A 55,628-nucleotide genomic window follows, 5' to 3' on the forward strand; every position below is an offset into this window, starting at 1 on the left:
GACTTCGCTGGCGTCTCCCGGGCGCTGGTGGTCACGGCCTGGCAGTCGGCGAGCGGCTGGATGAACCTCTGGGTGCCGACCACGGCCGTGACCATCGGCGGCGTCGCCCTGGCCAAGGTCGGCTACGACACGTACCTGCGCTTCGTCTGGCCCCTGTTGGCGATCCTGGCCGTGCTGATCTGCGGGTTCCTGGTCCTGGGCGCGACGGTCTGACCCGTCCGCGGTGCGGGCGGGGCCGGGCCGCGGGCGGGCACGCGTGAGGGGCGCGACCCCGACGGGTCGCGCCCCTCACGCGTGGCGGCCGGGAGCCTCAGGCGTCCGGCGATCCGCCGAAGCGCTCGCGGTAGGACTCCAGGTCGTCTTCGGTGATCTTCGCGAAGAGCACCGGCGGCACGGTGAACGGAGTCCCCGCCGGGACCGCGTCCAGGGACCTGGCCTGCTCCGGGGTGACCCACGACGCGGTGTCGTCGGCCAGCGCGAACGCGGAGCGCATGGCGGCCGCCGAGGCCGGGATGAAGGGCTCGGAGACCACCGAGTAGAGGTGGATGAGGTTCATCGCGGTGCGCAGGGTCAGCGCCGCGCCCTCCGGGTCCGTCTTGATCTCCAGCCAGGGGGCCTTCTCCTCCAGGTAGGAGTTTCCGGCCGACCACAGCGCGCGCAGGGCCGCCGCGGCCTTGCGGTACTGGAGGGTCTCCATGTGGTTCTCGTACTCGGCGAGGAGCTCGGCGATCTGGCCGCCCAGCTTCGCCTCGGCCTCGCCGGCCGCGTTGCCCGCCGGGACCTCGTCGCCGAAGCGCTTGCGGGAGAAGGACAGCACCCGGTTGACGAAGTTGCCCAGGGTGTCGGCGAGGTCCTTGTTGACTGTGGCGGTGAAGTGCTCCCACGTGAACGAGGAGTCGTCGGACTCGGGCGCGTTGGCGATGAGGAAGTAGCGCCAGTAGTCGGCCGGGAGGATGTCGAGGGCCTGGTCGGTGAAGACGCCGCGCTTCTGCGAGGTGGAGAACTTGCCGCCGTAGTACGTCAGCCAGTTGAACGCCTTGACGTAGTCGACCTTCTTCCACGGCTCGCGGGTGCCCAGCTCGGTTGCCGGGAACATGACGGTGTGGAAGGGGACGTTGTCCTTGGCCATGAACTGGGTGTAGCGGACGTCCGCGGCCTCGTACCACCACGCCTTGTGGTCGCGGCCGGCCGGGTCGGCGTCCGCCCACTCCTTGGTGGCGGCGATGTACTCGATCGGCGCGTCGAACCAGACGTAGAAGACCTTGCCCGCGGCGGCCAGCTCGGGCCACGTGTCGGCCGGCACCGGGACGCCCCAGTCCAGGTCGCGGGTGATGGCGCGGTCGTGCAGGCCCTCGGTCAGCCACTTGCGGGCGATGGAGGAGGCCAGCTGCGGCCACTCCTCCTCGTGCTCCGCCACCCAGGCCTCGACCTCGACCTGGAGCTTGGACTGGAGGAGGAAGAGGTGCGTGGTCTCCCGTACCTCCAGGTCGGTGGAGCCGGAGATGGCCGAGCGGGGCTCGATCAGGTCCGTCGGGTCCAGGACGCGGGTGCAGTTCTCGCACTGGTCGCCGCGGGCCTTGTCGTAGCCGCAGTGCGGACAGGTGCCCTCGACGTAGCGGTCGGGCAGGAAGCGGCCGTCGGCCGGCGAGTACACCTGCCGGATCGCGCGCTCCTCGATGAAGCCGTTCCGCTGGAGCTGCCGGGCGAAGTGCTGGGTGATCTCGGCGTTCTGCGCGGAGGAGCTGCGGCCGAAGTGGTCGAAGGACAGCCGGAAGCCGTCGTAGACCGCCTTCTGGGCGTCGTGTGCCTGCGCGCAGAATTCGGCGACGGAGACGCCGGCTTCCTTCGCGGCGAGTTCGGCGGGGGTGCCGTGCTCGTCGGTGGCGCAGATGTACAGGACGTCGTGGCCGCGCTGGCGGAGGTACCGGGAGTACACGTCCGCCGGAAGCATCGACCCGACCATGTTGCCCAGGTGCTTGATCCCGTTGATGTACGGAAGCGCGCTGGTGATCAGGTGTCGAGCCATCCTCGGATGCTCCATTTCCTCTGTGCGGTGCAGCGTGACGTGACGGAATGTGAACGCGGTTCATCGTATCGAACCGCCGAAAGGCCCCGCGCCGCATTTGTTCTGGTGGACTAAACGCAAAAGCGAGGGCAGTGACCTCTCCGTCACGGCCCTCGCGATCGCGCCCATGCTACAGCCGGTCGGCCGGCCCCCGGACCGCCGGGAGCCCGTGCGCCACCGGCCCCGCCCGACGGTCCGTCCGACAGTCCGTCCGACAGTCCGTCCGACAGTCCCGCCTCTAGTCCCGTCCCCCCGACGCCCCGTCGAGCGCGGTGATCCGGGCCCCGCTCGCGAGCCGGGCGGTGAGGGTCACCGGGGCGCCCGCCTCCGCGGCGGGCGCGGCCAGGCTGCGGCCGGCGGCCTCCGCGCGGACCGCGCCGGCCGCGCTGATGGCGGCGACCTCCCGGCTCCCGGCGGCCAGCAGGTACCAGCGGCCGGCGGGCGAGCGCCACCGGGTGCCCGCCAGCAGGTGCTGCCCGAAGCGTCCGCAGGCCGCCGTGGACCGGGCCCGCGCGACGTCCAGCGACGGGCCGGCCGGTGGCCGCAGCTGCACCAGTACGTCGCCGGGACCGGCCCAGCCGGAGGCCCGGGTGCAGGACCACACGGCGCGGCCGGCGCCCTCGGGGAGCTGGGAGTCGGCGAAGTCCCATACGTTGACGGCGCGTACGGCGCCCCCGCCCAGCTCGCGCAGCCGGCACGCGGCCGGCACCCAGGCGGCGCGCGCGGCCGGCCCGGTGACCTCGCGCGGCTGCCGCGCGGGGACGGCGCCCGGTCCGTCGGGCAGCGGGGTGTAGGTCAGGTGGACGGGGGACAGCGCGCCCAGGTCGGCGAGGACGAAGGCGTGCTTCTCGACGATCCGGGCCGAGGAGGTGAGTTCGAGGACCGGCCAGGAGCCGCAGGCCCCGTCGGAGGGGGGCACCGCGACCGGCGCCGTGACCCCGTCGGCCGCCACGGCCAGCGGTGCGGCGCCGTCCCCGGCCCGGAGCAGGTCGCGGGTACCGGCCCGGTCGACCCACGGGGCGAGCAGGTAGCGGGCGGCTCCCCCCGCGGTGTTGCGGACGACGGTGAGCGCGGCGGCGGTGGTCACCCCGGCGTCGTCGGTACGGGCGAAGGCGAGCTCCCGTGCGCGCGGCCCGTCGGCGGCTTCGGCGTAGCGGACCACGCGGTCCCCGTCGAGCAGCAGCACGACGGCCCGGCCCTCGCTGTCCCCGGCGTACAGCAGGTGCGGCGGCCGGGCCGGCGGGTCGGTCGCGGTGCCGGGCGCGGCGACGACGGGGACCCCGCCCGGCCGGGCCGCCCAGGTGCCCAGCGCCCGCGCCAGCAGGGCCCGGTCGGCGGTGCGCGCGCCGCGGGCCGGCCAGGCGGTGAAGTCCACGCGGGCGGTGTCGGCCCAGGCCTCGGCCGGGACCCGGACCAGCCGTGCGGGGTCGAGGGCCCCGGCGGCCACGGGTCCGGCGGCGGGGGTGACCTCGGGCCGGGGCGGCGGGGCATCGGCGAGCACCACCCCGGTGACGAGCGCGACGACGGCCGCCGCGCCCCACCCGGCCCGGACCCGGCGGCGGCGCCGGAGCAGGTCGGTGGGGCGGGTGCTGACCACGCTGGCGTCGAACTCCGGGTGGCGCAGGGCGGCCGGCAGGGCTTCGTCGACGGGCAGGGCGAGGGCTTCGCGGACCCCGTCGGCCGGGTCGGCGACGCCGGCCGCGCCGAGGAGTCGGACCACCGCCTCCTCGGGCAGCCCGTCCATGCGGTGGAGGACGAAGGCGGCCCGGACCGGCCCCGGCGCCCCGGTCAGGACCCGGGCGGCCTCGTCGATGCCGCCGGCCGGGGGCCACAGCCGCAGCCCCCAGACGAACGGCGGGACCGGCGGCCAGCCGGCCCGCGCCAGGGCCGCGCGCACCCGTCCGGCCGGGGCGAGGGCGGCGCGCAGCACCCGGACGCGCACCTCGGAGAGCGGGCCGGGGCCGTCGGGCCCCCCGACGGCACCGGGTGCGGGCCCGCCGGGGCCGGGCCCGCCTATGCTGCGCCCTATGCCCCGGGGCAGGGCCCGCTGCACCGCCCGGTGGGCCAGCAGTACGCGTGCGTGACGCCCGAAGGAGTCGGGGAGGGTGACGTACGCCAGCCGTACCAGTTGGGGGTACTGCTCGACGAGGACCGCCTCGGCCTGTTCGACTGCCGTGGAGCCGAATCGCTGCGATGTGCTCACGCTCAGACAAACGAGTGAATCTTGGGATGGTCACATCCAGTGCACCGCGCGTCGGCTCCCCACGGGGTCCGTTCCGGCTCCGGCATATGCATCCGCGCTGGTTGAGCGAGTGGCCGATCGACATCGATCATCTACTGATCATCACCGAACGTAATATTTCCATGTTTCTTCTCTGCGCCCTGCTCGTGCGCCCGCGCTGGTTCTCTGGGAGCGGCACAGGGAGGGGGCGGAGCGGTGAGCGAAGGCGGACCGGAGGAATCCGGCGGGGCGGTGGGGCTGCCCAGCAGGCACCGGCGACCGACTCCCATGAGCCAGTGGGGTCCGACGGCGCGCCTGTCGTACTGGGCCTTCCACGCCGACCGGCGGCCCGCGTACATGCGCTTCGCCTACCTGCACCTGGGCTCCGACCGGGGCGCGGAACAGGCGGTGGACGCCGCCTTCGACACCATCATGGGCGAATGGCTCCGGATGCTGCACATGGACCGGCTGGACGCCTACGCCTGGACCGTGCTCAAGCGCTGCATAGTCGACCGCCAGCACCCCCGCGACCCCTGGCGGCACCGCCCCGAGCCGATGGACACCAGCGCCTTCGAGGCCGCCCTCCGGGAGGCCCGGGCCGACCGGTACGAGGTGCTGACCGACACCATCCGCTTCTACTCCGCCGTCTCCCGACTGGTGGAGCGGCAGCGCGACGCCGTCCTCCTGCGCTACGGCCTGCGGTGCACCCCCGGCGAGGCCGCCGCCGTGATGGGCGTCGACGAGGCCACGGTCCGCTCCCACCTCGGCCAGGCCCACCGCCGGCTCGCCCGGCTGCTCGACACGTCCGCCGGGTCATGAGGCCCTTCGAACGGCGCGAGCGGCCGGAGGACGCCCCCCTCCCCCGCTCCCTGGCCGAACTCCTCGCCCGCGCGGGCGTCCGCGACCGCTACCCGCACTACGACCTCGGCGCGGCCGAGGCCCGGCTGCTGCGCGCCACCCCCCGCCCGCCCGCCGGGCACCGCGCCCGGCGCCGTCCGGACCACGGCTGGAGCGACCCGGCCCGGGACTGCCCGCTCGACGCCGAGCAGGCCCGCCGCGACCTCAAGGCCGCCTGCCTGGCCGCCGTGTGCGCGCCGGGAGCCGGGGCCCGGCTCGACTCCTTCGCCGACGGCGGGCGCACCGACCTGCCCGGCGCCGTCGTCTTCGGCTGCGTGCTCCACCTCTCGGGACTGCGCGAAGGGGCCCGCTTCTGGTGGCAGTTCGCCGCCGGCTCCGGCAGCGCGCGGACCTCGACCGCCGCGTACTGCCTCTTCCTCGACCACTCCCGGCGCGGCGAGCACCACGACGCCCGGTTCTGGGCCCGCGAGCTGGGCCGCCGCGGCTTCCGGCCGGGCGGCCGCCGGGACCTGCGCGAGGTACGGCTGTGCGCGCAGGCCGCCGTCCTGCGGTACGTCGACCAGCACGACGACCCCGACCTGGGGCCGGTGCCGCTGCCCCGGCCCGGGCTGTCGGCGGTGCTGGGCGGCTTCCGGCCGCCCGGGCCCGCCGTCGTACGGGTGGCCGCGCCGCGCCCGGCCCCCGGCGCGCTGCGCCACCCGGCGCTGACGGCCGCGGCCCGCGGGACGGTCGTCCAGGCCGGGACCGGAGCGGCCCTGGCGGAGGCCCGCCGCGCGCTGACCGTCGTCACGCTCCTGGACCGGTACCCGCTCGGGGTCCGAACGGCCCGGCTCGCCCGGCGGTCGGGGCTGTCCGAGGCGGAGCTCGACCGGGTGCTGTCGATGCTGTGCGAGGAGGGGTACGCGTGCCGGCCCGGCGCCGGGGTGTACGCCCGCGGCCCCGCCCTGGACCGGCTCGCCGCCCCGGGCGGCCTGGCGGCCCAACTGCAGGGCACCCTGGCCCTGGCCCGCGACGGCGCGGGGGCCGCGGTCTACCTGGGCAGGTACGCCGAGGGCGAGGTCCGGATCACCCAGACGGCGGCCGGACCCGGGGCCCCGGCCGTCCGGGAGTGGGTCGACTTCCGCGACGCCGCCCACGCCAGCGCGGTCGGCAAGTGCCTGCTGGCCCAGCTCGACCACGACCGGCGCGCCGACCACGTGGCCCGGCACCGCCCGGCCCGGCTCACCGCGCGGACCATCACCGACAGCCGGACCCTGTTCACGTCCCTGGACGCGGTGGCTCCGGGCGCGCCCGTCTTCGACCTGCGGGAGTACTCGTCCCGCGTCGTCTGCGCGGCGGTCCCGATCACTGCGGGCGGCGCGGCCGGAACCCTCGCGCTGTCCCTGCCCGCACCCCGCGCCCACCGGCTGCGGGCCGCCACGGAGGCACTGCGCCGCACGGCGGTCCCGGTCCTCCTCGCCCTGCTCCTGTCGGGCGCGATCCCGCCCGACGCCCAGGCCGCCCCGGACGCCCCCCACGCACGGCGCCCCGTCACCGCGCCGCCCCCGGCCGGCCCGCCTCCGACGCGCACCCCGGCCACCGCGGAGACCCTCCGCCACCTCCGGCGCCTCTTCCGCACCCAGCTGACCGGCACGACGGCCGCACCCACCGGCCCCCACCTGGTCACCGACACCACGGCGGCGGCCGCGTACCTCTTCGCCGCCGCCCCGCCGACGGACGAGCCCCGCCTGTGCCTCCCCCAGACCTACACCCCGCTCACCCAGGGCGCCCTCACCACCCCGAACGGCCTGGTGGTCCTGCACCCCTGAGGGACCCCAGGGCATCCGAACCGCCCCGGAACGCAAAAGAACCCCACCGAAGTGGGGTTCCTGCTGGTGTCCGAGGGGGGACTTGAACCCTCCACTCGGGCACCAGCCTTCTTACGTCCTGACCTGGGGAAACATGCCCTGTGAGGCCACTTCTTGACGGCTGGGGTTGGTCATGCGTCCCATGCGTTTCGGACCGTTCCGGACCGCTGTTGGTCATGCGTTGGTCACGTGGCCAACCCCAATATCCTGGCCGACGCGATCCGGCCTACCCGCACAGTTTCCTGTTCCCTCAACTGTGATCACTTGACCCTCCTGCCGCGGGGCCGGGAGCATCGAACGGGACACCACCGAAGACCTCACAACAGCAGGGGGACGGCATGGCAGTCACACGGCTGGTAGGAGAGTGCGAGAAGGGCACGTGCGCAACGCTGTACCGCGTCGACGGCACGGTGGACCTCCTGGTGCAGGGCTACGACACGACGGACGCTGAGACGGCTGGTCTGGACGTTCCGGCCGGTGAGACCGTGGTCCGCATCCCCGCAGAGATCATCGAGAGGTACGCGCGTGAATATCTCGCCCGCTGAGTTCGAGAAACTGTTCTCCACCTTCCGCCGAGAAGCCTTCCGGCTGGAAACCCTGGACGACTACAGCGGATCATCAGACGCGGAGATGATCCGCGCATTTCTGGCCGGTGAGCCTCAGCCGGACAACTACAACCAGGAATGGTCCGACGAAGTACGCGAGAACATTGACGCGGGAAAGCGCATGTACCGCGTCCACATTATTTCGCGGCCCATGACGGACTATCTTCGGTTCGAACTTGGATGGGGATACCAGAAGAACGCCAAGGCTGGTGAGGAGTTCTTCATCCTGGACACCACGAACCAGCCGAACCCGCTCGAAGGTGTTCCGGACTTCTGGATGTTCGATGAATCATCCGTCGTCTCCATGAACTATGCCGAGGGCGGCAAATTCCTCGGCGCGGAATCCCACATCAGTCCTGCTGAATGGTTGGAACGGCGAGACGTGGCCCTGAGCCGGGCTGTGCCTTTTGCTGACTGGTGGGAGCAGTACGGGGAAGTGTGAACGGAACAGACCTGGGCAGAGCGCTGCGGGAATTGCGAGTAGCCAGCGGAAAGCAGGCGAAAGTGGTGGCCCGCAGCGCTGCCATGTCCCCAAGCAAACTGAGCAAGATTGAGAACGGGGCGCTAGCTCCGAGCGTCCTCGATGTAGAGCGTGTTCTGACAGCCTTGGAAATTTCCAAGGAGATGAAGGAGCAGCTAACCGAGGTGGCCCGGCAGGTGGCCACCGAGGCCACAGCGTGGCGCATCTATCGGCGCATCGGCCTGTACAAGCATCAGGAAGAGATCCAGGCAATAGAGGCTCAGACAACCCTACTCAGGGTGTTTCAGCCCTCCTGCATCCCCGGGCTGCTTCAGACTCCCGAATATGTGCGGGGAGTTCAGCAAGGCTCGGAACTTACTGACGATGCCCTTGAGAAGATGATCGGGGCGCGTCTGCGCCGTCAGGAAGTCCTGTACGACCGATCCCGCACATTCGAATTCCTGATCACGGAATCGGCCATCAGGTGGAAGCTGATCCCGGCCCCGATGATGGCTGCGCAAATGGACAAGCTCATCACCATGTCTCGGATGTCAAACATTCGGATTGGGATTGTTCCCCTCTCTGCCGCCATGCCTGGACTTCCCACATCCTCGTTCGTCCTATTCGACTGCCGGCTCGTGATTGTGGAAATCCCGCACGCTGAAATCACCACCAGTGAGATGCGGGATATCGAGCTATACGTGGAAAAGTTCCAGATGTTCGACCGTGTCGCCCTTTCAGGTGAAGACATGTGGGACCTCGTCGCAGGCATCCGAGACGACTTCTTGAGGGAACAAGAAACCGCCTAGTATCAAGCCTTTCGCTCGTACACCATTAGCGCCGATACACGGGAGCGGCAGCGAAGGGGTGCGGCATGGCGAGGGCGGAGAAGGAAGAGATTCCAGAGTTCGACCGGGACGTGTGGGAGTACCTGACCTATGCCCCGGGACGGACGTGCTCCGCGTGCTCGCGCAAGGTCAAGCCTTTGGAGCCTGTACGCCGACGCGTCGAGGACCGCACGTCCGGCGCACCCGTCATCGTCTACCGGCACAACAAGTGCCCCAGCGCTCGGGCTGTGGCCGCCTGATGCAAGCACGGCGGGATGGCCTCTATGACCTCGGGCCGTGACGCCTGGACCCGACCCGGCAGGCACAGGCACGCACCTGGTCCCGGGCGTGACCTACTGCGGCACCTGCGTCGGGCACCGAACGGTCTGGTGTGACTACTGCCGCGGGTTCGACTACGAGGCGTGCCACATGTGCAAGCTCGGCCGCCGAAGGTGCCCTGACTGCGCCGGAGGGGACGCCCAGCGAATCCGCTGGTGACGTCGACCGCAAGCGAGAGGAGGTGCAGCGATGACCGACCCCGGAGAGAAGACCGGAGGTTCCGGCGGGGACCCGTTCCCGCCCCCGCCCGCTGCTTGAACCGAGAGGAGCACCACCTATGACGACGATGCTCGAAGGCCCGGTCGCCTTACGGCACGGACGGGACCTCGTCAGTCCCGAGCTGTTCGAGAAGGTGCCCGCGTTCTGCGCGGAGGAGTACGGACACGAGCTGTCCACCGCCCGCCGGATCGTGGACCAGGCCCTTGCCTTCCTGAAGGTCATGGGGGATACCCGCGCGTTCGACATGACCCCGTCGGACGCCGTTGACCCCGGCTGGCACTCGTTCGTGCTCCACACGCAGGCCTACGCCGCGTGGTGCCAGGAGCAGTTCGGGTTCTTCCTGGGACACGAGCCCAAGGCCACGGTCCGCACGCGGCCCCTGATCGGCTCTGTGGTGGACCGGGTCCGGGCCGCCGGGTTCCACGTGGATGACCGGCTGTGGGGAGCGGCGAAGGAAGGCAACCCGCCCGCCTGCTGCGGCGACGGCGACGGCTGCTGATCCATCCGAGAGATGAGCCCCGGCCGCGGCCAATGCGTCCGGGGCTCACCCACGAACAGAGGTATACCGCATGCCAGTTGATGACACTCTCTCAGGACAGAGCAGGGTCACGGTGTTCCGCATGTTCGGCACGGTCTTCGGCTACGCCACGCACTCCCTCGATGATCGGGGCATTGGCGAAGTGGCCGTGGTGGGCCCCCTGACTCCGGGAGTCGAGTGGGGGCGGCTGTGGCAGATGGCCCGGACGATGTGCCGTCCGAACACGGGCGACGACGAACACGCCCACTGGATCATGGCGCAGGCGAACCGTGCGCTCACCTGCGGCAGCGACGTGGTTGTGAAGTTCGCTGCGGCTACGTGGAAGCTTCAGCGCGGCAAGCGCGCCAACCTGGGCGGGTACTGCCACCGCGACCACCTGTGGACGGGAGCCATGACCGTGGAGGAGGTCACCCCGGAGCAGGTAGCCGCGTACACGCCGATCTACACGGCATAGAGCCGCGGTAGGACTTTGGTCCTGCGGCCGGCAGGCCGAAAGGCCTGGTTGATGGCAGGGATTGGCGTGCCAGAGAGTGATTCGATGATGGGGCGATGTGTGTGGACCCGTAGCCAACCTGAGCCGGGCTGCACGATTGCCCGGTACGGCCACAGCAGGAGGAACGGGGCGCGGCGACTGGCCGCGTCCAGCGCGGGCCGACTCGGCCTCGCCCACCCTGGTCTGAGACAGGGTCTCCGGGCTGTTGGTCACGTGGTTGGTCACGCCACAGCCCTGTAAGGCAAAAAACCCCACATGAAGTGGGGTTCCTGCTGGTGTCCGAGGGGGGACTTGAACCCCCACGCCCGATAAAGGGCACTAGCACCTCAAGCTAGCGCGTCTGCCATTCCGCCACCCGGACCAGGTGGTCGGCCCCGGTTTCCCGCGGCGACATGGACAACCATAGCAAAGGATCGACGGGGTTCCGACCACTTATCCGGGGGCGGTGATCGTCCGCCACGCCGTGCTGACCTGCGAGCATGTGCCGACCGGTCGGCCGGGCGGCGGGCGGTGCCGGGTCAGTTCGCTCCGTCCCTGATCCAGTCCGCGTTGTCCTGCCAGGCGTACAGGGTGTCGCCGTCCGTGTAGGCGTAGTACGCCCCGCAGCGCACGGCCGCCCTGTCCCGGGCGTCGGCGGGGAACCAGTCCGTCCCGATCGCCGGGGCCTTCGCGGCCGTCCCGGGGGCCGCCGTGCAGGGGGCGGGCGGGGCGCCGTCCGGCAGGGTGGCCTTCAGGAGCCGCTCGCCCCCGGTGGTCCTCATGGCGTACCGCACCGACCGGGCGTCGTCCGGGAGCCAGCGCGGGACCGAGGCGCGGGACGCCTTCGCGGCGGCGCCCGTGTCGAAGGCCGACGTCTGCTGGTGGCGGCTGTCGAGCCAGGTCCCGGCCGCGGGGACCGCCACGAGGGCGGCGAGGGCCGTGGCGGCGAGGAGGGCGGCGGTCACGGTGAGGGCGAGGGTGGTGCGGCGCATGTGGCGGTGCTCCCGGTCGCGGTTTTTCGGTCCCTCCCATCCTCCGGACGGAACCGGCCGCCGCCGTCGGCCCGGAGGAGCGTTCGCGGTACGCCCGAGGTCGCACCGGAACCCTCGGACGTCCCCCGGGCCGGGCAGGGCCGTGCCTCAGGGGCAGCGGATGACCTGGCCCGCGTACGAGAGGTTGCCGCCGAAGCCGAAGAGCAGGACGGGGGCGCCGGAGACGATCTCGCCGCGCTGGACCAGCTTGGACAGGGCCATCGGGATGCTGGCGGCCGAGGTGTTGCCGGAGTCGACGACGTCCCGGGCGACGACGGCGTTGACGGCGCCGATCTTCGCGGCGAGGGGCTCGATGATCCTCAGGTTGGCCTGGTGGAGGACGACCGCGGCCAGGTCCGCCGGGGTGATGCCGGCCTTCTCGCACACCTTGCGGGCGAGCGGAGGGAGCTGGCTGGTGGTCCAGCGGTAGACGGACTGGCCCTCCTGGGCGAAGACCGGCGGGGTGCCCTCGATCCGGACCGCGTTGCCCATCTCCGGGACGGAGCCCCACAGCACGGGGCCGATGCCGGGTTCCTCGGACGCCTCGACGACGGCCGCGCCCGCGCCGTCGCCGGTGAGCACGCAGGTGGTGCGGTCGGTCCAGTCGGTGATCTCGGTCATCTTGTCGGCGCCGATGACCAGCGCGCGGGTGGCCGAGCCGGCCCGGATCGCGTGGTCCGCGGTGGCCAGCGCGTGCGTGAAGCCGGAACAGACGACGTTGATGTCCATGACGGCCGGGCCGCCGCCCATGCCCAGCTTGGCGGCGACGCGCGCGGCCATGTTCGGCGAGCGGTCGATCGCCGTGGAGGTGGCGACCAGGACCAGGTCGATGTCGTCCGGGGTCAGCCCGGCGCCGGCCAGCGCCTTGCCGGCGGCCTGGAAGGCCAGCTCGTCGACCGGTTCCTCCGGACCCGCGATGTGCCGGGTCTTGATCCCCACCCGGGACAGGATCCACTCGTCGGTGGTGTCGACCATGGCCGCGAGGTCCTCGTTGGTGAGCACTCTCGCGGGCTGGTAGTGCCCTAGCGCCACCACTCGTGAACCGGTCATGGGCGGGGTCCCCCCTCGTACGGACGTCAGGATCCCCCAGCTTGACCTGCTACCCATGGGTACGAGTGCGCGTGATCCGACAGGATTCCGGCACCGGAATTTGGAGATTCCCGAGGATCTACCTGCCGGGAGCGCCGGGCGAAGCGGAACCGCGACAATGAGTCCGTCGGGATTCTGGCGGAAACAGAAGGGGTGGGCTGATCACATGGGACGGGTCACCGAGCGTCGTCGTGTCGTCCGGATACGGAACGGCACGACAGGGGTGCGCCCGGACACGCTGGTGGCCGAGGAGCCGCTGGAGATACGGCTGAACGGCAAGCCGCTGGCGATCACCATGCGTACGCCGGGTGACGATTTCGCGCTGGCGGTGGGCTTCCTCGTGAGCGAGGGCGTGCTGGCGCGGCCCGGCGAGGTGCGGGCCGTGACCTACTGCGAGGGGGCGGCGGAGGACGGGTCCAACACCTACAACGTCGTCAACGTGCAGTTGGCGTCCGGGGTCCCGGTCCCGGACATCACGCTGGAGCGCAACGTCTACACCACCTCCTCCTGCGGCCTGTGCGGCAAGGCCAGCCTGGACGCGGTCCGTACGGCGACCCGCTTCCCGGGTGCCACGGCCGCCGACGCGGTACGGGTCCCCGCCGGGCTCCTGGCCCTGCTCCCGGACCGGCTGCGCGCGGCCCAGAAGGTCTTCGACCGTACGGGCGGGCTGCACGCGGCCGGGCTGTTCACGGCGGAGGGCGAGCTGCTGGACGTACGGGAGGACGTGGGGCGGCACAACGCGGTGGACAAGATCGTCGGCCGCGCGCTGCAGGCCGGGCGGCTGCCGCTGGCGGGGGCGGTGCTGCTGGTGTCGGGCCGGGCCTCCTTCGAGCTCGCGCAGAAGGCCGTGATGGCGGGCATCCCGGTGCTCGCGGCCGTCTCGGCGCCGTCCTCGCTGGCCGTGGACCTGGCGCTGGAGTCGGGGATGACGCTGGTCGGCTTCCTGCGCGGCCCGGACATGAACATCTACGCGGGCGAGCAACGGATCCTTCTGGAGCCGTGAGCCGTGAGCCGTGCACCGTGAACCCCGTCGTGAGCCGCGAACCGCGAACCCGGTCGCGGGGCCGGGCCTGTGGGCCCGAGCCGCGCGTTGCCGGGCCGGCGGGCGGCGGCGGGCCGGCCCGGCTCAGCGGGAACGGCGGGAGCGGCGGCCCGGGTCGGCGGGCGGTTTCGGGGCCGGCGGGTCGATGCGGTGCAGGTCCAGGGTGGGCGGGACCGGGGTGGCGCCCGGGCCGCCGGCCCGGGCCCAGGCGATGATCTCGTCGGTCGCGGTGTCGTCCAGCGCCCAGCCGAACCACGCGGCGCGGGCGCCGCGGCGGCGGGCCTCGGTGGTGGGCTGGACCACGATGACGTTCGCCTGCGCGCAGGGTCCGAGGCAGTCGCTCGTCCGGACGGCGAGCCGGCCCCCGGAGGCGGCCGCGGCCTCGCGCAGCCGGGCGAGCTGTCCGGCGTGGTCGGAGCCGGGGTTCTTGCGCGGGTCGCCGCAACAGCAGCCGCGGCAGACGACGAGGGTGCAGGGGCGTTCGGCGCGGGCGGCGATCGGGCGTATCCAGGTCACCGACGCACGTTACCGGGCGCGGGAGACGGGGTGTTGGGAGGGCTGCGAGACCTCTGCCACACGGTCGCCCGCGAGTTCGGGGTGCTCGGGGTGCTCGGGGTCGGCGGCGCGGCGGCGGGCCAGGACGGCGCAGACCATGAGCTGCATCTGGTGGAAGAGCATGAGCGGGAGCACGGCGAGGCTCGCCTGGGCCCCGAACAGCACGCTGGCCATGGGCAGTCCGGCGGCGAGGCTCTTCTTCGAGCCGGCGAACTGGATGGCGATGCGGTCGGCGCGGGCGAAGCCCAGCCGCCGGGCCCCGTACCAGGTGGTCAGGAGCATGAGCGCGAGGAGTACGGCCTCCACGAGCAGCAGGGCGCCCAGCCGTCGGATCCCGACCTGGTGCCAGATGCCCGCGACCATGCCCGCGCTGAAGGCGGTGTAGACGACGAGCAGGATCGAGCCGCGGTCGACGAGGCCGAGCACGGCCCGGTGGCGGGTGAGGAATCCGCCGGTCCAGCGGCGCAGGGCCTGGCCCAGCAGGAAGGGCAGCAGCAGCTGGAGCACGATCTTGAGCAGGGAGTCCGGGGAGAAGCCGCCGGCCCGGCCGCCGAGCAGTCCGGCGGCGAGGAGCGGGGTCAGGAAGATGCCGGCGAGGCTGGAGAAGGAGCCGGCGCAGATGGCGGCGGGCACGTTGCCCCGGGCCATGGAGGTGAAGGCGATGGACGACTGGATGGTGGAGGGGACCAGGCAGAGGAAGAGCAGGCCGCTGTAGAGCGGCGGGGTCAGCACGGTGGGGACGAGGAGGCGGGCGGCGAGGCCGAGGAGGGGGAAGAGGACGAAGGTGCAGGTGAGGACGGTGAGGTGGAGCCGCCAGTGCCGTACGCCGTCGAGGGCCTCGCGGGTCGACAGGCGGCTGCCGTAGAGGAAGAACAGCAGGGCCACCGCCCCGGTGGCGGCCCAGCCCGCGACGGTGGCGGCCGGGCCGCGCGCGGGGAGCAGCGCGGCGAGGCCGACGGTGCCGAGCAGGGCCAGGACGTACGGGTCCAGGGGCAGCCGGGCGGGCAGGTGCGGGCGGCGCATGGCGGGGCTCACTTGCTGTCGGGGCGGCGGGGCTCCGCCCCGGGGGCCGTTCGGTTCCCGCGTCCATGGTCCGGGGCGGACGGTCATCGGGAAACCTGCACACCGCACTCACTGTCATCGCGGCACGCGATGACAGTGAGTGCACGACGGCCGTGGACTAGCCTGGCCGGATGTACGACCCGGTGCAGTTGCGGACTTTCCTCACGGTGGCCCAGACGCTCAGCTTCACGCAGGCCGCGGGGCGGCTCGGGGTGGGGCAGTCCACCGTCAGCCAGCACGTGCGGCGGCTGGAGGAGGCGACGGGGCGGCCGTTGTTCGTACGGGACACGCACAGCGTGGAGCTGACGGAGGACGGGGAGGTCCTGCTGGGGTTCGCGCGGACGATCCTGGAGGCGCACGAGCGGGCGGCTGCCTTCTTCACCGGGACGCGGCTGCGGGGGCGGCTGCGGTTCGGGGCGTCGGAGGACTTCGTGCTGACGCGGCTGCCGGAGATCCTGGAGGGGTTCCGCCACCAGCACCCGGAAGTGGATCTGGAGCTGTCGGTCCAGCTCTCGGGGACGCTGCACGAACGGCTGGACGCGGGGCGCCTGGATCTGGTGCTGGCCAAGCGGCGCGGGCCGGACGACGGGCGGGGACGGCTGGTGTGGCGGGACCGGATGGTGTGGATCGGGCGGGAGGGGCTGCGGGTGGACCCGGAGCGGCCGGTCCCGCTCATCGTCTTCCCACCGCCGGGGATCACCCGCGCGCGGGCCCTGGAGGCCCTGGAGAGGGAGGGCCGGACGTGGCGGATCGCGTGCACCAGCGGCAGCCTGAGCGGACTGGTCGCGGCGGCCCGGGCGGGGCTGGGCGTGATGGCGCACACCCGGGGGCTGATTCCGCCGGGCCTGGTGCGGGTGGGCGGGCTGCCGGAGCTGGGGCCGGTGGAGTTCGCGTTGCTCCAGGGCCGCCGGCCGACCCCCGCCTCGGACGCCCTCGCGGCGGCCGTCCTGGCGGGCGCCGACCGCCTGAGCCGTACGGCCTGAGGCACGCCGGGGGGTCGGGCGCGGGGCGCCCGGGCGCCACCCCTCGGGCGGGCGGCCGCGGGGGGCCTCCCGGTCACCGCGCGCCACGGCCCCGCGGAGGTCTTGTGGAGGTGTTCCCGGGCTGATCGACTGAGGTCGGGCGTGGGGTGGCGTCGCCGCGCCGTGCGGGAGAGGAGCGGGGCATTGCGCGAGATCACCGTCCCACCGGTCGTCACGGGCACGCCCGTGGGCGGCCTCGCCGACGTCGTCTTCCGGTACGCGCGCCAGGACCCGGACCGGGTGGTGCTCGGGCGGAAGGCGGACGGGGTCTGGCGGGACGTGACCTCCGCGGAGCTGGCGGCCGAGGTGCTGGCCCTCGCCAAGGGGCTGCTGGCCCAGGGGGTGCGCTTCGGGGACCGGGTCGCGCTCATGTCCCGTACCCGGTACGAGTGGACGCTGTTCGACTTCGCACTGTGGGCGATCGGGGCCCAGCCGGTGCCCGTCTATCCCACGTCGGCCGCCGAACAGGTGGGGTGGATCCTCCGGGACGCCGACTGCGTGGCCTGCGTGGTCGAGAACGAGGACCAGGCGATGACGGTGGGTTCGGTCGTGGACCGGCTCCCGCGGCTCGGGCGGCTGTGGCAGTTGGACGCGGGGGCGGTGGCGGAGCTCGTCGCGGACGGGGCGGCGGTCGCGGAGGACGTGGTGCACCGGCACCGGGGCGCCGTGACGCCCGACGCGGTGGCCACCGTCATCTACACCTCCGGGACGACCGGGCGGCCCAAGGGGTGCGTGCTCACCCACGCCAACTTCATGTACGAGGCCGACACGATGGTCGAGCGCTGGGAGTCCGTCTTCCGGGCCGGGCCGGGCGAGCCGCCGTCCACGCTGCTGTTCCTGCCGCTGGCCCACGTGTTCGGGCGGATGGTGGAGGTGGCCGCCGTCCGGGCCCGGGTCAAGCTGGGGCACCAGCCGGTGCTGGCCGCCGCCGAACTGCTGCCGGACCTGGCCGCGTTCCGGCCGACCTTCGTGCTCGGGGTGCCGTACGTCTTCGAGAAGGTGTTCGCGGCGGCCCGCCGCACGGCGGAGAGCGAGGGGCGTACGGGGCCCTTCGACCGGGGGGTGGAGACGGCCGTGCGGTACGCGCAGGCGCGCGAGGCGAAGGCGTTCGGCACCGGGCCCGGGCCGTCGGCGGCGCTGCGGATGGAGCACCGGCTCTTCGAGAAGCTGGTGTACGGGAAGGTCCGGGAGGCCTTGGGCGGCCGGGTGCGGCACGCCATGTCGGGCGGGTCGGCGATGTCGCGTCGACTCGGGCTGTTCTTCGACGGCGCCGGGATCACCGTGTTCGAGGGGTACGGCCTGACGGAGTCCTGCGCGGCGGCCACCGCGAACCCGCCGGGGGCCACGAGGTACGGCACGGTGGGGCCGCCGATCCCGGGGACGGCGGTGCACATCGCGGACGACGGGGAGGTGTGGCTGCGCGGCGGGCACGTCTTCTCCGGGTACCTCAACGATCCGCGCGCCACGGAGGCGGTGCTGCGCGACGGGTGGCTGGCGACGGGGGACCTGGGGCGGCTGGACGGGGCCGGCTACCTCACGATCACCGGGCGCAAGAAGGAGATCCTGGTGACGTCCAACGGCAAGAGCGTCTCGCCCACCGCGCTGGAGGAGCGGGTCCGCTCGCACCCGCTGGTGGCGCAGTGCGTGCTGGTGGGCAACGACCGGCCGTACATCGCGGCGCTGGTCACCCTGGACACGGACGGGATCGCCCACTGGCTGGCGATGCGCGGGATGGCGCAGCGGCCGGCGGCGGGCCTGGTGCACGACCCGGAGCTGACGGCGGAGGTGCGGCGGGCCGTGGTGGCCGCGAACACCCTGGTCTCGCGGGCGGAGGCGATCCGTACCTTCCGGGTGCTGGCCGAGCAGTTCACGGAGGAGCGGGGCCTGCTGACGCCGTCGCTGAAGCTGAAGCGGCGGGCGATCGAGAAGGCGTACGCGCAGGAGGTCGCGGCCCTCTACCCGCGGTGAGGTCGCCGGGGACCGGGCGGGCGCCCCCTGCTCGGCGCGGGTCCAGCCGGGCGATCGCCCCGCTCTCCAGGGCGATCCGGACGGCTCCGCCGGGGCCCATGGCGAGACCGTGCGGCTCGCCGCCCGCGGGCAGCGCGTGCTCCTCGACGACCCCGCGGGGGGTGACGGACCCGACCCGCGAGGTGCCCCGCGCGGTGAACCGGCACAGGCCGCGGGCCGGATCGGCGGCGATGGCGTACGGGCCGGCGGCGTCGCTACGGGGAACAGGGCGAGGCCGGGCGCGGGGCGGGCCAAGGCGGTCTCCTCGGCCGGTGGACGGCGCTGCCGTGCGGACACGGCCTAGGGGGCGAGGGCCTCGATGTCGGCCGGGGTGCCGGACATGAGGGTGCGCACGTGTTCGGTGATGTGCTCGACCGGCCAGTTCCACCAGGCCGCGCGCAGCAGCCGGGCGACGTCGGCCTCGTCGTAGCGGCGGCGGATCTCGCGTGCCGGGTTGCCGCCGACGATCGTGTAGGGCGGCACGTCCGCGGTGACGACGGCGCCGGTGGCGACGATGGCCCCGTCGCCGATCGTGACGCCCGGCATGACGGTGGCGCCGCGTCCGAACCAGACGTCGTTGCCGACGACGGTGTCGCCCCGGGTGGGCATGCCGGCCAGGAGGTCGGCGGTGCGCTCGGCCCAGGCTCCGCCGAAGATGGTGAAGGGGAAGGTGGAGACGCCGAGGGTGGGGTGGTTGGCGCCGGCCATGATGAAGCGGGTGCCGGTGGCGAGGGCGCAGTACTTGCCGATCACCAGCCGTTCCGGGCCGTACGCGTAGAGCACGTTGCGCTGCTCGAACTCCAGCGCGGTCTCGGGGTCGTCGTAGTAGGTGAAGTCCCCGATCTCGATCCGCGGATCGGTGACCAGAGGCTTCAGCAGGACGACCCGCTCGTGCTCGGGCAGCGGGTGCAGCACGGTCGGGTCGGGGATGGCGGAGGTCATGCGGGGCGTCCTTCCGTACGGGGCACGCGGGCGGCGCGGTCGCGGGGCACGGCCGACGCGGGACCGCGCCTCGCGCGGCCGCGCCTCGCGATCATAGGAACGGCGCGAGGGCCCTGTCGAACGTGATTCGCCCCGGCCGGGGCGGTGCGCGGCCCACCGGCGACCAAAACTGACGGTCCGTCATTTCACTTGGTGATTGATATTGACGGTGTGTCAGGCCGCACACAGAATGCGGGGATTCCGACCGGAGGGGATCTCATGTTGCGACCGATCCGCACCCTGGCCGTCGCGGCGGCGGCCCTCGCGCTCGTCTCCGCCTGCAACTCCGCCTCCGGCCCGGCCCCCGGCGCGGCGCCGGCCGCCCCCGGCCGTGCGGGCGACGCGCCCGGCAACCGCCGCGGGGTGAGCGACGACTCGATCAAGGTCGGCGGCATCGTGTCGATGACCAGCGCCAGCGGCTACAGCAAGAAGGACACCGACCTCGGCGCCAGGGCCCGCTATCTGAGGGCCAATGCCGAGGGCGGGGTCAACGGCCGCACGATCGACTACCTGGGCGCGCAGGACGACGGGCAGGACCCGGCGAAGAACATGGCGGCCGCCCGCAGGCTCGTCCAGCAGGACGAGGTGTTCGCGGTGGCCCCGATGAGTTCGGTGACCTTCTCCGGCGCCGACTTCCTGGAGCAGGAGAAGGTCCCCACCTTCGGCTGGGGCACGCTCCCCTCCTTCTGCGGGCCGCAGTACGCCTACGGGTTCAACGGCTGCCTGGTCCCCTCCCCCGGCGGCACCCTCAACCAGACCTGGCCCGAGGGCATCGCACAGCTCCTCGGCGGAGCCGCGGGCAGGTCCGTGGCGGTCATCGCCAACGACAGCGACGCCGGCACGTTCGGCATCCGCACCTTCCGGCAGGGCTTCGCCGCCGCCGGATTCACGGTCTCCTACGCCAAGTCCTCCGTCCCGGCCACGGCGGTCCCCAGCGACTGGTCCGCGTACGTGAAGGAGATCATGGCCAGCAACGGCGGCAAGGCGCCCGACGCCGTGGTCTCCGTGATGCAGACGCCCAACAACATCGGGCTCTTCACCGCGCTCAAGCGCGCCGGCTACCGGGGGCTGCTCTCCGACCCCACCGACTACGACCCCGGGCTGCTCACCAAGGACGCCACGCGGCAGGCGCTCGACGGGGTGCACGTCCTGCTCCAGTTCGAGCCCTTCGAGTCGGACAGTCCGCGGATGGCGCGGTTCAAGGCCGACGTCAAGGCCGCGGCGGGCGGCCGGGACGTGCCCCTGAGCATGCACACGATGACCGGGTACATGGCGGCCGACCTGTTCCTGTCGATCGCGGCCAAGGCGGGCCGGGACCTGACCGTCGAGTCCTTCCAGGCCGCGGCGCGGGGCTTCTCCGACACGGGCACGCTCGTCGGCGACCGGGCGCTGCCCAAGGGGCAGAAGGACAGCTTCGGCTGCGGGGCGCTGGTCCGGCTGACGGGCGGCACGTACGAGGTGTCCGTCCCGTTCCGGTGCCACGAGCCCGTCCCCTTCGCGTAGCGGCCGGGGACCGCCATGGGAGACCTGCTCGTCTTCGTGCTCAGCGGTCTGGTCTCCGGCGCCCTGTACGCGCTGCTGGCCACCGGGCTGGTGCTGTCGTACTCGGCGTCCGGACTGTTCAACTTCGCCCACGGGGCCACCGCCTACCTGTGCGCGCTCACCTTCTACGAACTCCACTCCGGGCTGGGCTGGCCGGCCGTCCCGGCGGCCCTGCTGGTGGTGCTCGTGCTCGCTCCCGGACTCGGCTGGGGGCTGGACCGGCTGATGTTCCGGCGGCTCGCCCGGGTCGGCGAGACGGCGCAGATCGTCGCCACCATCGGGCTCCTGGTGGCCCTGCCGGCCGCCGGGCTGTGGGCGGTGGAACTGCTGACGGAGGCGGGCGCACCGCTGAAGCCCGCCGAGAACCAGTTCGGGCTGCCGGGGGTGGGCCCCAGCCCCGCGCGGTCCTGGCAGCTCGCGGACGGCATCGGCATCGACTCCGACCAGTTGATCACCTGGGTGGTGACCGCGGTGGTCGCGGTGGGGCTGTGGGTGCTGATGCGGCACACGCGGCTCGGGCTGCGGTTGCGGGCGGCCGTCGACAACAGGTCGCTGACCGAGCTGCGCGGGATCAGCGCCGACCGGCTGTCCTCGGTGGCGTGGATGATCGCGTCGGGTCTGGCGGGGCTGGCCGGCGTCCTGGCGACCCCGCTGCTGGGGCTGTCGGCGCACGACTTCACGCTCTTCCTGTTCGTGTCGGCGACGGCGGCGGTGATCGGGCGGTTCGCGTCCGTGCCGCTGGCCTTCGCGGGCGGGCTGGGGCTGGGGGTGCTGCAGAACCTCGTCGCCGGGTACGCCTCCTTCGCCGAGGACGTCACCGGCCTGCGGACGGCGGTGCCCTTCCTGATCCTGTTCGGCGGGCTGCTGGTGCTGACCCGACGGGCCCGTACGGCGGGAACGGCGGCCGTGGACGCGCCGCCGCTGGACCATCTCGCCGGGGCCTCCGGGCTCCGGCGGTGGGGGGTGTGGGCGGCGGGGGCGGCGCTGCTGGCCGCCGCGTTCTACACCGTCACCACCCCTTTCTGGACCGGGCTGCTGGCCCAGGGCCTGGCGATCGCCCTGGTGTTCATGTCCTTCACGCTGGTGACCGGGCTCGGCGCGATGGTCTCCCTGGCCCAGGCCACCTTCGTGACCGGGGCCGCGCTGGTGGCCGGGCTGCTGATGAGCCGGGGCTGGCCCTTCGCGGCCGCGCTCGCGGCGGGCACGTGCGCGGCCGCGGCGCTGGGCGCGCTGGTCGCGCTGCCGGCGCTGCGGCTGGGGGGCCGGTCGCTGGCCCTGGCCACGCTGGCCCTGGCGTTCCTGGCCGACCAGGTGCTGTTCCAGCTGCGGTGGCTGCGCAACGGGGACGCGGGATGGTCCGTCCCGAGGCCGGTGTTCGGGCCGGTGGACCTCTCCGACGACCGCGCGTTCGGGGTCGCCCTGGTGGTCCTGGTCGCGCTGGCCGGCGCGGGGCTGGGCGCGCTGCGCGGCTCCCCGGCGGGGCGGGCGATGCTGGCCGTCCGCTCGGCGCCGGCCGCGGCCATGGCCTCGGGGGTGTCGGTGCTGCGCACGAAGCTGCTGTTGTTCACCCTGTCGGCGGGGCTGGCCGGGTTCGGCGGCGTGCTGTACGCCTCGTACAACACCCGGATCACGGCCACCGACTTCACGGCCCTGACGGGGCTGGTGTGGTTGGCGGTGGTGGTGGCGGCCGGGGTGCGCAGGCCGCAGTACGCGGTGGTGGCGGGGCTGGTGTTCGCCGTCGCCCCGCACGTCCTGGCCGGGTACGTGACGGAGTCGGCGCACCTGCCGGTGATCCTGTTCGGGCTCGCCGGCCTGGCCTTGGCCAACGATCCCGACGGCTACTGCGCGGCGGTCCCGGTGCGGTGGGCGAGGCGCCGGGCCGCGCGCGGCCCCGGCGACGGCCCGCACGCCGCTCCCGCCGCCGCTCCCCCGCCCCCGCCCGCGCCGGGCCGGGCCGACGCGGTGCGGGACCGGGAGCCGGAGCCGGGGCCCCGGGGACGGCCGGGCCGGGGCACCCCGCGCGAGCGCACCACGGCCGCGCCCGTGTCCGTACCCGTGTCCGCGCCCGCGCCCGTCGCCCTCGAACTGCGCGGTGTGGCGGCCGGGTACGACGGCGCGCCGGTGCTGCGCGGGCTGGACCTCGCCGTCCGGCGGGGCGAGGTCCTGGCCGTGCTCGGGCCGAACGGGGCGGGGAAGAGCACCGCCTGCCTGGTCGCCGCCGGACTGCTGCCCGCCACGGCCGGGACCGTCCTCGTGGCCGGACGGGACGCGACCCGCGACGGGGCCGTGCGCCGCGCGCGGGCGGGGGTGCTGCTCGCTCCCGAGGGCCGGGGGATCTTCCCCGCGCTGACCATCGAGGAGAACCTGGCGCTGGTCCTGCGGGAGCCCGGCGCCCGGGCCGCCGTCTACGACCGCTTCCCCCGGCTCGCGGAGCGGCGCGCCGTGGCCGCGGGGTCCCTCTCCGGCGGCGAGCAGCAGATGCTGGCCCTGGCCCCGCTGCTGGAGCGCCCGCCCGAGGTGCTGATCGCCGACGAGCCGTCGCTCGGGCTCGCCCCGCGCGTGGTGGAGGAGGTGTACGGGCTGCTCGCGGAGCTCCGTACGGCCGGTACGGCGCTGCTGCTGGTGGAGGAGAAGGCGGCCGGGCTGCTCGGACTGGCGGACACGGTCGCGTACCTCTCCCGCGGCCGGGTCTCCTGGTGCGGCCCCCGCGCCGAGGTGGAGGCGGACCGGCTCACCGAGGCCTACCTCGGCATCGGAGCCGGAGCCGGAAGCGGGACGGGGGCGGGCGTGCCGACCGCATCGGCCACCGGGACGGAACCCACGGGGGCGGCCTCATGAGCGGGTACGTGCTCCGGGCGAGCGGTGTCGGCGTACGGTTCGGCGGGGTCCGGGCGCTGACCGATGTGGACCTCGACATCCGGGCCGGGGAGGTCTGCGGGCTGATCGGCCCCAACGGGGCCGGGAAGACCACGCTGTTCGACGTGCTGTCCGGCATCCGGCGCCCCGACCGCGGCCGGCTGCTGCTGGACGGCGCCGACATCACCCGCCGATCCCCCGTGTGGCGGGCCCGGCACGGGATGCGCCGGACCTTCCAGCGCCGGCAGTTGTTCGGCCAGCTCAGCGTCGCCGACAACGTGCTGGTGGCCCAGGAGTGGCGGGGCGGCGGGGGCGGTCTCGGCGCCGACCTGCTGGCCCTGCCCGCGCGGCGGGCCCGGGAGCGGGAGCGGCGGACCCGGGGCGAGCGGGTGCTGGCGGACTGCGGGCTCGCCGGGCTCGGGGACGCGTACGCGGGCGGCCTGCCGGTCGGGCGGGCCCGGATGGTGGAGCTGGCGCGGGCCGTGGCCGACCGGCCGCGCGTGCTGCTGCTGGACGAACCGGCCTCGGGCCTGTCGGCGCCCGAGCGGGAGCGGCTGGCCGCGGTGGTCCGGCACCTGGCGCGGGAGGAGGGCTGCGCGGTGCTGCTGGTCGAGCACGACGTGGCGTTCGTGATGGACGTGTGCGCACGGGTGGTGGTCCTGGACCTCGGGACGGTGCTGGCCGAGGGGACCCCGGCGGAGGTACGGGCGAACGCGTCGGTCAGGGAGGCGTACCTGGGTACGACCGGCTGACCGGCCGGCCGCACGTGCCGCGCCGTGCCGCAGGGCAAGGAGCTGCTGACGCTTCGGGCGTGGCCGAGATCGCCGCCCGCCACGGTCGCAGCCCCGCGCAGGTGGCCTTGCGCCGACACCTGCGGCACGGCCCCGTCGTGATCCCCAAGTCCGTCACCGCGGCCCGGGTGCCGCGGCCCGGGTGCCGCGGCCCCGGGGCGGCCGGGGCCGGGCCGTCAGCGCGCGCCGTGCGCCGGGGCGAGGGCCTCGACCCGCTCGGCGAGGGCGAAGTCGGCGTCCGTCACCACGTCGCCCGCGTCGTGGCTGTTCACGGACAGGCGGACGGTGTCGTAGCCCAGCGTCAGGTCGGAGTGGTGGTTCGACTCGTCCTGGACGGCCGCGATGTGGGCGACGAACGCGGCGGCCGCGACGTGCGTGCCCAGCCGGTAGGTGCGGACGATCCGGTCGTCCTCGACGGCCCAGCCGGGGAGCTCCCGCAACCGGTCCTCGATCTCCTTCTGCGACAACGGCTCACTCGGCATCGGCAGGCTCCTTCTCTCCCGTGACGTGGGGTCAAGGTTCCCACAGCGGGCGCAGCCGCGCGCCGTCCGCGCCGTGCGCGCCGCCCGCGATCCGCGGCGGCCCCGGTGGCCCGCCGGTGCCCGCCCGGGGCCTACCGTGGGGGCATGACGACGACCGGTGTGGGCCCGCTGCTGCGGATGTGGCGGGAGCGGCGCGGCATCAGCCAGCTGGAGCTGGCGGGCCGCGCCGACTCCTCCTCACGGCACATCAGCTTCGTGGAGACGGGCCGGTCGCGGCCGAGCGAGGAGATGGTGCTGCGGCTGGCGGACCACCTCGACGTACCGGTGCGCGACCGCAACGCGCTGCTCGTGGCGGCCGGTTACGCCCCCCGGTACGCGCACACCCCGCTCGACGCCCCGGAGCTGGACGCGCTGCGCGAGGGGCTGGAGCGGCTGCTGACCGGCTACGAGCCGTACCCGGCGCTGGTGGTGGACGGGACGTACACGGTGGTGGCCGCCAACCGGGGCATCACGATGCTGCTGGACGGCCTGCCCGGGCACCTGCTGGTCCCGCCGCTGAACGCGATGCGGATCACCCTGCACCCGGAGGGGCTCGCCCCCCGCATCCACAACCTCGGGGCGTGGCGCGGGCACCTGCTGGCCCAGATGGAGCGGCAGATCGCCCTGGCCCGCTCGGAGGAGCTGCGGGCGCTGTACGAGGAGGTGTCGGCGTACCCGGTCGCGGAGCGCCCGGGTGACGCGCAGCCGGACGAGGCCGTCCCGTACGTCGCCCTGCCCCTGCGGATCGAGCACGACGGACGGCTGTTGTCCTTCGTGTCGTCGATCTCCACCTTCAACACGCCGATGGACGTGACCGTCGCCGAACTGGCCATCGAGACCCTGCTCCCGGCCGATCCGGCGACGGTGAAGTACCTGCGCTCACTCGGCTGACGCGCCCGACCGCACCGCGAGCCACTGGAGTCCGCCGAGCGCGGCGACCACGCCGGACTGCGCCGCGGTCCACACCGCTCCGGCGGGGGTGGGCGACAGCCACAGCACCGGCGCCGCCAGGCTCAGGGCCGTCCAGGCCGCGTTCGCCCCGACGACGAGGCGCACCGGCAGGACGGGCGGGCGCCCGCGGGTGGCCAGCCAGCCGACTCCGGCGCCGAACAGGGCCAGGAACACGCCCAGTTCCAGCAGCAGTGCGGGCCCGATGCCGAGCAGCCGGCCCAGCGGGACGGGGAAGGCCGCGTACGCCAGGCCGCACAGGCCGGTGACGAGGGCGTCGAGGCCGAGCACGCGGCGCAGCGCGACCTCCGGCTCGGACGTCCGGGCGATGTTGCCGAGGAGCGTTGCGGACACGGGATCAGCCTCCGTCGAGGTCGGGGGTGTGGTGGGCGCGGGTTGCGGAACCGAGTGCGCGGTCCCGCAATCCGCTGCCCCCACGGTGTCGCGGGCCGGGCGCGGGGTCGATTACCGCGGAGGTCATGCCGTCCGCCCCCGCGCGGGACCCCCCACCTTTCTTGAGCCGGACATCAGGAAAGGTGGGGGTTTCCCTGGTCCGGCGCGTGGCCTGCGGCTAGGCTTCACGCAGCCCAGGCGGCTCGAACGCCCTGTCGACCTACGGAGAACCAGCCGTGCGAGCAGCCAAGCGCCCCGACCTCGCGGGCCTGTGGCACGGTGTCGAGGAGCTGTGCCGCGCGCGCGGCCGGTGCCCCGGCCAACTCCTGGACCCGCAGCGGCTGGGCCACCTCTGCGGTGTCGAACCCGCCCTGATTCCGGCGGTGGTGGCGGGCACGTCCTCGGAGGAGCCGCTGGAGCGGCGCGTGCACCGGCGGTTCCTGCGGCTGCGCGCCACCCGCCGCGACAAGCACGGCCGGGAGTGGCCGCTGGCCGCCATCGCGGACGACTTCGACGCCCCCGGCGCGTCCCTCGGCCCGCTCAACGCGGGCACCGGGCTGCCCCGGCTGGGCCACGCGGCGGGCGTGCAGCGGTTCTTCGGGGTGCACGCCGGCTTCCTGCTGGCCGACGCCAAGAGCGCGGTGGAGCGGGCCCTCGCCCTGGCCGGCCCCGGCGCGCCGGACGGACCGGCGGGGCTGGAGCGGCTGTCGTACCTCACCGGTATCGCCCCGCCGGACATCCGGCTCACCCTCGACGGCAGGCCGCCCCGGGTCCCGTTGAAGGAGCAGGTGCACCAGCGGTTCGAGCACCTGCGCCGCACCCGGCCGCGGGCGGACGGGCATCCGTACTCCCTGTCGGCCATCGCCCGCTCCTTCGACGCCTCGGGGCAGTCGCTGACGCGGGTGGCCCAGGGGGAAGGGCTGCCGAACCTGGCGGCGGCCGCCGGCATCCAGCGGTTCTACGGGGTCGAGGGCGGCTTCCTGCTCGCCGAGGACACCGAGGCGCTGGCCGGCGCCCTCACCGCGGTCCGGTGCGAGCTGGAGGCGGCGGAGCGGGAGGAGGAGAACCCGATGCTGGCCGTGCTGCGGGCGCACGACGTGCGCAGCATCGTCACGCGGGCCGGCCGGCTGTCCCCCCGGGGCTGGAAGTCCCTCGCCGACCACCTCGACGACCTGCTCGCCCGCGAGGGCCAGCTCGGCCCGCCGACCGGACCCGGCACACCGCTCGCCGGGGACGCCGCCGAGGGGGAGAGCGCATGAGGGCCGCCCGGCCACCCCGGTGAGCCGCCCGGCGCGCCGTCCGGCCGCGCCGCGCCCCGCCCCGCTCCCCGCCTCCCCCGCCGCCGCACCTCCCCCGCCGCTGCCCCGGCACGGCCCCGACAGAGAGCACGACACGATGACCCAGTCTTCCCCGCCCCGCCACGCCGTCGTCATCGGCGGCAGCCTGGCCGGACTCCTCGCGGCCGCCGTCCTCGCCGAGCACGCCTCGGTCACCGTCATCGAGGCCGACCCGCTGCCGCAGGGCCCGGCCCCGCGCCGCGGCCTCCCCCAGGGCCGGCACACCCACCTGTTGTGGTCGGGCGGCGCACGGGCCATCGAGGGGATACTCCCGGGCATCACCGCGGACTGGACGGCCGCGGGCGCGATCCGCCGCAGCCTGCCCACCGACCTGGTCACCAAGACCGCCAAGGGCTGGCTGCCGCGCTACGCGGAGAAGCAGTTCAACATCTCCTGCAGCCGCGACCTCCTGGACTCGGTGGTCCGTACCCGGGTGGCCGCGCTGGAGGCGGTCACCGTGCTCCAGCGCAGCCGCGTACGGGCCCTGGAGGGCACGGCGGACCGGGTGACCGGGGTCCTGGTGGACACCCCCGAGGAGGCGGGCGTGCGCGTCGCCGCCGACCTCGTCGTGGACGCGAGCGGGCGCGGCTCGCGGGCCCGGACCTGGCTCCAGGAGCTGGGCGTGGACGGCATCCGGCAGGCCGAGGTCGACTCGGGCCTGGTGTACGCCACCCGGATCTTCGAGGCGCCGGCCGGAGCCCACGAGGCGGGCTTCCCGATCGTCAACGTGCAGTCCGACCCCCGCGACCCGGTGCCCGGCCAGACGGCCACCATCGTGCCCATCGAGAACGGGCGGTGGCAGGTCACCCTGTCCGGGACCCGCGGCGGCCAGCCGACCGGCGATCCCGAGGCGTTCATCCCGTTCGCCAAGGGCGTCCGGGACCCGATCGTCGGGGAGCTCCTCGAAGGCAAGAAGCCCCTCACCGACGTGGCCGTCACCCAGGGCACCGCCAACCGGCGGGTCTACTTCGAGAAGGCCGAGCTCCCCGACGGCTTCTTCGCGATCGGCGACTCCGTCGCCACCTTCAACCCGCTGTACGGGCAGGGGATGACGGTCGCCGCCCGGGGCGCGCTGGCCGTCCGCTCGCTGCTGGCCTCCAAGGACCCGGCCGGCCCCGGTTTCGGCCGTGCGGCGCAGCGCGCGCTGGCCCCGCAGGTGGCCATGGCCTGGGACCTGGCCACCTCCCAGGACATCCTCTACCCGGGGGCCACCGGGGCGCGGCCCCGGGCGGGGGCCGGGCTGCTCGACGCGTACGTCAACCGGCTGACGACGGGCGCCACCACCCACGAACCGCTCACCGCCGCCCTGTTCGACGTCCTGACCATGAACGCCTCGCCCACCCACTGGCTGCGCCCGTCGGTGGTCTGGCACGTCCTGCGCGCCTCGGACCGGGGCGCGCTGACCGGACCGCCGCTGACGGGCGCCGAGCGGACGGTGGCCGGGCTCGACCAGGGCACCGGTCCGGTGGGGGCCGCCGACCTGACCCGCTGAGGCCGGGTCCGGGGCGGCCGTCCGGCCGGTCGACGCCGGGATGCGCGTACGCCCCGGGCCGAGGGTCCGGAGCGTACGGGTCGCGGCCGCCGGGGCGGCGCGGGGGTCAGCGGCGCGCGAGGGCCGCGCCGGCCTGCTCGGCGGCCGCGCGGACGGTCTGCTCCAGCAGGACGGCGATGGTCATCGGGCCGACGCCGCCGGGGACCGGGGTGATCAGGGAGGCGCGGGCGGCGGCCGACGCGAAGTGGACGTCGCCGACGTTGCCCTCGTTGTAGCCGGCGTCCAGGACCACGGCACCCGGCTTGATGTCCTCGCCCCGGATGAACTCCGCCTTGCCGACGGCGGCGACCAGCACGTCCGCCTGGCGCACGATCGAGGGCAGGTCCCGGGTGCGGGAGTGGCAGTAGGTGACGGTGGCGTTCTGCTCCAGGAGCAGCAGGCCGGCCGGCTTGCCCAGGATCGCGCTGCGGCCGACGACGACCGCGTGCTTCCCGGTCAGGTCCACGTCGTAGGCGGCGAGCAGCCGCATGATCCCGCCGGGGGTGCAGGAGACGAAGCCGGGCAGGCCGAAGCCCATGGCGGCGAAGGAGTGCATGGTGACCCCGTCGACGTCCTTGCCCGGGGCGATGGCCTCGAAGGCCGCGCGCTCGTCGATGTGGTGCGGGACGGGGTGCTGGAGCAGGATGCCGCTGACCTCCGGGTCGGCGGAGAGCGCGGTGAGCGTCGCGACGAGCTCCTCGGTGGTGGTCGAGGCGGGCAGCTCGACGTGCCGGGAGGTGATGCCGGCCTTGGCGCAGCGGTTCTGCTTCATGCGGACGTAGGTGACGGAGGCGGGGTCCTCGCCGACCAGTACGGTCGCCAGGCAGGGTGCGGTGCCGGTGCGCGCGGTGAGCTCCGCCGCGTCCTTCGCGGTCTGCTCCGCGATGCGGCGGGCCAGTGCGGTGCCGTCCATGAGGCGGGCGGTGCGGCCGTCGGCGGGGGCGTCGGCGGCGCTCTGGGCGGAAAGGGGGGAAGTGGTCACGGGGGCTCCTGGACGTCGCTGCGGATAGCGGTTCGCCCAGGCGCGCGGCTGTCGGCGCACGCGGGGTGCGCCGGGCCGCTCCCCGGTGGTGATCCACCCGAACGCCAGTCACGGCCCGCGTCCACTGTAGTCGACCCGCCCGGGGGTCCGGGGGCGGCTATCGGGTGGAGCGGCAGCGCCCGACCTGCGACGATCGGTGCATGACGCGCACTTTCGACCATCTTGTCGCCGAGGCCGACTCCGTCTCCGTGGACGGCTGGGACTTCTCCTGGCTCGACGGCCGGGCCACCGAGCAGCGCCCCTCCTGGGGCTACCAGCGGCTGCTGGCGGAGCGGCTGACCGGGGTCCGGTCGGTGCTGGACGTCCAGACCGGCGGCGGCGAGGTCCTCGCCGGCTGCGCCCCGCTGCCCGCGCTGACGGTGGCCACCGAGTCCTGGCCGCCCAACATCGACCGGGCGACCCGGCTGCTGCACCCGCTGGGGGCAGCGGTGGTCGCCGACGCCGACGAGCCGCCGCTGCCGTTCGGGGACGGGGCCTTCGAGCTGGTGGTCAGCCGGCACCCGGTGACCGTCTGGTGGGAGGAGATCGCGCGGGTGCTGGCGCCGGGCGGGCGGTACTTCTCCCAGCAGGTCGGCCCGGCCAGCGTCTTCGAACTCGTCGAGTACTTCCTCGGCCCGCAGCCCGAGGAGGTCCGGCGGGGCCGGCACCCGGACGACGCGGTCGCCGCGGCCGGCGCGGCGGGCCTTGAGGTGGTCGACCTGCGCTCGGAGCGCCTGCGGACGGAGTTCCACGACATCGGAGCCGTGGTCTACTTCCTCCGGAAGGTGATCTGGATGGTGCCCGGCTTCACGGTCGGGCAGTACCGGAACCGGCTGCGGGAACTGCACGAACAGATCGAAAACGACGGTCCCTTCGTCGCACATACCGCCCGATTCCTCATCGAAGCCCGCAAAACGGACTGACGGCGGGGGCGGACGGTTCGACCCCGGAAGGGGTTGCGCGGCCACAGCGTGGCGCAGGTCACTCAATTCAGCGCGTAACGAATCGACTCGGGCATGCGATGAACCGACAGGTGTCCTCGCGCGGCCCCGGAATACAGACCCCCCTCGGGTCTGTTTCCCGAGTTCGCGCGATGATGTCCCGCTCACCCCTTATCTGTTCGCAACGAGAGGCTCCTTGTGTCGCTCAGCCCGTCCCGTACGTTCCCTCCGGAGATCGCCGAATCGGAGGCCCTCGTCGCGCTCGTCGAGCGCGGCCGCGAGCAGGGTCACATCAACGGTGACGACGTGCGCCAGGCCTTCGAGGCCGGCCGCATCCCGGTGGACCAGTGGAAGCGGGTCCTGCGCAGCCTGAACCAGGTCCTGGACGAGGAGGGTGTCGCCCTCCACGTCAGCGCGGCACCCGCCACCAAGGCTGCCGCCAAGAAGCCCCGCAAGGCTGCCGCCGCCCCGGCCCGCGCCGTGACCAAGAAGGCCGCGGCCCCGCCGCGCCCGATCGGCGCGCGCAAGACCGCGGCTCCCGCCACCGCCGCGGCGATATCCGCTTCGCCGGCCGGCGCGGAGGACGAGGTGGCGGCCGAGGCCGGCGCCGAGCCGAAGAAGCGCACGGTCAAGAAGACCGCGGTGAAGAAGACCGCCGTGAAGAAGACCGCCGCGGCGAAGAAGACCAGCGCCAAGGACGCCGACGAGGGCGAGACCCCCGCCGTCGGCGAGGACTGGGCGGCGGAGGACCTCGCCGACGAGGCCGAGGAGGAGGCCCCCAAGGCCGGCGGCACCCAGGGCTTCGTGCTCTCCGACGACGACGAGGACGACGCCCCGGCGCAGACGGTCATGGTCGCCGGCGCCACCGCCGACCCGGTCAAGGACTACCTGAAGCTCATCGGCAAGGTGCCGCTGCTCAACGCCGAGCAGGAGGTCGAGCTCGCCAAGCGCATCGAGGCGGGCCTCTTCTCCGAGTACAAGCTCGAAGAGGAGGAGGACCACAAGCCCGCGTTCAAGCGCGAGCTGGAGATCCTCGTCGAGGACGGGCGCCGCGCGAAGAACCACCTGCTGGAGGCCAACCTCCGCCTCGTGGTCTCGCTCGCCAAGCGCTACACCGGCCGCGGCATGCTCTTCCTGGACCTGATCCAGGAGGGCAACGTCGGCCTGATCCGCGCCGTGGAGAAGTTCGACTACACCAAGGGCTTCAAGTTCTCGACGTACGCGACCTGGTGGATCCGGCAGGCGATCACGCGTGCCATGGCCGACCAGTCGCGCACGATCCGCATCCCGGTGCACATGGTCGAGATCATCAACAAGCTCGCCCGCGTGCAGCGCCAGATGCTCCAGGACCTGGGCCGCGAGCCCACCCCGGAGGAGCTGGGCAAGGAACTCGACATGACCCCCGAGAAGGTCATCGAGGTCCAGAAGTACGGCCGCGAGCCGATCTCCCTGCACACCCCGCTCGGCGAGGAGGGCGACAGCGAGTTCGGCGACCTCATCGAGGACTCCGAGGCCGTCGTGCCCGCGGACGCGGTCTCCTTCACCTTCCTCCAGGAGCAGCTCCAGTCCATCCTGGGCACGCTCTCCGAGCGCGAGGCGGGCGTGGTCTCCATGCGCTACGGCCTCAACGACGGGCAGCCGAAGACCCTGGACGAGATCGGCCGCGTGTACGGGGTCACCCGTGAGCGCATCCGCCAGATCGAGTCCAAGACCATGTCGAAGCTGCGCCACCCGTCGCGTTCGCAGGTGCTGCGCGACTACCTCGACTAGGGCGGCCCGCGGGCCTGCGGGCCCGCGGCCCGGGCCGGTCGCGAGACCGGGCTCCCGGGCCGGAGCGGCAGGCCGGAACCCCGCGGAGCCGGACGGGCGTGCGCCCGTCCGGCTCCGCGGGGTTCCGTGCGCTCAGGCGGCCGCGCGCTGCCGCCGTGCGGACATCACGGCGTAGCAGAGGACTCCGGCGAAGAGGAACAGCACGCCCTGGTAGACGGCGGCGTAACCGGAGCCCGCCACCAGCCACATCGAGAAGCCGAAGGCCAGGCAGGCGAGGGCGGCGTCGCGGGCCAGCCGGCCGCGGTGGACCTGCTCGGCGCGGCCGGTGAGCAGGAAGTGGATCTGCGCGGCGGTGGACAGGAGGTAGGGCACCGTCGCGGTGAAGGTGGTGACCAGCACCAGGACCTCGAACACGCCCCGGGATCCGGCGGTGTAGTTGTACACGGTCAGCCCCGAGGCGAGGACCACGGTGACCAGGACGCCGACCACCGGTACCCCGCGCCGCCTGCGCGCGAAGGGCTTCGGGAAGAGTCCGTCCCTGGCCGCCGCGTACGGGGTCTGCGCGCTGAGCAGGGTCCAGCCGTTGAGGGCGCCCACCATCGAGACCACGGCGGCGCAGGCGACCGCGGTGCCGCCCCAGGTGCCGCCGAACATCGCGTCGACGGCGTCGGTGAAGGGGGCCCGGGAGGAGACCAGGGTGTCGTGGGCGACGAGGCCGAAGACGGACAGCGTGCCCAGCAGGTAGACGGTGGCGGCGCCGACCGTGCCGAGGATCGTCGCGCGGCCGACGTTGCGGGCCGGGTCGCGGACCTCGCCGGCGCTGACCGCGGCCGACTCCACGCCGAGGTAGCTGAAGAGCAGGATCGCGGCCGAGGCGGAGACGGCGCCGACCGCGCTCTGGTCGGTGGCCCGGAAGGGGCCGAGGTTGGCCGGGTCGAAGAAGAAGAGCCCGCCCACGGCGACGAGCAGCAGCGGGGCGAACTTCAGTACGGTCGCGACGAGTTGGACGGCGCCCACGTACCGGGTGCCGGCCAGGTTGGCCAGCGCCGGGAGCCACTGCACGGCGAGCGCGGCCAGGCACATGGACCACCGGTGCGCGCCGACGGCGGGGAAGAGCACGGAGAGGTAGCCGACGGAGGCCACCGCCAGGGCCGCGTTGGAGACCCAGGTGGTGATCCAGTAGCTCCAGGCGGCGAGGAAGCCCGCGAAGTCGCCGAAGGCGGCGCGGGCGTAGACGTACGGGCCGCCGGTCTGCGGGAGGCGGGCGGCGAGGCGGCCGAAGACGAGGGCGAGGGCGACGGCGCCGAGGGTGAGCACGGCGAAGGCGACGAGGCTGATGGTGCCGAAGGGGGCGACGGAGGCGGGGAGCAGGAAGATCCCGCCGCCGACGATGTTCCCCATGACCAGGCAGGTGGCGACGGGCAGACCGAACCGCCGGGCGTGCCGGTCCCGGGGCCCGGCGGCGCCGGGGTCCGCGGGGGCGGGGGCCGGTGGGCCGGCGGGGGCTCCCGGGGTGGGAACGTCGGGGGCGGCGGCCCCGGCGGGTCGGGCTGCGGTGCTGGTCATCGGGGGCGCGCCTCGGAACGTCTCACATGGTGGGCAGGACGCCCCATGGTCGGCCACCGTCCGAGCCGCACCAAATCAGCGGTTTTCGTCCCGTACGGGACCCTCTACGGAAGGAAAGGTTCCGCCTGATTCGCCCTCCGGCCGCCGATCCTCCACGGCCCCGGCGACGCCCCCGGCGGGCACCGCCCCGGTCGCTGGCGCGGACGCCGCTCCGGTCGCCGTCCCGGTCGCGGTCGCCCCCGTCTCCCCCGGCCGCGGGCCGAGGGGCACCTGCGGGCCGTCCGCCTCCCGTACCCACCGGCGCAGCACGCCGTGCACCGCCTCCGCGCCCACCAGGTCAGCGTCCGGCTCCGACAGCTCGGCCGGCCACATCAGGAACGGTTCGCCCTGCTCGCCGCCGAGGCCGCCGTGGGAGCCGATCTGCTCCTCGAAGGCGTGCACGGTGCCCGTGTCCGGGTCGTACGCCGAGTTCACCATGACGTCGGCCACGTGCGGGAAGGAGTCGGTGCGCCGGACGGCGTCGGCCGCGCCCGGCCCGAAGACGGCCAGCAGCTCCTCCGCCGCCCCCGGGACGTCGAGCCGGGCCGTCGCCCCGCCCGGGCCCAGCACCACCCCGTCCACCAGCAGGAAGCCCACGCCCGGGTGGTTCGCCAGCGTCGCCAGCAGCGCCGGGTGCGCCCGCTCGATCTCCTCCCGGGTCGCCCGGCCGGGAACGTCGGGGAACGAGATCAGCCCGAGGTTCCCCGACGCGAGCACCACCGGGTCCGAGCCCGGCCTCGGCCGGGCCTCCTCGTCCTCCTCCGCCGGCCGGTGCAGCGCCGCCAGGAAGCCGGCCCGGGCCTCGGCGCCGCTGCGGGTCCGCACGGCCCGGCGCGGGACCGGCAGTCCGCAGCCCGCCCGGACCAGGTCCCTGAGCGTGAGCCCGTACCGCCCGAGGAAGGTCTCCCCGGGGCTCTGGCCGTGGTCGGAGAGCAGCACGATCCGGTAGGTGCGCGGGGCGTGCTCGGCGACCCGGCAGACCAGCGCGATGCTGCGGTCCAGTCGGGCCAGCACCTGCTCGGTGTCGCGGCCGCGCGGGCCGGAGTGGTGGGCGACCTCGTCGTAGGCGACCAGGTCGGCGTAGACCGACGCGCGGCCGGCCAGCATGTCGCCCACCACGGCCGCCACCACCACGTCCCGCTCGACCACCGTCGCGAAGGCCCGGATCAGCGGGTACAGCCCGCCGCGGCCCACCCGCGGAACCTGTCCGCGCAGCCGGGCGCGGACCGACTGGCGGATCTCGCGGCCCACCTCGGCGACGAAGGAGAGCGCGGTGCGGACGGCGTTGGCAGGGTCGGAGAAGTACGCGAAGTAGCCGGCGCGGGAGCGGTTGGCCGGGCCCCGGCGGGCGGAGACCGACAGGACGAGCGCGAGCTGGTCGGCGCCGCCGCTGAAGAGGTTGCCGCGGCTGGCCCCGTCCATCGTGAGCAGGCCCCCGTCCCCGGTGCGCAGCACCGCGCGGCGCTGGAGCTCGGCGGCGCTGGTGGGGCGGTTGCAGACCACGACCTCGCCGGTGTCCTTCTCGTACCAGCGGAAGGCCGGCACGTCGAAGGTGGAGCCGTGCAGGATGCCGAGCTGGCTGGCGCCGGTCTGGCTGGACCAGTCGGTGCGCCACGGCGCCAGCCGGTGGCCGGCCGCCAGCAGGCCGGCGGTGGCCGGCATCAGTCCGCGGGCCGCGGCGTCGCGCAGCACCGCGTGGCCGACCCCGTCGAGCTGGAGGAAGACCAGCCCGGGCGCGGCCCCGGGGGCCCCGGGCGCGCCCGCCCTGCGCTGGCGGCGCCGGCGGCGGTCGGCGAGCCGGTAGAGCCGGCGCTGGTAGGCGCCGTCGTCGCGCACCGCGAGCGCGGTGGAGGTCGCGGACGCCACGGCCGACATCACCGCGGCCACCACCACGGCGGTCTCGGGGGCCACCTCGCCGCCGCCGTCGGGGACCAGGTGGAGCGCGAGCAGCAGCAGCGAGCCGTTCAGGAAGAAGACCAGCAGCCCGAGCACCAGGGCGGGCACGAGCAGCAGCGCCCGGACGACCAGGGGCCACACGAGGGCGCCGAGCAGGCCGAAGGCGCCGGCGCCCCAGGCGGCCGTGACGGTGATCCGCGTGATGCTGTCGCTGTCGCCGGACCGCAGCCGGAAGTCCGGCAGGATCCCGGCCAGGGCGAGCATCGTCAGCGTGGACACCGCCCACACGAGGACCACCCGCACCAGTGCGGCGCCCGCGGCCCGCCACCGTCCTGCCACCACGCCGCACCCGCCTCACCGTTCCGGCCCGCCCGCTCGGGGGGCCGCACGGCCAGGCTCGCACAGCGCGCTCCGCGCGGGCGGGCCGACCCGGCGACCGGGGCGGCGGGCCGGGCGGGGCGTGCTCCGGCAGCGGTTTGCGGCGCGTGCGGCGGCGGGACCTCAGGTGCCGTCGTACCCGGCCGTCGGCATCGACAGCCGCCGGTGCACCTCCGCCTTCATCCCGGAGGTGTACCGGGGCTCTTCGTACCCGGCGAGCTCCAGCCGTACGCCGCGCCGCGCGCACGCGTCGGCGAACTCCCCGGCCGAGCGGAGCGCCCGGGCCAGCACCCGCTCGTTGGCGGCGACGAACAGGTCGACCGTCCCGGCGTCGACGTCGCACCAGAGCCCGCAGTGGTCCGGCCGCAGCCCGTAGACGAACAGCTGCCTCGTCACCCGGTAGCCGCGGTCCGCGGCCCAGCGGGCGCACATGGCCTGCTGGCTCCGGGTGTCGACGGCGAAGGGGTCGGCGTCCAGGTCTTCGAGCGGGGCCAGGCTGGCGATCGCGGCCACGCGCAGCTCTTCCATGGCGCCCGACCCTACTCCGATCCGGCGCCGGGGAGGAGGGGCGGGTGGACTTCCGGTTCCGTCCGGATCGCCGGGGCAGGATGCAAGCGGCGCCGGACGGCCCCGGGCGGTGGCGCCCGGGGCCGCCGGCTCCCGTTTAGGCTCGTGGACGACGTTCGAGGGAGGGAGGGCCGGTGCCGGCGGAGATCACCTGGTGGGGACATGCCACGTGCACGGTCGAGGACTCCGGTGTCCGGGTGCTGACGGACCCGTTGTTCGGGCGTCGCCTGGCGCACCTGCGGCGGCGGCGCGGAGCGGTGCCCCCGGACGCGGCCGCGGTGGCCGACGTGGTGCTGGTGTCGCACCTGCACGCCGACCACCTCCACCTGCCGTCGCTGGCCCGGCTCGCGCCCGGCACCCGGCTGCTGGTGCCGCGCGGCGCGCGCGGCGCGGTGCCGGGACTGGCCCGGGTCGCCGGGTCGCGCGGGCTGGCGGTGACCGAGGTGGGTCCGGGCGACGAGGTCGCGGTGCGCGCCGGGGTGCGGGTGCGGGCGGTGTCCGCCCGGCACGACGGGCGGCGGCTGCCCTACGGCCCGCAGCGGGTGCCGGCCCTCGGGTACGTGGTCGAGGGCGCCTCACGCACGTACTTCGCCGGGGACACCGGCCTGTTCGACACGATGGCCGAGGAGGTGGGGCCGGTGGATGTGGCCCTGCTGCCGGTGGGCGGCTGGGGGCCGTACCTCGGGCCGGGGCACCTGGACGCGGGGCGGGCGGCGCGGGCCCTGGCCGAGCTGGCTCCGGCGGCCGCGGTCCCGGTCCACTACGGGACGTTCTGGCCGATCGGCATGGACGCGGTGCGGCCGCACGAGTTCCACGCCCCGGGCGCGGAGTTCGAGCGCTGGGCGCGCCGGCTGGCGCCGAAGGTGACCGTACGGGTGCCCGGGCACGGCGAACGGGTGCGGCTGCCGTGACCTGGCAGGAGCTCGTGACGGCGGCGACCACCGGCCAGGTGGCGCCGGGCTCCGCCGGGCAGGCGTTGGGCTACCCGGCGCTGTTCGTCCTGGTGGCCCTGGGCGCGCTGGTGCCGGTCATCCCCACGGGGGCGCTGGTGAGCACGGCGGCGGTGGTCGCCTTCCACCAGCAGTCGCTGCCGTTCGGGGTGGCCCTGGTCGTCGGCGCGGCCGCGGTCGCGGCGTTCGTCGGGGACATCGCCCTGTACTGGCTGGGACGGCGCGGGGTGCACTCGCGGGGCGGCTCGCGCTGGCTGGAGGCCCTGCGCCGCCGGGCCTCGCCGGAGCGGCTGGAGCAGGCCCGCACCAAGCTCGACGAGCACGGGGTGCTGGTCCTCGTGGTCTCCCGGCTGGTCCCGGCGGGCCGCGTCCCGGTGATGCTGGCCTGCCTGCTGGCGGAGCTGCCGCTGCGCCGCTTCGCCCGCGGCGACGGCCCGGCCTGCCTCGCGTGGGCGGTCACCTACGGCCTGATCGGCATCCTGGGCGGCTCGCTCTTCTCGGAGCCGTGGAAGGGCGTGGCGCTGGCCGTCGCCCTGACCCTGCTGATGAGCGCGGGACCGGCGGCCTGGCGGTGGGCCGCGAAGACGGCCCGGACCAGGCGGGCGCGGACGAAGACGGCCGGGTAGGGCCGGACCGGTGGGCGGGGCTCGGACCGGAGTGCGGCGGACCGCTGGCGGGGGCCGCTGCGGCGGCCCTACCCTGCTGTGGACCGCAGTTCGCTTTCAACGGGGGGAAGTCCCATGCGCGTTCGTCGTATCACCGCCGGTCTGTTCGCACTGCTCGCCGCCGCCGTGCTGGTGGGGGCCGGGATCCAGGGCGCGGCGGCGTCGCACGGTTCCGTCGTGGCCATGAACAAGGCCGAGCTCGTCGGCTGAGGTCCGCGGCCGGCCGTCGTCAACGGGCGAGATCCGGCAGGCGGCCGGCCCACGGCCGCACGGCTTCGAGCTGTGCGGCCACCTGGACCACGGTGGTCTCGTCGTGCTCCCGGCCCACCAGTTGCACGGCCAGCGGCAGTCCGTCGCTCCCGAACCCGGCCGGGACGGACGCGGCCGGATTGCCGGTGACGTTCCACAGCGCCGTGTACGCGATCATCGGCAGCGAGCGGACCGCCGCGCGCAGCATTCCCGCCCCGTCCAGCGCGCCGACCGGGCCCGGCCGTGCGGCGACGGTCGGGGTGAGCAGCAGGTCGATCCGCTGGAAGACCTGGTTGGCGCGCACGGCCATCCGCTCCCCGGCCCGCACCGCGCGGGCCACGACCGGTTCGGGCGTCAGCCGGGCGAGCAGCAGGGTCTGGCGGGTGCGCCGCTCGACGAGGTCGGGCCGCTCGGTGCCGGCCGCCTCGAACCGGACCCCGCCGCCGAACTGCGGGACGAACGCCGCCGTGGTGTCGGGGTAGCGGGGGTCGACGGGCCGTACGTCGTGACCCAGTTCGCGCAGGGCCCGTACGGTCGCGTGCAGGGCCCGTACGTGCTCGGGGTGCGGGCGCACGCCGGGGGCCGCGGGCTTGGCCGAGTACCCGATGCGGAGCCGGCCGGGCTCGGTGCGCGCCGCCTCGGCGAATCCCGTCCGGGTGGGCCGCGCGGTCCAGCGGTCGCCGGCGGCGGGGCCGGCGAGCACGTCGTACAGGAGGGCGCTGTCCAGCACCGTCCGGGTGAGCGGTCCCACGGTCCCGAGGGCGTGCCACAGGTGCGGGTGCGGGGCGGTGGAGACGCGGCCCCGCTGCGGTTTGAGGGCGAACAGGCCGCAGCAGGCGGCCGGGATGCGCAGGGAGCCGCCGCCGTCGCCGCCGAGCGCGGCCGTGGCCAGGCCGGCCGCGACGGCCGCGGCGCTGCCGCCGCTCGATCCGCCGGGGGTGCGGGCGGTGTCCCAGGGATTGCGGGTGTATCCGTAGGCCGCGGACTCGGTGAACGGCCATTGCCCGAACTCCGGCATGGTCGTCTTCCCGACGACCACCGCTCCGGCCGCCCGCAGTCTGCGCACGGCCTCGGAGTCCCGGGCGGCGGGGGTGCGGTTGGCGGCGCCGCCGAAGGTGGTGACCTCCCCGGTGACGTCCAGCTCGTCCTTGACGGCGACCGGCACGCCCTCCAGCGGGCCGGCCGGGGCTCCGGCGGCGCGGGCGGCGTCCCGGGCGTCCGCTTCGGCCAGGGCCTGCGCGGCGCGGACGACGCGGAACGCGCCCAGGTGCCGGTCGAGCCGCTCGATGCGGGCGAGCGAGGCCTCGACCAGCCGCCGGGCCGACACCGCGCCCGTGCGCACGAGTTCGGCCTGCCGTGCCACGCCCGCGAGGATCAGCTCGGTGTCGTCCATGGCGCCCCCCGGATGCACCGGCCGCCGACCGCGGTCCGGCGCCTGTGGTGTCGGTCATAGGAATGATCTTGAACAGCCAACGGAGCGTATCCGCGGCGCGGGGCGCGCACAACGGTGCCGAACCGGTCGTCCCGTCGGGACGGACCGTCGGGACGCAGGACCGGACCGCAGGACCGGACCGCACGCGGTGCGCGCGTCGGCCGTGCTGACGCTCAGACGTAGGCGGTCGCGAAGAGCTCCAGGTGGCCGCAGCGCGGGCAGCGGTAGGCGTCGATCTGCCGGCGGGGCTTGCCCATGCGCTTCGCACCCCCGAACAGGCCGCGCTCCAGCGGCCCGGGGATCCAGCGGGCGTAACCGCGTGCGTGCTCGCCGGTGTCCTCGACGAAGCCCGGTTCCAGGTCGGTCGCGCCGCAGTGGGTGCACTTCACGCCGCTCGCATCGGTCACGTCGCTCGCATCGGTCACGCCGCGAGTCTACGAAACGGCGTCAAGGCCCCAGGGTCCGCGAGCCGCCGACGGGCAGGTCCCAGAGGTCCTCGCGGGCCAGTCCGGCCCGGCCCCAGGCCGCCCTGACCCGGTGCAGGGGTTCGGTCACGGGCTCGGCGGAGAGCACGAAGGCGGCCCAGTGCATGGGGGCCATCCGCCGGGCGCCGAGGTCGAGGCAGGCCCGTACGGCTTCTTCGGGGTCGGCGTGGACGTCGCGCAGCCACCAGCGCGGCGCGTAGGCGCCGATGGGCAGCAGGGCGAGGTCCAGGCCGGGGTGGCGGCGGCCGATCTCGCGGAACCAGTGGCCGTATCCGGTGTCCCCGGCGAAGTAGACGCTGCGCGGGGCCGGTCCGGGGGCCTCGGTGAGGACCCAGCCACCCCACAGGGACCGGCAGGTGTCGAGCAGGGACCGCTTGGACCAGTGGTGGGCGGGGACGAAGTCGAAGCGCACGCCGCCGAGTTCGGCCGACTCCCACCAGTCCAGCTCGGTCACCAGGGTGAAGCCGCGGCGGCGGAACCAGCCGGCGAGGCCGGCCGGGACGAAGAGGGGGGTGTGCCGGGGCAGCCGCTTGAGGGTGGGTGCGTCGAGGTGGTCGTAGTGGTTGTGGCTGATCACCACCGCGTCCACCGGCGGCAGTTGCGCCCACGGCACCCCGACGGGCGTCATCCGGGCCGGGGTGCCGAGGATGCGCCGGGACCAGACCGGGTCGGTCAGGACCGTCAGGCCGCCGACCCGCAGCACCCAGCTGGCGTGCCCGGCCCAGGTGGCGCAGAGCGCGCCGGGGCCGGTGACGGGCAGCGGGGCGGGCGCGTACGGCAGGTCGGGGATGCCGCGCAGCCCGTCGGGGCCGGGCCGCAGGGCCCCCTCGCGGGCGAGGCGGGCGAAGGCGCGGAGGCCGGGGAGCGGGGTGGTGAGCCGGTCGGCGAAGGACCGCGGCCACCGGCGGTGCTCGCCGAGCGGGCGCGGGGCGGAGCGGGCCGGGGCGAGCGGGTCCGGGCCGGTGCCGGGGGCCGTCGAGGGGGTCGCCGACGGGGTCGCGGACACGGGGGCGTCGGGGGCGTCGGGCTGGTCCCTCATCGAGAAGTCTCCGTTCTCCGCGCGTCGGGTCGGGCTGCGGCCGGGGCCCGGTCCTCAGGCCAGGCCGCCCAGGGTGGATCCGAGGAGGTCCAGGGCGCGCCGCACGTGCGGGAGGCCGAGGGGGTCGCGGGCGTGCAGCGCGGCCAGCCGCTCCTGCGGGGTCGCGCCCAGCAGCGGCCCGGTCGACAGCCGCACCCGCAGCGCGCCGAGCTCGTCGGCGAACCGCTGCCCGCCGGGCGTCGGCACGCCGAGCCGGGCCCCGAGCCAGTCCTCCAGCTCCATCGCGTCGCCGACCCCCTGCCGGGCCAGCCCGGCCCGCAGCGGGCCGAGGTCGGCGTAGAGGTGCCGGCCGGCCTGCGGGGGCCGGGCGAGCGCACCCGCGGCGAGCAGCTCGCGGTGGGCGGCGGCGGCGACGGCGCCGTGCAGGGCGGCTTCCGCCCAGGCGCGCCCGGCGACGGCGTCCGGTTCGTCGAGCGCGTGCGCGGCGGCCGCCGCCACCGGTCCGGCGACCAGGGCTCCGGTGGCGGTGAGCACGTCGAGGGTCCGGGCCCGCAGCCAGGTTCCGCGCGGGGTGTCGGGGAAGCGGAGCACGGCGGCCGGCCAGGAGGCCGGGAGCAGCGCGCCGGCCAGGTCGACGAGGACGGCGGCCCCGTCGGGGAGCATCTCGGCGGGGCTGAGGACCAGGGTTTCGCGGGGCCGGTGGACGGTGTCGCGCCAGCTCTCGTCGCTGACGACGAACAGCCCGGCGGACTCGGCCGCCTCGCAGGCCTCGCGCAGCATGTCCGGCGGCGGGACGGTGGCGGTCGGGTCGTCGGCGGCCGACAGGAGCAGTACCCGCGGGTCGCCGCCCTCGGCGCGCACCCGCCGTACGGTCTCCAGCAGCGCGTACGGGTCCGGTACGCCCCCGCACTCGGCCGGGGTCGGCACGTGGTAGGCCCGTCGGCCCAGCATCCGGACCTGCGGCGTCCACCAGGCGGGACAGGGCCGGGGCAGCAGCACGTCCCCGCCGTGGGCGGCGAGCAGGGCCAGCAGCAGGGCCGGGGCGCCGGGGCCCGCGGCGACGTCCTGCGGGGCGGTCGGGAGCCCGCGCCGGCCCCAGTGGCGGCAGGCCGCCTCGCGCACCGCAGGCCCTCCGCCCGCCGGTTCGGCGGCGGTGCGTCCGGCGGCGGCGGTCAGGACGGAGAGCAGCTCGGGCAGTACGGGCAGGCCCGGCTGGGGCGCGGGCGGGCCGTACCGGACCGGGCCGCGGCCTTCCGCCGTCGTGCGCTGCATCCCCGCCACCGCTCGCCCGCCTTCCGCCGTCGCTCCACCCGGCTCACCCGACCCTGACCTTTATACGATTATTTGTCCCCCGCTGCACCATCACGACGGTCGGCCCGGTCCTGCCCGCCCTCGGGGCACACGACACCCTTGGCACGCACACCCCGTGTCCACATGTCAAAACGCATATCTCATATGCCGAACGGAACGTCTACCGTGGGCACCTCGCTTCGACGAAGAGGAGTCGCCCCATGAACACCGCCGGGAACGCCGGGAGCCGAGCCGGGCGCGTGGCCGAGGACGGCCGGAACACGGCCGGGGGGAGCGCCGTCTACACCCACGGCCACCACGAGTCGGTGCTGCGCTCGCACCGGTGGCGCACCGCCGAGAACTCGGCCGCGTACCTGCTCGGCGAGCTGCGCCCCGGCCTGTCCGTGCTGGACGTGGGCTGCGGCCCGGGCACGATCACGGCCGACCTGGCGCAGCGGGTGGCGCCGGGCGGCCGGGTCACCGCCGTGGACGCCTCGGCGGAGGTCGTGGAGCAGGCCCGGCGGCACGCGGCGGAACGCGGGCTGACCGGGATCGCGTTCGCCACCGCCGACGTGCACGCGCTGGACTTCCCCGACGACTCCTTCGACGTGGTCCACGCCCACCAGGTCCTGCAGCACGTCGGCGATCCGGTACGGGCCCTGCGCGAGATGCGGCGGGTGTGCCGGCCCGGCGGGGTCGTGGCGGCCCGGGACGCCGACTACGCGGCCATGACCTGGTACCCCGCCGCGCCCGGTCTGGACGCGTGGCTGGCCCTCTACCGGCGGGTGGCCCGCGCCAACGGCGGCGAGCCGGACGCGGGCCGGCGGCTGCACGCCTGGGCGCGCGGGGCGGGCTTCACCGAGGTGGCGGCCTCGGCGACCTCCTGGTGCTTCGCGACCGGGGAGGAGACCGCCTGGTGGTCATCCCTGTGGGCGGACCGCACGACGGCCTCCGCGTACGCGGAGGCCGCCACCCGCGGCGGCCACGCCACCCCGGCCGAGCTCGCGTCCCTGAGCGCGGCCTGGCGGGCCTGGGGCGCCCACCCGGACGCCTGGTTCTCGGTCCTGAACGGCGAGATCCTGGCCCGGGTCCACTGACCCGGCTCGACCGGATCCGCCGCCACGGAGCGACGACGGCCCCGCCCGCCTCCGGGTCGCCCCGTACGAGAACGGTGCCCGCCCCGCGGAGCGGCCCTCCCCTGACCCGTGCCGCGGGGCCCGCGGTCCCGGCGTCCGGGCCCTCAGCCGTTGAAGCGGTCCGGGTCCGGGCCGGTGCGCTCGTCGCGGTTCAGCGCGGAGATCTCGCCCATGTCGCCCGCGCCGAGCTCGAAGTCGAAGAGGTCGAAGTTCTCCTCCATGCGCTCGCGCGTCGAGGACTTCGGGAAGACGATGTCGCCGCGCTGGAGGTGCCAGCGCAGGGTCACCTGGGCCGGCGACTTGCCGACCCGCTCCGCGATGCGCACGATGGCCGGGTCGTCGAGCACCTTGCCCTGGGCGATGGGAGACCAGGCCTCGGTGGCGATGCCCTGTTCGGCGCCGAAGGCCCTGACCTCGTCCTGCGTGAGGTAGGGGTGCACCTCGATCTGGTTGACCGCGGGCACCACCGTGCTGCCGTCGAGCAGCCGGCGCAGGTGGTGGGGCTGGAAGTTGGACACCCCGATGGCCTTGGCGCGCCCCGAGCGGTAGATCTCCTCCATCGCCCGCCAGGTCTCCACGAAGTCGCCCCTGCCGGGCAGCGGCCAGTGGACGAGGAAGAGGTCCAGGTGGTCGAGGCCCAGTGCGGCCAGGGTGCCGTCGAAGGCCCGCAGGGCGTCGTCGTGCGCGTGGGCGCCGTTGTCGAGCTTGCTGGTCACGAAGACCTCGTCGCGGTCGAGGCCGGAGTCCCGGACCGCCTGGCCGACGCCCTTCTCGTTGCCGTACATCTCCGCGGTGTCGATGTGCCGGTAGCCGGCCGCCAGCGCGGCCAGGGTCGTCTCCCGGGTGTCCTCCGGGGGGATCTGGAAGGTGCCGAAGCCGAGCTGCGGGATCCGGACGGCGTTGTTGAGGGTGACGGTCGGTACTGCGGTCACGGTGGCTCCTGGGGTCGCCGGTTTCGAGGCCGGTGAAGAACGGGGGGTGGAGAGGGGAACGGGAGGGTCAGCCGGCGATGCCGCGCAGTCGCGCGTCGGGCGGCAGGATGCGGACCAGCTTGCGGTTCACGAACTCCTGCGTGCCGAGCTTCGACAGCTCGCGCCCGTAGCCCGAGCGCTTGATGCCGCCGAACGGCAGGTCGGGCTGGGTGGAGGTCGGGTGGTTGACCCAGACCATGCCGGTCTCGATGCGCTCCGCGACCCGACGCCCGCGCTCCACGTCCGCGCAGAAGACGGAGCCGCCGAGGCCGTACCGGCTGTCGTTGGCCAGGGCGACGGCCTCGTCCTCGTCGGCCACCCGGTAGACCACGGCGGCGGGGCCGAAGAGTTCCTCGGCGTAGGCGCGCATGCCCGGCTTGACGCCGGTGAGGACCGTCGGTTCGACGAAGGCGCCGGGGCGGTCGATCCGGTGGCCGCCGGTGACGAGCTCCGCCCCCTGCTCCACGGTCTCGCGGATCTGGTCGGCCAGGTCGGCGGCCGCCCGTTCCGAGGAGAGCGGGCCGAGGGTGGTCGCCTCGTCCGCCGGGTCGCCCGGCCGCAGCTCCTCGAAGGCGCGGCGCAGTCCGTCCACGAAGTCGTCGTGGATCTCGTCCAGCACGATGAACCGCTTCGAGGCGACGCAGCTCTGGCCGGTGTTCGCCATCCGGCCCGCCACCGCGGCGCCGATGGTGCGCTCCAGCCCCTCGCGGTCGAGGACGACGAAGACGTCGCTGCCGCCGAGCTCCAGCAGGCTGGGCTTCATGTTCCGCCCCGCCCGTTCGGCGACCTCGGCGCCCGCCTTCTCGCTGCCGGTCAGGGAGGCTCCGCGGACCACCGGGCTGTCGATGACGCGCGCGATCTCGTCGTGGCTCACGAAGAGGTTGGTGTAGACCCCCTCGGGGGCCTCGGCGTCACGGAACAGGGACTCCAGGGCCAGTGCCGACTGCGGGCAGATGCCGGCGTGCTTGACCAGGACGGTGTTGCCCAGGACCAGGTTGGGGCCGGCGAACCGGACCACCTGGTAGAGCGGGAAGTTCCACGGCATGACCCCCAGCAGGACTCCGAGGGGCTCGCTGACCAGGTACGCTTCCCCCTCCTCGACGTCGAGCGGCTCGGCGGCGGCGAACTCCGGGCCGTGCTCGGCGTAGTAGTCCAGGATCGACGCGGCGAGGTCCACCTCTCCGCGCGCCTCCGCGATGAGCTTGCCCATCTCCAGGGTGATCGTCCGGGCCAGCTCCTCCTTGCGCTCGCGCATCAGTCCGGCCGCGCGGGCGACGACGGCGGCCCGCTCGGCGATCGGCCGGGCCCGCCAGGCCTCGAAGGCCCGGCCCGCCGTTTCGACCGCGTCGTCCACCGCATCGCCCTCGATGGCGTCGAATTCCGCGAGGGTCTCACCGGTGTACGGGTTGACGGTCGCGAACGGGCTCTTGCGCTGGTCGGACATGAACATCTCCAGGACGACGCGTAGGGGCGCAGGCCGGAACGATCTGTTCCGCCTCTCCTCCGGCTACCCGGCACCCCAGGGCGCAAACCGCTCGTACGTCCGGATTGGGTACATGTGTCCGACGGTGCGGGCCCGGACCCGGGCCCCGGCCTCAGCGCGCCTCCCCCTCCCCCGGCGGCCGCATCCGGAAGTCGTAGCGGGCCGGCAGCGGGTGGTCGGTCAGGTCCGCCCAGGCCTCGGACAGGGTCTCCTCGCCCTCCCGCAGGTCCGGGATCTCGAAGCCGTCCTCGAAGACCCGCCGGGCCGCGGCCACGTGCCCCTCCGCCGCCAGCAGCCGGGCCGCCAGCAGCCGGAAGCGGCCCCGCTCGCGCAGCGCGGGCCGCAGCCGGTCCCACACGCCGCGGGCCTCGGGCAGCCGCCCGGCCGCCAGCAGCGCGGCCATCGCCTCCAGGCCCAGCGCGTACTCGGCCGCCGCCCAGCCCTCGCCGCCCCGGGTCTCCCCGGCCAGGTCCGCGAAGGCCGCCGCGTACCCGTCCGCCGCCCGCGCCGGATCGCCGGCCAGTGCGTCCGCCACCGCCAGGCAGCGCAGCAGCGGCCACCGCGAGGGGGCGAGCGGCAGCCCGCGCTCCCAGCTCCGCACCGCCTGGGCCACGTCGCCCGCGTGCCACTGCGCCACCCCGAGGTGGTACTCGGTCAGCGGGTCCGCCGGGGCCGTTTCCAGCATGTCCCGCCAGTGCGTGGCGACCAGGCTCGGCCCGGGCGGCGCCACCCGGCCTGGCGCGGGGAGGACGCCCGTGCGCCACAGCTCCAGCCACGGCGCCTGCTCCTCCCCGAGCGTGGCCTCCTCGAACGGGGTGCCCGGCAGCTCCAGCCCCGCGCGCAGCACCTCCAGCGCCCCCCAGCCCGAACCGGCCGCCAGCCGCTCCCCCGGCTCGGTGTCGGCGCGGCCGCGCCACGCCTCGTACGCCGCGTCCACCCGCTCCCGGGGCAGTACGGCCTCCAGCGCGGCCCCGGCCGCTCCGCGCGCCGCCGCCCAGTCGGGCCCGTGCACCGCCTCCGGGTCCGCGGCCAGCGGGCCGTACGCCTCCAGCCAGCTGAACTCCGCCCCGCCCTCCAGCCGTACGTGCTCCAGCTGCGTGCGGGCCAGCCCGGCCTGGATCTCCGCGTAGCCGCCCGTGCCCGGCTCGGTCAGCCACTCCTGCCAGCGCCGGCCCCCCGCGCCGGCCCCCCAGACGAACAGCTTGCGCCCGCGCAGCAGCCCGGTGGAGGTCTGGACGAGGCCCTGCCCGGCGCCGTCCAGCGAGGCGATCCAGGGCCGGTCCCCCTCCCGGAGGTCGTAGAAGTAGTCGGCGGGGTACGCGCCGGCGAGCGGGTACGTGCGGTCGGCGCCCTCCCATTCCGGTACCGGGACGCGGCGCAGCGCGCGCTCGTAGCCGAAGTGCCAGGCCTCGTCGGCGGGGGCGAGGATCCGCGTCCCCGGTTCCTCGGGAACGGCGATGTTGGACCACCAGTACACGGGGGCGGGGCGCTCGTGCGGGTTGCGCAGCCGGACGCCGACGTAGAGGAACTCCGCGTCCTGCGGCAGCCACAGGTCCACCTGGAACGGCAGGTCGCGCAGCCGCTCCCACTCCCACAGCCGGACCATCGCACCGCCGTCGGGGGCCGGGACGAGTGCGGCGTGCACGGGGGCGCACGAGAGGGTGGTGTGGCCGGTGGCCCCGGTGTTCCACTCGATGCCGCCGGAGAACCAGGCGCCGTTCAGGGCGAAGTTGGCGGGCTGGAACACCGGGTTGCGGTAGAGGAGTTCACGTCCGGTGGCCAGGTGGACGAGCGAGTGGACGCGGCCGCCGAGACCGGGCAGGACGGTGACCCGCAGGTGTTCGTTCTCGATGACGATCGAGTCGAACTCCCGCTCCGCGCGCTCCCGTCCGTAGCCGTCGCGGAGCCGGACGGGCAGCAGGGAGCGCAGCGGCTCGTACCCGATCTGCCGGGCCATGTCGCGCGGCAGCCCGCCCCGCGCGCGCTCGTCGAGGGTGTGGACCTCGGCGGGCGGGCGCAGGGAGGGCAGGGGGTTCTCGGGGCCCAACGGGGCTGCGGGGAGGGTCAGTACGGCGCGTCGGACGGTGGTGGCCATGAGGGGAATGGAACACGCCGGGGCGGCCGGTGCACAGGGGTTCCGCGGAGGACCACCGGTCAGGATTACGCAAAGGCGCCCGCGACCAGGTCCGCGAGGAGCGCGCCCGCACGCGCGTCCGGGTCGAGGTCCGGGTCGTAGATGGTGACGTTGAGGCCGACGCAGCGCGGCGAGCGCACCAGCACCCCGAGCAGTTCGGACAGTTCGTCGGGGAGGAGGCCGCCGGGGTCCGGGCTGTCCACCGCCGGCATCACGGCCGGGTCCAGCACGTCGGCGTCCAGGTGCACCCAGAAGCCCGCGGTGGCCGGCGGGTTCAGGCCCTCCAGGGCGGCCCGCGCCACCGGTCCCGCACCGAGCTCGCGGATCTCGCCGACCGTGGCCGCGCCCATCCCGGCCGCCCGCAGCTCGGGCAGGTCGGCGTCGCCGTCGCGCAGTCCGAAGAGCCGTACGTCCTCGTCGCGCAGGTACGGGCCGAGGCCCTCCAGGTCCGCGAGGCCGGCCTGCCCGCGCCCGGTGGCCAGGGCCAGCTCCTCCCCGCCCGCCGCGCCGACCGGCCCGTTCACGGCCTCGTTGCCGGTGTGGCGGAAGTCGGCGGAGCCGTCGATCGCGGCCAGGCCGTACCGGCCGAGCCGCCGCATCGCCAGCGAGGCACCGAGCTGGATCGAGCAGTCGCCGCCGAGCACGACGGGGAACTCCCCGGCCCGCAGGTGGCGTTCGATGCGGTCGGCGAGGGTGACGGTGTACGCGGCGAGGGCGTCGGCGTGGAACACCCCGTCGCCCTCGCGCCAGTCGCCGCGGTCGTAGCGGGGCGGGACGACCACCCCGCCCTCGCGGGCGCCGAGCCGGGCGAGGAGGCCCTGTTCGCGCAGGGCCCCGGCCAGTTTGTAGACACCGGGGACGGTGCCGGGCGCGGGCGGCCGCAGGCCGAGGTTGGACGGGGCGTCGAGGAGCACCAGGGATCGCATGCCCTCATCCTGCGCGATGCGGGGCGCGATGCGGGGCGCGGGGCGCCCGCATGTGGCCGGTGGGCACGGGGCGGAGGTGGACGCGGACCGTGGACTGCGCGGGTGAACTCGGGCCCGGCGGAGGCCCGGTGGGCGCGCGGGCCGCATCGCGCGCCCGGGCCGCGGGGCCCGTTGGGGTCCAACGCCCCAGGTCGGAACGTGTGACACCATCCCCGGTGTGATCATCACCCACGACACTCAGGCCCTCCTGCTGGCGGCCGCGCGCAACAACGCCGTCTGGTGCGACGCCGTCTGCCGCGCCCACGGCGCGGTGGGCGCCTTCGGCCCGGACGCGTGGACCAGCGCCCGGCGGACCCCGCCGCTCTACCCCGACGCGGTGACGCTGACCCGGGCCGCCTCGCCGGCCGCGCTCGTCGCCGGGATCGACACCCGCTCCCCCGGCTGTTCGGTGAAGGACAGCTTCGCCGCCCTCGACCTGGGCCCCGAGGGGTTCCGGGTGCTGTTCGAGGCCCAGTGGATCCACCGCCCCGCGGGCCCGGCCGGCGTGGTCGCCGGGCCGTCGCTCGCCTGGTCCGCGGTGGCCGGCGCGGCCGAGCTCGCCGAGTGGGAGGCCGCCTGGGACGGTGCGGCCCCCGGCCTGTTCGGCCCGGCCCTGGCGACCGGCGCGGCGGCCGGGGACCTGGTCTTCCTGGCGGGCCGCAGCGGCGGCCGGATCGTCGCCGGCGCGGTCGCGAACCGCACCGGCCCGGTCGTGGGCGTCTCCAACCTGTTCGCCCACCCGGACACCACCGCGGGCGCCGCCTGGGCGGGCACCCTGACCGCGGTCGCGGCCCGCTGGCCGGGGCTGTCCGTGGTGGGCTACGAGTCGGGGGACGATCTGGACGCCGCCCTGCGCGCGGGCTTCACCACGCTCGGCCCGCTCCGCGTCTGGATCCCGTCCGCCTGACGGCGGCACGGCGGCCCGACCGCGACCGCGTCCCCGCCGGGGCCGGGCGCGCGGTCCGCGCCGCTCACGGCTCCAGCCGCAGCAGCGGCACGTCCGTCCGCTCGATCCCGAAGACCTGCGCGTACAGCGACAGTTCCGCCTCCAAGGCCCGGACCATGGTCTCCGCGCGCCGGAAGCCGTGCCCCTCGCCCGCGAAGGCCACGTACGCGTGCGGGACCGGCCGGCCGCGCAGCGCGGCCAGGAACCGCTCGGCCTGGGCGGGCGGGCAGACCGGGTCCTCCAACCCCTGGAGCAGCACGAAGGGGGCGGTGATCCGGTCGGCCAGGGCCAGTGGCGAGCGCTCGCGGCAGCGTACGGCGAGGGTCTGCGGCGGTCCGACGAGCCCGTCGATGTACCGGGACTCCAGATCGTGGGTCTCGTCGGCGAAGCCGACCAGGTCCAGCACCGGGTAGATGACCGCGGCGCAGGCGTAGAGGCCGGTGGCGGCGAGCGAGGCCGCCGCCGTCCACCCGCCGGCGCTGCCGCCGCGGATGGCCAGCCGGTCCGGGTCGGCGGTGCCCTCGGCGGCCAGGGCCCGGGCGACGGCCGCGCAGTCCTCGACGTCGACGACGCCCCACTGCCCGCGCAGCCGCTCCCGGTAGGCGCGCCCGTAGCCGGTGGAGCCGCCGTAGTTCACCTCGACGACCCCGATGCCGCGGGAGGTGAAGTACGCGATGTGCAGGTCGAGCACGGGCGGCACGTGGTCGGTGGGCCCGCCGTGCGCCCACACCACGTACGGGGGCGCTTCCTCCGGGGCGGCCCGGCAGGCCGGGTGGTGCGGCGGGTAGACGTGGGCGTGGATCTCCCGGTCGTCCGGTCCGGGGAAGGTGCGGGTCTGCGGCTCGGGGTAGTAGGCGGGGTCGACCGGGTCGATGCCCTCGGCGCCGACCACCCGGGTGTGCCCGGTGGTCGTGTCCAGCTCGACCACCTCGTACGCGCTGCGCGGGCTGGCGGCGACCCCGTAGACGCGGGTGCCGCTGACGGCGAGGGTCGGCTGCCAGGCCGTCCAGGGCCCGGCGGCGTCGACCAGGTCCCCGCTGTCGGGGTCCAGGACGCCGAGCACCGGGGCGCCCCGGCCGTGCAGCACGGCCACCAGGCCGTCGGGCAGCGGGGCGATCCAGCGCAGCCCCGGCTTCCACAGCGGACCGCCGAACTCCTCTTCGCGGGGGCAGAGGTTGACGGCGCCGCCTCCCTCGGGGTCGACCCGGTACGGGTTCCACCAGCCGCCCCGGTCGCTCACCGCGAGCAGGGCCCCGCCGGGCGTCCAGTCGACCTGGGCCACGGACTCCTCGGGGCCGCCGAGCACGGTCCGGGTCCCCTCCAGCCGCCCGTCCGGGGTGATCTCGGCCAGCTTGAGCTCGGTGCCGTCCCACGGCATCCGGGGGTGGTCCCAGGCGATCCAGGCGGCGCGCCGGCCGTCCGGCGAGAGCCGGGGCCCGGTGCTGAAGCGGTGCCGGCCGTCGGTGAGCTCCCGTACCCGGGTGCGGTCGCGCGCGGCCGATCCGTCGAGCGGTACGGCGGCGAGCACGCGGCGCACGTCGGTGGGCGCGGGCCCGGTGGACTCCTCCAGCACGCACCACACCTCGGCGCCGCGCAGCACCGGATCGGCCCACCGCAGGCCGCCGCCGGGGGACGGCGGGGTGAGGGGGCGCGGGTCGGGGCCGCCCGGGGCGTCCGGCTCGAACGCGTACAGCCGCTGGTCGTCGAAGTGGGCGAAGACCACCAGGGGCCCGTCCGAGGGCCGTGCGGTACCGGCCCAGGGGCGGCCGCCGTACTCGGTGACCCGGCTGCGGACGTTCCACGGCGCGGGCAGCGCCGTGACCTCCGGCGCGTCCCCGTCGGGCCGGCGGCGCACGAGGGTGCGCCGGCCGGCCTCCTCGGGGCGGGGCTCGGTCCACCAGACCTCGGCGCCGACCGTGCCGACGTACTCGGGCCGCCCGTCGAGCGAGGCGGCGAGCGCGGCGTCGATCGGGGAGGGCCAGCTGCCGTAGGGCAGGGTCACCGCCGCCATCACAAGGTCTCCCTCACAGGGTCCGCAGTGCGTGGTCGAGGACGCGGACGCCGAAGTGCAGGGCCTCGACGGGCACCCGCTCGTCCACGCCGTGGAACAGGGACCAGTAGTCGAATCCGGGCGGCAGCTTCAGCGGGGAGAAGCCGTACCCGGTGATCCCGAGCCGGGAGAACTGCTTGGCGTCGGTGCCGCCCGCCATGCAGAAGGGGACCACGTGCCCGTCCGGGTCGAACCGCTCGACGGACTCGCGCAGGACCGCGTACGTGCGCCCGTCCACGGGGGCCTCCAGCGCGACCTCGCGGTGCTGGAACTCCCACTGCACGTCCGGCCCGGTGAGGGCGTCGAGGGTGGCGATGAACTCGGCCTCGCCACCGGGCAGCATCCGCCCGTCCACGTATCCGACGGCCTGTCCGGGGATGACGTTCAGCTTGTAGCCGGCGCTGAGCATGGTGGGGTTGGCGCTGTTGCGCACGGTCGCCTCCACCAGGGTGGCGGCCGGACCCAGGCCGGCGAGGACCTCGTCGAGGCGGAAGCCGGGCGAGCCGGGAGCCGCCGACAGGCCCTGGAGGGCGGCGAGTTCGGTGATGCAGGCGGTGACGGTACGGGTGAGCCGGACGGGCCAGCGGTGTTCGCCGATCCGGGCCACCGCGGCCGCGAGCCGGCTGACGGCGTTGGCCCGGTTGGGCTTCGAGCCGTGGCCGGCGGTGCCGGTCGCGGTCAGCTTGAGCCAGGCGGTGCCGCGTTCGCCCGCGGCGATGGGGTAGAGGGTGCGGCCGGGGCCGGCGTGCACGGTGAAGGCACCGGACTCGCTGAGCCCCTCCGTACAGCCCTCGAAGAGCCGCGCGTGCCGGTCGGCGAGGAAGCCGGCCCCGTCGACGGCGCTGTCCTCCTCGTCGGCGGTGTAGGCGAGGACGACGTCCCGGCGCGGTCGGACCCCGGCGCGCGCCCAGGCCCGTACGACGGCCAGGACCATCGCGTCCATGTTCTTCATGTCGACCGCGCCGCGGCCCCAGACCACACCGTCGCGGACCTCGCCGGAGAAGGGGTCCACCGTCCAGTCGGCGGCCTCGGCCGGCACCACGTCGAGGTGGCCGTGGACGAGGAGGGCCTCGGCGGAGGGGTCGGTGCCCTCGATCCGGGCGACCACGTTGGTGCGGCCCCGGGTCCGCTCCAGCAGGACCGGTTCCAGGCCGGCGGCCGCGAGGCGCTCGGCGACGTACTCGGCCGCCGGGCGCTCGCGGCAGTCGCCGCCGCCCCGGTTGCTGGTGTCGATGCGGATGAGGCCGGAGGTGAACTCGACGACCTCGTCGAGCGCGACCCGGTCCACGGCGGCGGCCGGGGCCTCGGCGGTTACTGCGGGCATGTCAGCCATAGTGCTCCTCCACGGCCGAGGAGACGACGGTCGTGACCGCCTTGAAGGTGCGAATCCCCTCGTACATCGTCTCGCTGGTGTAGTCGACCCTGCGTTCGCCGCACCGCTCGACGCCCGGGACCACGGTCGCGGCCATCGCCAGGTGCTCGGCGTCGAACTCCAGCTCCACGCCGAAGGGGCCGCCGCGGACCGGTTCGTGGCGCACCGCGAGGGCCGCGGCCTCCTTGGCGGCGGCGCGGATGTCGGCGGCGGTGCGGGCCGGGGTCCGGCAGACGGCGGCGTAGCGCGACACGTGGTCCTTGACCGCGACGGTCACCGCGTCCGGGGCGTAGCCGGCGGCGTCGACACAGGTCAGGTCGTCGCCGGTGACGAGCACCACGGGCACCCCGAACTCGGCGACGACGTGCGCGTTGAGGAGGCCCTCGCTGGCGCGGACGCCGTTGACCCAGACCCCGGTGATGGAGTTGGCGAGGTAGGTGTGGGCGAGGACGCCTTCCGCGCCGGCGCCCGTGTGGTAGCCGACGAAGGCGACGCCGTCGACGTCGCCGTACTGGACGCCTTCGACCATGGAGAGCGCCTTGTGGCGGCCGGTCAGCATCTCGGTGCGGGCGTCGAGCTTCTCCAGCAGCAGGTTGCGCATGGTCCAGTGGGCCTCGTTGACGAGGACCCGGTCGGCGCCGCCGTCGTGGAAGCCGAGGACGGCGGCGTTCACGTCCGAGGTGAACAGGGACCGGCAGCGCTCCCACTGCGGGGTGCCGGGCAGCACGTCGGAGGGCCAGGTGACGCCGGTGGCGCCTTCCATGTCGGCGGAGATGAGGATCTTCATCGGGCCCCCGGGCGGTCGGTCGTGCGGCGGTGCGGCGCGCGCCCGTGGTACGGCGCGGACGCAGGGCCTCACCCTAGCCGCCCGGTCCCCGGGCGGCCGGGGGGCACGCCCGGGCGGTAGGACCACCCGATCCGGTGAGCCCCGGCGACCCGGCGCCGGGGGGCGCCCGGCGCGGCCGAGGGCGCGCCCGCCGGGCGCGGCCGGGCTCCGGGTCGGCGGGCTCCGGGCTCCGGCGCTCCGGGCGGGAGCGTCAGCCCTCGACCTCGGCGGCGAGGTTGGCCAGCAGGGTGTCGTAGATGCGGCCGAGGCCCTTGGGGGCGAAGGTGCGCTCGAAGAA

50 protein-coding genes, 1 tRNA gene and 1 riboswitch (2 of these 52 only partly in view) are annotated in these 55,628 nt (G+C 74.8%); of the genes, 24 read left to right on the forward strand and 27 right to left on the reverse strand.

Translation table 11 applies throughout. The annotated features are described in order from the left end of the window. Positions 1–213 carry the 3' portion of a YfcC family protein gene (locus tag CP968_RS06635; protein ID WP_373304020.1) on the forward strand. 1,353 nt of this gene lie to the left of the window's left edge, so the window shows 213 of its 1,566 coding nt (coding positions 1,354–1,566); its start codon lies off the left edge, out of view; the stop codon is at positions 211–213. A 97-nt stretch (positions 214–310) separates the two neighbouring features. Here CP968_RS06635 and metG read toward each other — a convergent pair whose 3' ends face one another. Together metG and CP968_RS06645 are read right to left on the reverse strand one after the other, a co-directional pair. After that, positions 311–2,026 (reverse strand): methionine--tRNA ligase, encoded by a 1,716-nt coding sequence (gene metG / locus CP968_RS06640; RefSeq protein ID WP_150517108.1) that lies wholly within the window; start codon positions 2,024–2,026, stop codon positions 311–313. 277 nt (positions 2,027–2,303) lie between these two features. After that, entirely contained in the window at positions 2,304–4,268 is a 1,965-nt protein-coding gene (locus CP968_RS06645) for a hypothetical protein (RefSeq protein ID WP_229886084.1), read from the reverse strand. Positions 4,269–4,574: 306 nt separating this feature from the next. Between CP968_RS06645 and CP968_RS06650 the strand changes: the two genes are divergently transcribed. From CP968_RS06650 to CP968_RS06685, 7 genes are all read left to right on the forward strand, one after another. Next, positions 4,575–5,105, forward strand: a complete 531-nt coding sequence (locus tag CP968_RS06650; protein ID WP_229886082.1) for a sigma factor-like helix-turn-helix DNA-binding protein — start codon at positions 4,575–4,577, stop codon at positions 5,103–5,105. Next, entirely contained in the window at positions 5,102–6,952 is a 1,851-nt protein-coding gene (locus tag CP968_RS35535) for an IclR family transcriptional regulator domain-containing protein (protein WP_229886080.1), read from the forward strand. The genes CP968_RS06650 and CP968_RS35535 overlap by 4 nt, the downstream gene beginning before the upstream one ends. Before the next feature lie 377 nt (positions 6,953–7,329). Beyond that, positions 7,330–7,536, forward strand: coding sequence for a hypothetical protein (locus CP968_RS06660; RefSeq protein WP_150517110.1), 207 nt, complete (start codon positions 7,330–7,332; stop codon positions 7,534–7,536). Further along, positions 7,517–8,038, forward strand: a complete 522-nt coding sequence (locus CP968_RS06665; protein WP_150517111.1) for a DUF6879 family protein — start codon at positions 7,517–7,519, stop codon at positions 8,036–8,038. Before CP968_RS06660 ends, CP968_RS06665 begins: the two co-directional genes overlap by 20 nt. After that, positions 8,035–8,865, forward strand: a complete 831-nt coding sequence (locus CP968_RS06670) for a helix-turn-helix domain-containing protein (protein WP_150517112.1) — start codon at positions 8,035–8,037, stop codon at positions 8,863–8,865. Before CP968_RS06665 ends, CP968_RS06670 begins: the two co-directional genes overlap by 4 nt. A gap of 634 nt (positions 8,866–9,499) precedes the next feature. Then, positions 9,500–9,940 carry a glycine-rich domain-containing protein gene (locus tag CP968_RS06680; RefSeq protein WP_229886078.1) on the forward strand — a complete coding sequence of 147 codons (441 nt, stop codon included), beginning with the start codon at positions 9,500–9,502 and terminating at the stop codon, positions 9,938–9,940. 121 nt (positions 9,941–10,061) lie between these two features. Then, positions 10,062–10,433, forward strand: a complete 372-nt coding sequence (locus CP968_RS06685) for a hypothetical protein (RefSeq protein WP_229886076.1) — start codon at positions 10,062–10,064, stop codon at positions 10,431–10,433. 312 nt (positions 10,434–10,745) lie between these two features. Here CP968_RS06685 and CP968_RS06690 read toward each other — a convergent pair. The 3 genes from CP968_RS06690 to CP968_RS06700 all read right to left on the reverse strand — a co-directional run bounded on the left by CP968_RS06690 (position 10,746) and on the right by CP968_RS06700 (position 12,532). Continuing rightward, positions 10,746–10,833: transfer RNA gene (locus tag CP968_RS06690), tRNA-Leu, on the reverse strand. Positions 10,834–10,990: 157 nt separating this feature from the next. After that, a complete protein-coding gene (locus tag CP968_RS06695; RefSeq protein ID WP_150517115.1) occupies positions 10,991–11,443 on the reverse strand; it encodes a hypothetical protein in 453 nt (150 codons plus the stop codon). A 147-nt stretch (positions 11,444–11,590) separates the two neighbouring features. Further along, complete coding sequence (locus CP968_RS06700) at positions 11,591–12,532, reverse strand: beta-ketoacyl-ACP synthase III (protein WP_150517116.1); 942 nt, start codon at positions 12,530–12,532, stop codon at positions 11,591–11,593. Between the two features lie 205 nt (positions 12,533–12,737). Here CP968_RS06700 and fdhD point away from each other — a divergent pair, with 205 nt between their 5' ends. Continuing rightward, entirely contained in the window at positions 12,738–13,574 is an 837-nt protein-coding gene (gene fdhD / locus CP968_RS06705) for a formate dehydrogenase accessory sulfurtransferase FdhD (RefSeq protein ID WP_150517117.1), read from the forward strand. 123 nt (positions 13,575–13,697) lie between these two features. On the opposite strand, the gene CP968_RS06710 is transcribed toward fdhD, so the two are convergent. After that, positions 13,698–14,129, reverse strand: a complete 432-nt coding sequence (locus tag CP968_RS06710) for a (2Fe-2S) ferredoxin domain-containing protein (protein WP_189828858.1) — start codon at positions 14,127–14,129, stop codon at positions 13,698–13,700. A 9-nt stretch (positions 14,130–14,138) separates the two neighbouring features. After that, positions 14,139–15,191, reverse strand: coding sequence for a bile acid:sodium symporter family protein (locus CP968_RS06715; protein WP_150517118.1), 1,053 nt, complete (start codon positions 15,189–15,191; stop codon positions 14,139–14,141). A 170-nt stretch (positions 15,192–15,361) separates the two neighbouring features. On the opposite strand from CP968_RS06715, the gene CP968_RS06720 reads away from it, so the two are divergent. Further along, on the forward strand, positions 15,362–16,213 hold the full coding sequence (locus CP968_RS06720) for a LysR family transcriptional regulator (RefSeq protein WP_150517119.1): 852 nt from the start codon (positions 15,362–15,364) through the stop codon (positions 16,211–16,213). A gap of 183 nt (positions 16,214–16,396) precedes the next feature. Continuing rightward, positions 16,397–18,220, forward strand: coding sequence for an AMP-dependent synthetase/ligase (locus CP968_RS06725; RefSeq protein ID WP_150517120.1), 1,824 nt, complete (start codon positions 16,397–16,399; stop codon positions 18,218–18,220). Here the strand turns inward: CP968_RS06725 and CP968_RS35680 are convergent. Then, positions 18,120–18,647 (reverse strand): virginiamycin B lyase family protein, encoded by a 528-nt coding sequence (locus CP968_RS35680; RefSeq protein WP_425282244.1) that lies wholly within the window; start codon positions 18,645–18,647, stop codon positions 18,120–18,122. The genes CP968_RS06725 and CP968_RS35680 overlap by 101 nt on opposite strands. Further along, on the reverse strand, positions 18,560–19,201 hold the full coding sequence (locus CP968_RS06730; protein ID WP_150517121.1) for a CatB-related O-acetyltransferase: 642 nt from the start codon (positions 19,199–19,201) through the stop codon (positions 18,560–18,562). Before CP968_RS06730 ends, CP968_RS35680 begins: the two co-directional genes overlap by 88 nt. A gap of 258 nt (positions 19,202–19,459) precedes the next feature. On the opposite strand from CP968_RS06730, the gene CP968_RS06735 reads away from it, so the two are divergent. Genes CP968_RS06735 through CP968_RS06745 form a run of 3 tightly spaced genes read left to right on the forward strand, consistent with a single transcriptional unit; the run spans position 19,460 to position 24,390 of the window. Further along, positions 19,460–20,743, forward strand: coding sequence for an ABC transporter substrate-binding protein (locus tag CP968_RS06735; RefSeq protein WP_150517122.1), 1,284 nt, complete (start codon positions 19,460–19,462; stop codon positions 20,741–20,743). A gap of 15 nt (positions 20,744–20,758) precedes the next feature. Further along, positions 20,759–23,620 (forward strand): ABC transporter permease subunit, encoded by a 2,862-nt coding sequence (locus tag CP968_RS06740; protein WP_150517123.1) that lies wholly within the window; start codon positions 20,759–20,761, stop codon positions 23,618–23,620. Beyond that, positions 23,617–24,390, forward strand: a complete 774-nt coding sequence (locus CP968_RS06745; RefSeq protein ID WP_150517124.1) for an ABC transporter ATP-binding protein — start codon at positions 23,617–23,619, stop codon at positions 24,388–24,390. The genes CP968_RS06740 and CP968_RS06745 overlap by 4 nt, the downstream gene beginning before the upstream one ends. A gap of 215 nt (positions 24,391–24,605) precedes the next feature. On the opposite strand, the gene CP968_RS06750 is transcribed toward CP968_RS06745, so the two are convergent. Further along, positions 24,606–24,911: a 4a-hydroxytetrahydrobiopterin dehydratase gene (locus CP968_RS06750; protein WP_150517125.1), complete on the reverse strand. Its 306-nt coding sequence runs from the start codon at positions 24,909–24,911 to the stop codon at positions 24,606–24,608. Between the two features lie 144 nt (positions 24,912–25,055). On the opposite strand from CP968_RS06750, the gene CP968_RS06755 reads away from it, so the two are divergent. After that, a complete protein-coding gene (locus tag CP968_RS06755; protein ID WP_150517126.1) occupies positions 25,056–25,841 on the forward strand; it encodes a helix-turn-helix domain-containing protein in 786 nt (261 codons plus the stop codon). Here CP968_RS06755 and CP968_RS06760 read toward each other — a convergent pair. Next, entirely contained in the window at positions 25,830–26,252 is a 423-nt protein-coding gene (locus tag CP968_RS06760; RefSeq protein ID WP_150517127.1) for a hypothetical protein, read from the reverse strand. The two genes, CP968_RS06755 and CP968_RS06760, sit on opposite strands and share 12 nt — an antisense overlap. Before the next feature lie 275 nt (positions 26,253–26,527). On the opposite strand from CP968_RS06760, the gene CP968_RS06765 reads away from it, so the two are divergent. Together CP968_RS06765 and CP968_RS06770 are read left to right on the forward strand one after the other, a co-directional pair. Then, positions 26,528–27,550 carry a hypothetical protein gene (locus CP968_RS06765; protein ID WP_150517128.1) on the forward strand — a complete coding sequence of 341 codons (1,023 nt, stop codon included), beginning with the start codon at positions 26,528–26,530 and terminating at the stop codon, positions 27,548–27,550. Positions 27,551–27,686: 136 nt separating this feature from the next. Next, on the forward strand, positions 27,687–29,120 hold the full coding sequence (locus tag CP968_RS06770) for an NAD(P)/FAD-dependent oxidoreductase (protein WP_150517129.1): 1,434 nt from the start codon (positions 27,687–27,689) through the stop codon (positions 29,118–29,120). Positions 29,121–29,226: 106 nt separating this feature from the next. Here the strand turns inward: CP968_RS06770 and CP968_RS06775 are convergent, their stop codons facing one another. Beyond that, positions 29,227–30,072, reverse strand: a complete 846-nt coding sequence (locus CP968_RS06775) for a bifunctional 5,10-methylenetetrahydrofolate dehydrogenase/5,10-methenyltetrahydrofolate cyclohydrolase (RefSeq protein WP_150521771.1) — start codon at positions 30,070–30,072, stop codon at positions 29,227–29,229. 96 nt (positions 30,073–30,168) lie between these two features. After that, positions 30,169–30,263: riboswitch (ZMP/ZTP riboswitch) on the reverse strand. 78 nt (positions 30,264–30,341) lie between these two features. Between CP968_RS06775 and CP968_RS06780 the strand changes: the two genes are divergently transcribed. Both CP968_RS06780 and CP968_RS06785 read left to right on the forward strand, forming a co-directional pair. Further along, a complete protein-coding gene (locus CP968_RS06780; protein ID WP_150517130.1) occupies positions 30,342–31,103 on the forward strand; it encodes a class I SAM-dependent methyltransferase in 762 nt (253 codons plus the stop codon). A 216-nt stretch (positions 31,104–31,319) separates the two neighbouring features. Next, positions 31,320–32,891 (forward strand): RNA polymerase sigma factor, encoded by a 1,572-nt coding sequence (locus CP968_RS06785; protein WP_150517131.1) that lies wholly within the window; start codon positions 31,320–31,322, stop codon positions 32,889–32,891. A gap of 132 nt (positions 32,892–33,023) precedes the next feature. On the opposite strand, the gene CP968_RS06790 is transcribed toward CP968_RS06785, so the two are convergent. The 3 genes from CP968_RS06790 to CP968_RS06800 form a co-directional block, all read right to left on the reverse strand. After that, positions 33,024–34,457, reverse strand: coding sequence for an amino acid permease (locus tag CP968_RS06790; protein WP_150517132.1), 1,434 nt, complete (start codon positions 34,455–34,457; stop codon positions 33,024–33,026). Between the two features lie 75 nt (positions 34,458–34,532). Then, the gene (locus tag CP968_RS06795) at positions 34,533–36,734 is read right to left on the reverse strand and encodes a phage holin family protein (RefSeq protein WP_189828857.1); all 2,202 of its coding nucleotides are present in this window, start codon (positions 36,732–36,734) and stop codon (positions 34,533–34,535) included. Between the two features lie 159 nt (positions 36,735–36,893). Then, positions 36,894–37,298: a hypothetical protein gene (locus CP968_RS06800; protein ID WP_150517133.1), complete on the reverse strand. Its 405-nt coding sequence runs from the start codon at positions 37,296–37,298 to the stop codon at positions 36,894–36,896. Between the two features lie 173 nt (positions 37,299–37,471). Between CP968_RS06800 and CP968_RS06805 the strand changes: the two genes are divergently transcribed. The 3 genes from CP968_RS06805 (at position 37,472) to CP968_RS35325 (ending at position 39,162) form a co-directional block, all read left to right on the forward strand. Continuing rightward, positions 37,472–38,248, forward strand: coding sequence for an MBL fold metallo-hydrolase (locus CP968_RS06805; protein WP_150517134.1), 777 nt, complete (start codon positions 37,472–37,474; stop codon positions 38,246–38,248). Next, positions 38,245–38,913: a DedA family protein gene (locus CP968_RS06810; RefSeq protein ID WP_150517135.1), complete on the forward strand. Its 669-nt coding sequence runs from the start codon at positions 38,245–38,247 to the stop codon at positions 38,911–38,913. The genes CP968_RS06805 and CP968_RS06810 overlap by 4 nt, the downstream gene beginning before the upstream one ends. A gap of 114 nt (positions 38,914–39,027) precedes the next feature. Beyond that, complete coding sequence (locus tag CP968_RS35325; RefSeq protein WP_268253256.1) at positions 39,028–39,162, forward strand: hypothetical protein; 135 nt, start codon at positions 39,028–39,030, stop codon at positions 39,160–39,162. 19 nt (positions 39,163–39,181) lie between these two features. Here CP968_RS35325 and CP968_RS06815 read toward each other — a convergent pair whose 3' ends face one another. The 4 genes from CP968_RS06815 to CP968_RS06830 all read right to left on the reverse strand — a co-directional run bounded on the left by CP968_RS06815 (position 39,182) and on the right by CP968_RS06830 (position 43,429). After that, on the reverse strand, positions 39,182–40,594 hold the full coding sequence (locus tag CP968_RS06815; protein WP_150517136.1) for an amidase: 1,413 nt from the start codon (positions 40,592–40,594) through the stop codon (positions 39,182–39,184). A 212-nt stretch (positions 40,595–40,806) separates the two neighbouring features. After that, on the reverse strand, positions 40,807–41,022 hold the full coding sequence (locus CP968_RS06820; protein ID WP_189828860.1) for a hypothetical protein: 216 nt from the start codon (positions 41,020–41,022) through the stop codon (positions 40,807–40,809). 58 nt (positions 41,023–41,080) lie between these two features. Further along, positions 41,081–42,157, reverse strand: a complete 1,077-nt coding sequence (locus CP968_RS06825; protein WP_150517137.1) for an MBL fold metallo-hydrolase — start codon at positions 42,155–42,157, stop codon at positions 41,081–41,083. 54 nt (positions 42,158–42,211) lie between these two features. Further along, on the reverse strand, positions 42,212–43,429 hold the full coding sequence (locus tag CP968_RS06830; RefSeq protein ID WP_150517138.1) for an aminotransferase class I/II-fold pyridoxal phosphate-dependent enzyme: 1,218 nt from the start codon (positions 43,427–43,429) through the stop codon (positions 42,212–42,214). A gap of 239 nt (positions 43,430–43,668) precedes the next feature. Here CP968_RS06830 and CP968_RS06835 point away from each other — a divergent pair, with 239 nt between their 5' ends. Beyond that, on the forward strand, positions 43,669–44,544 hold the full coding sequence (locus CP968_RS06835) for a methyltransferase domain-containing protein (protein ID WP_150517139.1): 876 nt from the start codon (positions 43,669–43,671) through the stop codon (positions 44,542–44,544). Between the two features lie 143 nt (positions 44,545–44,687). On the opposite strand, the gene CP968_RS06840 is transcribed toward CP968_RS06835, so the two are convergent. The 4 genes from CP968_RS06840 to CP968_RS06855 all read right to left on the reverse strand — a co-directional run bounded on the left by CP968_RS06840 (position 44,688) and on the right by CP968_RS06855 (position 50,097). After that, entirely contained in the window at positions 44,688–45,515 is an 828-nt protein-coding gene (locus CP968_RS06840) for an aldo/keto reductase (protein ID WP_150517140.1), read from the reverse strand. Positions 45,516–45,582: 67 nt separating this feature from the next. Further along, positions 45,583–46,998 (reverse strand): NAD-dependent succinate-semialdehyde dehydrogenase, encoded by a 1,416-nt coding sequence (locus CP968_RS06845; RefSeq protein ID WP_150517141.1) that lies wholly within the window; start codon positions 46,996–46,998, stop codon positions 45,583–45,585. Between the two features lie 151 nt (positions 46,999–47,149). Further along, entirely contained in the window at positions 47,150–49,132 is a 1,983-nt protein-coding gene (locus CP968_RS06850; RefSeq protein ID WP_150517142.1) for a DUF5107 domain-containing protein, read from the reverse strand. A 65-nt stretch (positions 49,133–49,197) separates the two neighbouring features. Continuing rightward, positions 49,198–50,097, reverse strand: coding sequence for an arginase family protein (locus CP968_RS06855; RefSeq protein WP_150517143.1), 900 nt, complete (start codon positions 50,095–50,097; stop codon positions 49,198–49,200). Positions 50,098–50,314: 217 nt separating this feature from the next. On the opposite strand from CP968_RS06855, the gene CP968_RS06860 reads away from it, so the two are divergent. Beyond that, positions 50,315–51,043 (forward strand): hypothetical protein, encoded by a 729-nt coding sequence (locus tag CP968_RS06860; RefSeq protein ID WP_373304019.1) that lies wholly within the window; start codon positions 50,315–50,317, stop codon positions 51,041–51,043. A gap of 64 nt (positions 51,044–51,107) precedes the next feature. Here CP968_RS06860 and CP968_RS06865 read toward each other — a convergent pair whose 3' ends face one another. From CP968_RS06865 to CP968_RS06880, 4 genes are all read right to left on the reverse strand, one after another. Further along, positions 51,108–53,093 (reverse strand): dipeptidyl-peptidase 5, encoded by a 1,986-nt coding sequence (locus CP968_RS06865; RefSeq protein WP_150517144.1) that lies wholly within the window; start codon positions 53,091–53,093, stop codon positions 51,108–51,110. A gap of 13 nt (positions 53,094–53,106) precedes the next feature. Further along, positions 53,107–54,465, reverse strand: a complete 1,359-nt coding sequence (locus CP968_RS06870; RefSeq protein WP_150517145.1) for a M20/M25/M40 family metallo-hydrolase — start codon at positions 54,463–54,465, stop codon at positions 53,107–53,109. Next, a complete protein-coding gene (locus CP968_RS06875) occupies positions 54,458–55,291 on the reverse strand; it encodes a M55 family metallopeptidase (protein ID WP_150517146.1) in 834 nt (277 codons plus the stop codon). The genes CP968_RS06870 and CP968_RS06875 overlap by 8 nt, the downstream gene beginning before the upstream one ends. Positions 55,292–55,541: 250 nt before the next feature. Next, a protein-coding gene (locus tag CP968_RS06880) for an SRPBCC family protein (protein ID WP_150517147.1) crosses the window boundary here: on the reverse strand, positions 55,542–55,628 show its final stretch. Its footprint extends 357 nt past the window's final position; only the last 87 of its 444 coding nucleotides appear in the window; its start codon lies off the right edge, out of view — the gene reads right to left on this strand; its stop codon occupies positions 55,542–55,544.

Origin of the sequence: Streptomyces subrutilus, from assembly GCF_008704535.1 — a bacterium.
In the GTDB taxonomy this organism is placed as follows: Bacteria; Actinomycetota; Actinomycetes; order Streptomycetales; family Streptomycetaceae; genus Streptomyces; species Streptomyces subrutilus.

Coding starts and splice junctions, on each gene's coding strand:
- metG (WP_150517108.1), bottom strand. CDS start 2,026: ATGGCTCGACACCTGATCACCAGCGCGCTTCCGTACATCAACGGGATC.
- CP968_RS06650 (WP_229886082.1), top strand. CDS start 4,575: ATGAGCCAGTGGGGTCCGACGGCGCGCCTGTCGTACTGGGCCTTCCAC.
- CP968_RS35535 (WP_229886080.1), top strand. CDS start 5,102: ATGAGGCCCTTCGAACGGCGCGAGCGGCCGGAGGACGCCCCCCTCCCC.
- CP968_RS06660 (WP_150517110.1), top strand. CDS start 7,330: ATGGCAGTCACACGGCTGGTAGGAGAGTGCGAGAAGGGCACGTGCGCA.
- CP968_RS06680 (WP_229886078.1), top strand. CDS start 9,500: ATGACGACGATGCTCGAAGGCCCGGTCGCCTTACGGCACGGACGGGAC.
- CP968_RS06685 (WP_229886076.1), top strand. CDS start 10,062: ATGTTCGGCACGGTCTTCGGCTACGCCACGCACTCCCTCGATGATCGG.
- CP968_RS06695 (WP_150517115.1), bottom strand. CDS start 11,443: ATGCGCCGCACCACCCTCGCCCTCACCGTGACCGCCGCCCTCCTCGCC.
- CP968_RS06700 (WP_150517116.1), bottom strand. CDS start 12,532: ATGACCGGTTCACGAGTGGTGGCGCTAGGGCACTACCAGCCCGCGAGA.
- fdhD (WP_150517117.1), top strand. CDS start 12,738: ATGGGACGGGTCACCGAGCGTCGTCGTGTCGTCCGGATACGGAACGGC.
- CP968_RS06715 (WP_150517118.1), bottom strand. CDS start 15,191: ATGCGCCGCCCGCACCTGCCCGCCCGGCTGCCCCTGGACCCGTACGTC.
- CP968_RS06720 (WP_150517119.1), top strand. CDS start 15,362: ATGTACGACCCGGTGCAGTTGCGGACTTTCCTCACGGTGGCCCAGACG.
- CP968_RS06730 (WP_150517121.1), bottom strand. CDS start 19,201: ATGACCTCCGCCATCCCCGACCCGACCGTGCTGCACCCGCTGCCCGAG.
- CP968_RS06735 (WP_150517122.1), top strand. CDS start 19,460: ATGTTGCGACCGATCCGCACCCTGGCCGTCGCGGCGGCGGCCCTCGCG.
- CP968_RS06740 (WP_150517123.1), top strand. CDS start 20,759: ATGGGAGACCTGCTCGTCTTCGTGCTCAGCGGTCTGGTCTCCGGCGCC.
- CP968_RS06745 (WP_150517124.1), top strand. CDS start 23,617: ATGAGCGGGTACGTGCTCCGGGCGAGCGGTGTCGGCGTACGGTTCGGC.
- CP968_RS06750 (WP_150517125.1), bottom strand. CDS start 24,911: ATGCCGAGTGAGCCGTTGTCGCAGAAGGAGATCGAGGACCGGTTGCGG.
- CP968_RS06755 (WP_150517126.1), top strand. CDS start 25,056: ATGACGACGACCGGTGTGGGCCCGCTGCTGCGGATGTGGCGGGAGCGG.
- CP968_RS06770 (WP_150517129.1), top strand. CDS start 27,687: ATGACCCAGTCTTCCCCGCCCCGCCACGCCGTCGTCATCGGCGGCAGC.
- CP968_RS06775 (WP_150521771.1), bottom strand. CDS start 30,072: ATGGACGGCACCGCACTGGCCCGCCGCATCGCGGAGCAGACCGCGAAG.
- CP968_RS06780 (WP_150517130.1), top strand. CDS start 30,342: ATGACGCGCACTTTCGACCATCTTGTCGCCGAGGCCGACTCCGTCTCC.
- CP968_RS06790 (WP_150517132.1), bottom strand. CDS start 34,457: ATGACCAGCACCGCAGCCCGACCCGCCGGGGCCGCCGCCCCCGACGTT.
- CP968_RS06800 (WP_150517133.1), bottom strand. CDS start 37,298: ATGGAAGAGCTGCGCGTGGCCGCGATCGCCAGCCTGGCCCCGCTCGAA.
- CP968_RS35325 (WP_268253256.1), top strand. CDS start 39,028: ATGCGCGTTCGTCGTATCACCGCCGGTCTGTTCGCACTGCTCGCCGCC.
- CP968_RS06815 (WP_150517136.1), bottom strand. CDS start 40,594: ATGGACGACACCGAGCTGATCCTCGCGGGCGTGGCACGGCAGGCCGAA.
- CP968_RS06825 (WP_150517137.1), bottom strand. CDS start 42,157: ATGAGGGACCAGCCCGACGCCCCCGACGCCCCCGTGTCCGCGACCCCG.
- CP968_RS06830 (WP_150517138.1), bottom strand. CDS start 43,429: ATGCAGCGCACGACGGCGGAAGGCCGCGGCCCGGTCCGGTACGGCCCG.
- CP968_RS06835 (WP_150517139.1), top strand. CDS start 43,669: ATGAACACCGCCGGGAACGCCGGGAGCCGAGCCGGGCGCGTGGCCGAG.
- CP968_RS06845 (WP_150517141.1), bottom strand. CDS start 46,998: ATGTCCGACCAGCGCAAGAGCCCGTTCGCGACCGTCAACCCGTACACC.
- CP968_RS06850 (WP_150517142.1), bottom strand. CDS start 49,132: ATGGCCACCACCGTCCGACGCGCCGTACTGACCCTCCCCGCAGCCCCG.
- CP968_RS06855 (WP_150517143.1), bottom strand. CDS start 50,097: ATGCGATCCCTGGTGCTCCTCGACGCCCCGTCCAACCTCGGCCTGCGG.
- CP968_RS06865 (WP_150517144.1), bottom strand. CDS start 53,093: ATGGCGGCGGTGACCCTGCCCTACGGCAGCTGGCCCTCCCCGATCGAC.
- CP968_RS06870 (WP_150517145.1), bottom strand. CDS start 54,465: ATGGCTGACATGCCCGCAGTAACCGCCGAGGCCCCGGCCGCCGCCGTG.
- CP968_RS06875 (WP_150517146.1), bottom strand. CDS start 55,291: ATGAAGATCCTCATCTCCGCCGACATGGAAGGCGCCACCGGCGTCACC.